General features: G+C 60.3%; 56 protein-coding genes and 1 tRNA gene (2 of these 57 cut by a window edge). 15 read left to right on the top strand and 42 right to left on the bottom strand.

Annotation, left to right across the window (positions count from 1 at the left end; translation table 11 throughout):
- From IGS58_RS03445 to IGS58_RS03430, 4 genes are all read left to right on the top strand, one after another.
- A protein-coding gene (locus IGS58_RS03445) for a sulfurtransferase (protein ID WP_230520669.1) crosses the window boundary here: on the top strand, positions 1-319 show its 3' portion. Its footprint begins 575 nt before the window's first position; only the last 319 of its 894 coding nucleotides appear in the window; the start codon falls outside the window, past its left edge; the stop codon is at positions 317-319.
- A 148-nt stretch (positions 320-467) separates the two neighbouring features.
- The gene (locus tag IGS58_RS03440) at positions 468-1,442 is read left to right on the top strand and encodes a glycosyltransferase family 2 protein (protein WP_070254287.1); all 975 of its coding nucleotides are present in this window, start codon (positions 468-470) and stop codon (positions 1,440-1,442) included.
- A 99-nt stretch (positions 1,443-1,541) separates the two neighbouring features.
- Positions 1,542-1,880 (top strand): 4-amino-4-deoxy-L-arabinose-phospho-UDP flippase, encoded by a 339-nt coding sequence (locus IGS58_RS03435; RefSeq protein ID WP_070254288.1) that lies wholly within the window; start codon positions 1,542-1,544, stop codon positions 1,878-1,880.
- A gap of 61 nt (positions 1,881-1,941) precedes the next feature.
- Positions 1,942-3,240, top strand: a complete 1,299-nt coding sequence (locus IGS58_RS03430; protein WP_230520668.1) for a hypothetical protein — start codon at positions 1,942-1,944, stop codon at positions 3,238-3,240.
- Here the strand turns inward: IGS58_RS03430 and IGS58_RS03425 are convergent.
- From IGS58_RS03425 to IGS58_RS03350, 16 genes are all read right to left on the bottom strand, one after another.
- Entirely contained in the window at positions 3,237-4,757 is a 1,521-nt protein-coding gene (locus IGS58_RS03425; RefSeq protein ID WP_230520667.1) for an alginate O-acetyltransferase AlgX-related protein, read from the bottom strand. The two genes, IGS58_RS03430 and IGS58_RS03425, sit on opposite strands and share 4 nt — an antisense overlap.
- An 11-nt stretch (positions 4,758-4,768) precedes the next feature.
- Positions 4,769-6,160 carry an MBOAT family O-acyltransferase gene (locus tag IGS58_RS03420; protein ID WP_230520666.1) on the bottom strand — a complete coding sequence of 464 codons (1,392 nt, stop codon included), beginning with the start codon at positions 6,158-6,160 and terminating at the stop codon, positions 4,769-4,771.
- A gap of 220 nt (positions 6,161-6,380) precedes the next feature.
- Positions 6,381-7,223: a GNAT family N-acetyltransferase gene (locus IGS58_RS03415; protein WP_230520665.1), complete on the bottom strand. Its 843-nt coding sequence runs from the start codon at positions 7,221-7,223 to the stop codon at positions 6,381-6,383.
- Positions 7,224-7,360: 137 nt separating this feature from the next.
- Positions 7,361-8,605, bottom strand: coding sequence for a lipopolysaccharide biosynthesis protein (locus tag IGS58_RS03410; protein ID WP_070254293.1), 1,245 nt, complete (start codon positions 8,603-8,605; stop codon positions 7,361-7,363).
- Between the two features lie 76 nt (positions 8,606-8,681).
- Positions 8,682-10,595: a polysaccharide biosynthesis protein gene (locus tag IGS58_RS03405; protein ID WP_070254294.1), complete on the bottom strand. Its 1,914-nt coding sequence runs from the start codon at positions 10,593-10,595 to the stop codon at positions 8,682-8,684.
- Between the two features lie 40 nt (positions 10,596-10,635).
- On the bottom strand, positions 10,636-11,196 hold the full coding sequence (locus IGS58_RS03400) for a sugar transferase (RefSeq protein WP_070254295.1): 561 nt from the start codon (positions 11,194-11,196) through the stop codon (positions 10,636-10,638).
- Positions 11,197-12,141, bottom strand: a complete 945-nt coding sequence (locus IGS58_RS03395) for a UDP-glucose 4-epimerase family protein (protein ID WP_070254296.1) — start codon at positions 12,139-12,141, stop codon at positions 11,197-11,199.
- 76 nt (positions 12,142-12,217) lie between these two features.
- Complete coding sequence (locus IGS58_RS03390) at positions 12,218-13,309, bottom strand: DUF1972 domain-containing protein (protein WP_230520664.1); 1,092 nt, start codon at positions 13,307-13,309, stop codon at positions 12,218-12,220.
- Between the two features lie 102 nt (positions 13,310-13,411).
- Positions 13,412-14,218, bottom strand: coding sequence for a glycosyltransferase family 2 protein (locus IGS58_RS03385; RefSeq protein ID WP_092608077.1), 807 nt, complete (start codon positions 14,216-14,218; stop codon positions 13,412-13,414).
- 2 nt (positions 14,219-14,220) lie between these two features.
- Complete coding sequence (locus tag IGS58_RS03380) at positions 14,221-15,261, bottom strand: EpsG family protein (RefSeq protein ID WP_081345482.1); 1,041 nt, start codon at positions 15,259-15,261, stop codon at positions 14,221-14,223.
- 108 nt (positions 15,262-15,369) lie between these two features.
- The gene (locus IGS58_RS03375; RefSeq protein WP_211548033.1) at positions 15,370-16,554 is read right to left on the bottom strand and encodes a glycosyltransferase family 2 protein; all 1,185 of its coding nucleotides are present in this window, start codon (positions 16,552-16,554) and stop codon (positions 15,370-15,372) included.
- Between the two features lie 58 nt (positions 16,555-16,612).
- Positions 16,613-18,121: a lipopolysaccharide biosynthesis protein gene (locus tag IGS58_RS03370; RefSeq protein ID WP_230520663.1), complete on the bottom strand. Its 1,509-nt coding sequence runs from the start codon at positions 18,119-18,121 to the stop codon at positions 16,613-16,615.
- A gap of 108 nt (positions 18,122-18,229) precedes the next feature.
- Complete coding sequence (locus tag IGS58_RS03365) at positions 18,230-19,243, bottom strand: nucleoside-diphosphate sugar epimerase/dehydratase (protein WP_070254302.1); 1,014 nt, start codon at positions 19,241-19,243, stop codon at positions 18,230-18,232.
- A gap of 41 nt (positions 19,244-19,284) precedes the next feature.
- A complete protein-coding gene (locus IGS58_RS03360) occupies positions 19,285-20,415 on the bottom strand; it encodes a DegT/DnrJ/EryC1/StrS family aminotransferase (protein WP_139144089.1) in 1,131 nt (376 codons plus the stop codon).
- Positions 20,416-20,420: 5 nt separating this feature from the next.
- Positions 20,421-21,572 carry a DegT/DnrJ/EryC1/StrS family aminotransferase gene (locus tag IGS58_RS03355; protein ID WP_230520662.1) on the bottom strand — a complete coding sequence of 384 codons (1,152 nt, stop codon included), beginning with the start codon at positions 21,570-21,572 and terminating at the stop codon, positions 20,421-20,423.
- Between the two features lie 501 nt (positions 21,573-22,073).
- Complete coding sequence (locus IGS58_RS03350) at positions 22,074-22,400, bottom strand: hypothetical protein (RefSeq protein WP_230520661.1); 327 nt, start codon at positions 22,398-22,400, stop codon at positions 22,074-22,076.
- Positions 22,401-22,553: 153 nt separating this feature from the next.
- Here IGS58_RS03350 and IGS58_RS03345 point away from each other — a divergent pair, with 153 nt between their 5' ends.
- Complete coding sequence (locus IGS58_RS03345) at positions 22,554-22,811, top strand: hypothetical protein (RefSeq protein ID WP_139144091.1); 258 nt, start codon at positions 22,554-22,556, stop codon at positions 22,809-22,811.
- A gap of 167 nt (positions 22,812-22,978) precedes the next feature.
- Here IGS58_RS03345 and IGS58_RS03340 read toward each other — a convergent pair whose 3' ends face one another.
- On the bottom strand, positions 22,979-24,538 hold the full coding sequence (locus tag IGS58_RS03340; RefSeq protein ID WP_230520660.1) for a DEAD/DEAH box helicase: 1,560 nt from the start codon (positions 24,536-24,538) through the stop codon (positions 22,979-22,981).
- A gap of 375 nt (positions 24,539-24,913) precedes the next feature.
- Here IGS58_RS03340 and IGS58_RS03335 point away from each other — a divergent pair, with 375 nt between their 5' ends.
- A complete protein-coding gene (locus IGS58_RS03335; protein ID WP_080753278.1) occupies positions 24,914-25,132 on the top strand; it encodes an oxidoreductase-like domain-containing protein in 219 nt (72 codons plus the stop codon).
- Here the strand turns inward: IGS58_RS03335 and IGS58_RS03330 are convergent, their stop codons facing one another.
- Entirely contained in the window at positions 25,133-26,818 is a 1,686-nt protein-coding gene (locus tag IGS58_RS03330) for a methyl-accepting chemotaxis protein (RefSeq protein ID WP_230520659.1), read from the bottom strand.
- Between the two features lie 548 nt (positions 26,819-27,366).
- On the opposite strand from IGS58_RS03330, the gene IGS58_RS03325 reads away from it, so the two are divergent.
- The gene (locus IGS58_RS03325) at positions 27,367-28,086 is read left to right on the top strand and encodes a Crp/Fnr family transcriptional regulator (RefSeq protein ID WP_034779829.1); all 720 of its coding nucleotides are present in this window, start codon (positions 27,367-27,369) and stop codon (positions 28,084-28,086) included.
- Positions 28,087-28,154: 68 nt separating this feature from the next.
- Positions 28,155-28,760, top strand: coding sequence for a glutathione S-transferase (locus IGS58_RS03320; RefSeq protein ID WP_230520658.1), 606 nt, complete (start codon positions 28,155-28,157; stop codon positions 28,758-28,760).
- Between the two features lie 11 nt (positions 28,761-28,771).
- Here the strand turns inward: IGS58_RS03320 and IGS58_RS03315 are convergent, their stop codons facing one another.
- On the bottom strand, positions 28,772-29,188 hold the full coding sequence (locus IGS58_RS03315) for a GFA family protein (protein ID WP_230520657.1): 417 nt from the start codon (positions 29,186-29,188) through the stop codon (positions 28,772-28,774).
- A 120-nt stretch (positions 29,189-29,308) separates the two neighbouring features.
- On the opposite strand from IGS58_RS03315, the gene IGS58_RS03310 reads away from it, so the two are divergent.
- From IGS58_RS03310 to IGS58_RS03295, 4 genes are all read left to right on the top strand, one after another.
- Complete coding sequence (locus IGS58_RS03310) at positions 29,309-29,800, top strand: DUF4265 domain-containing protein (RefSeq protein WP_070254310.1); 492 nt, start codon at positions 29,309-29,311, stop codon at positions 29,798-29,800.
- A 143-nt stretch (positions 29,801-29,943) separates the two neighbouring features.
- On the top strand, positions 29,944-30,258 hold the full coding sequence (locus IGS58_RS03305; RefSeq protein WP_230520656.1) for a hypothetical protein: 315 nt from the start codon (positions 29,944-29,946) through the stop codon (positions 30,256-30,258).
- Positions 30,259-30,328: 70 nt separating this feature from the next.
- Positions 30,329-31,042 carry a YjjG family noncanonical pyrimidine nucleotidase gene (locus IGS58_RS03300; RefSeq protein ID WP_070254312.1) on the top strand — a complete coding sequence of 238 codons (714 nt, stop codon included), beginning with the start codon at positions 30,329-30,331 and terminating at the stop codon, positions 31,040-31,042.
- Between the two features lie 97 nt (positions 31,043-31,139).
- Entirely contained in the window at positions 31,140-31,322 is a 183-nt protein-coding gene (locus IGS58_RS03295) for a hypothetical protein (protein WP_070254313.1), read from the top strand.
- Positions 31,323-31,338: 16 nt separating this feature from the next.
- On the opposite strand, the gene IGS58_RS03290 is transcribed toward IGS58_RS03295, so the two are convergent.
- The 9 genes from IGS58_RS03290 to ybiB form a co-directional block, all read right to left on the bottom strand.
- A complete protein-coding gene (locus IGS58_RS03290) occupies positions 31,339-31,674 on the bottom strand; it encodes an FKBP-type peptidyl-prolyl cis-trans isomerase (protein ID WP_230520655.1) in 336 nt (111 codons plus the stop codon).
- Between the two features lie 100 nt (positions 31,675-31,774).
- Positions 31,775-31,853, bottom strand: a tRNA-Ile gene (locus IGS58_RS03285).
- A gap of 108 nt (positions 31,854-31,961) precedes the next feature.
- Positions 31,962-34,202: an RNA polymerase sigma factor RpoD gene (gene rpoD / locus IGS58_RS03280; RefSeq protein ID WP_034779848.1), complete on the bottom strand. Its 2,241-nt coding sequence runs from the start codon at positions 34,200-34,202 to the stop codon at positions 31,962-31,964.
- 465 nt (positions 34,203-34,667) lie between these two features.
- Positions 34,668-36,464, bottom strand: coding sequence for a DNA primase (gene dnaG / locus IGS58_RS03275; protein ID WP_070254315.1), 1,797 nt, complete (start codon positions 36,462-36,464; stop codon positions 34,668-34,670).
- A gap of 130 nt (positions 36,465-36,594) precedes the next feature.
- Positions 36,595-37,047, bottom strand: coding sequence for a GatB/YqeY domain-containing protein (locus IGS58_RS03270; RefSeq protein ID WP_034746974.1), 453 nt, complete (start codon positions 37,045-37,047; stop codon positions 36,595-36,597).
- Positions 37,048-37,240: 193 nt separating this feature from the next.
- Positions 37,241-37,453 carry a 30S ribosomal protein S21 gene (rpsU, locus tag IGS58_RS03265; RefSeq protein ID WP_008451879.1) on the bottom strand — a complete coding sequence of 71 codons (213 nt, stop codon included), beginning with the start codon at positions 37,451-37,453 and terminating at the stop codon, positions 37,241-37,243.
- 155 nt (positions 37,454-37,608) lie between these two features.
- A complete protein-coding gene (locus IGS58_RS03260) occupies positions 37,609-38,214 on the bottom strand; it encodes an FxDxF family PEP-CTERM protein (protein WP_070254316.1) in 606 nt (201 codons plus the stop codon).
- Between the two features lie 161 nt (positions 38,215-38,375).
- A complete protein-coding gene (locus tag IGS58_RS03255; RefSeq protein ID WP_230520654.1) occupies positions 38,376-39,590 on the bottom strand; it encodes an NAD(P)/FAD-dependent oxidoreductase in 1,215 nt (404 codons plus the stop codon).
- 56 nt (positions 39,591-39,646) lie between these two features.
- Entirely contained in the window at positions 39,647-40,639 is a 993-nt protein-coding gene (gene ybiB, locus IGS58_RS03250) for a DNA-binding protein YbiB (RefSeq protein WP_230520653.1), read from the bottom strand.
- A 167-nt stretch (positions 40,640-40,806) separates the two neighbouring features.
- On the opposite strand from ybiB, the gene IGS58_RS03245 reads away from it, so the two are divergent.
- Together IGS58_RS03245 and IGS58_RS03240 are read left to right on the top strand one after the other, a co-directional pair.
- Positions 40,807-41,484 (top strand): hypothetical protein, encoded by a 678-nt coding sequence (locus IGS58_RS03245; protein ID WP_230520652.1) that lies wholly within the window; start codon positions 40,807-40,809, stop codon positions 41,482-41,484.
- A 144-nt stretch (positions 41,485-41,628) separates the two neighbouring features.
- Positions 41,629-42,690 carry a 3-deoxy-7-phosphoheptulonate synthase gene (locus tag IGS58_RS03240; RefSeq protein ID WP_034779875.1) on the top strand — a complete coding sequence of 354 codons (1,062 nt, stop codon included), beginning with the start codon at positions 41,629-41,631 and terminating at the stop codon, positions 42,688-42,690.
- 126 nt (positions 42,691-42,816) lie between these two features.
- Here the strand turns inward: IGS58_RS03240 and IGS58_RS03235 are convergent, their stop codons facing one another.
- The gene (locus tag IGS58_RS03235) at positions 42,817-43,224 is read right to left on the bottom strand and encodes a nitrite reductase (NAD(P)H) small subunit (RefSeq protein ID WP_034779878.1); all 408 of its coding nucleotides are present in this window, start codon (positions 43,222-43,224) and stop codon (positions 42,817-42,819) included.
- Positions 43,225-43,433: 209 nt separating this feature from the next.
- On the opposite strand from IGS58_RS03235, the gene tsaD reads away from it, so the two are divergent.
- Entirely contained in the window at positions 43,434-44,474 is a 1,041-nt protein-coding gene (gene tsaD, locus IGS58_RS03230) for a tRNA (adenosine(37)-N6)-threonylcarbamoyltransferase complex transferase subunit TsaD (protein ID WP_070254321.1), read from the top strand.
- Here tsaD and eutC read toward each other — a convergent pair whose 3' ends face one another.
- The 13 genes from eutC to IGS58_RS03165 all read right to left on the bottom strand — a co-directional run.
- Entirely contained in the window at positions 44,475-45,248 is a 774-nt protein-coding gene (gene eutC / locus IGS58_RS03225; RefSeq protein WP_230520651.1) for an ethanolamine ammonia-lyase subunit EutC, read from the bottom strand.
- A gap of 8 nt (positions 45,249-45,256) precedes the next feature.
- On the bottom strand, positions 45,257-46,645 hold the full coding sequence (locus IGS58_RS03220) for an ethanolamine ammonia-lyase subunit EutB (protein WP_230520650.1): 1,389 nt from the start codon (positions 46,643-46,645) through the stop codon (positions 45,257-45,259).
- Between the two features lie 34 nt (positions 46,646-46,679).
- Positions 46,680-48,143 carry a TIGR01777 family oxidoreductase gene (locus IGS58_RS03215; protein ID WP_230520649.1) on the bottom strand — a complete coding sequence of 488 codons (1,464 nt, stop codon included), beginning with the start codon at positions 48,141-48,143 and terminating at the stop codon, positions 46,680-46,682.
- Positions 48,140-48,781: a DUF4166 domain-containing protein gene (locus IGS58_RS03210; protein ID WP_230520648.1), complete on the bottom strand. Its 642-nt coding sequence runs from the start codon at positions 48,779-48,781 to the stop codon at positions 48,140-48,142. The genes IGS58_RS03215 and IGS58_RS03210 overlap by 4 nt, the downstream gene beginning before the upstream one ends.
- Complete coding sequence (locus IGS58_RS03205) at positions 48,778-49,332, bottom strand: GbsR/MarR family transcriptional regulator (RefSeq protein ID WP_070281486.1); 555 nt, start codon at positions 49,330-49,332, stop codon at positions 48,778-48,780. Before IGS58_RS03205 ends, IGS58_RS03210 begins: the two co-directional genes overlap by 4 nt.
- 67 nt (positions 49,333-49,399) lie before the next feature.
- Positions 49,400-50,518: a fatty acid desaturase family protein gene (locus IGS58_RS03200; RefSeq protein WP_230520647.1), complete on the bottom strand. Its 1,119-nt coding sequence runs from the start codon at positions 50,516-50,518 to the stop codon at positions 49,400-49,402.
- Entirely contained in the window at positions 50,515-51,630 is a 1,116-nt protein-coding gene (locus IGS58_RS03195) for a sterol desaturase family protein (RefSeq protein WP_230520646.1), read from the bottom strand. Before IGS58_RS03195 ends, IGS58_RS03200 begins: the two co-directional genes overlap by 4 nt.
- Positions 51,627-52,265 (bottom strand): phosphatase PAP2 family protein, encoded by a 639-nt coding sequence (locus IGS58_RS03190; protein ID WP_230520645.1) that lies wholly within the window; start codon positions 52,263-52,265, stop codon positions 51,627-51,629. The genes IGS58_RS03195 and IGS58_RS03190 overlap by 4 nt, the downstream gene beginning before the upstream one ends.
- Entirely contained in the window at positions 52,262-53,566 is a 1,305-nt protein-coding gene (locus tag IGS58_RS03185; protein WP_230520644.1) for a F390 synthetase-related protein, read from the bottom strand. The genes IGS58_RS03190 and IGS58_RS03185 overlap by 4 nt, the downstream gene beginning before the upstream one ends.
- Positions 53,563-54,393, bottom strand: coding sequence for an MBL fold metallo-hydrolase (locus IGS58_RS03180; RefSeq protein WP_230520643.1), 831 nt, complete (start codon positions 54,391-54,393; stop codon positions 53,563-53,565). Before IGS58_RS03180 ends, IGS58_RS03185 begins: the two co-directional genes overlap by 4 nt.
- Positions 54,386-55,423 carry an NAD-dependent epimerase/dehydratase family protein gene (locus IGS58_RS03175; protein ID WP_230520642.1) on the bottom strand — a complete coding sequence of 346 codons (1,038 nt, stop codon included), beginning with the start codon at positions 55,421-55,423 and terminating at the stop codon, positions 54,386-54,388. The genes IGS58_RS03180 and IGS58_RS03175 overlap by 8 nt, the downstream gene beginning before the upstream one ends.
- A 10-nt stretch (positions 55,424-55,433) precedes the next feature.
- Positions 55,434-56,414: a 3-oxoacyl-[acyl-carrier-protein] synthase III C-terminal domain-containing protein gene (locus IGS58_RS03170; protein ID WP_070281491.1), complete on the bottom strand. Its 981-nt coding sequence runs from the start codon at positions 56,412-56,414 to the stop codon at positions 55,434-55,436.
- Positions 56,415-56,463: 49 nt separating this feature from the next.
- On the bottom strand, positions 56,464-56,998 hold the 3' portion of the coding sequence (locus tag IGS58_RS03165) for an ion transporter (protein WP_034779933.1). Its footprint extends 374 nt past the window's final position; only the last 535 of its 909 coding nucleotides appear in the window; the start codon falls outside the window, past its right edge; its stop codon occupies positions 56,464-56,466.

Here is a 56,998-nt window from a genome sequence, read left to right as displayed (position 1 = left end):
GGAAGGCAAGACCGTCGTCACCTTCTGCACGGGCGGCATCCGCTGCGAAAAGGCCGCCATCCACATGAAGGAAATCGGCTACGACAGCGTGTACCAGCTCGACGGCGGCATCCTGAAATATTTCGAGGAAGTGGGCGGCGAGCACTACACGGGCGACTGCTTCGTCTTCGACTACCGCACGGCGCTGAACCCGAAACTGGAACCGACGGAAACGGTGCAGTGTTTTGTCTGCCGCGCCGTCGTCACGCCGCGCCAGCAGCTGGCGCCGGAATACGTGTATGAGGTGTCTTGCCCGCATTGCTACGGCAACAAGAACTAGCCCCTGCCTTGCCCATGCGCGCCTGGTGGCGCGCAACAGCGCCACTCCCCGCCAGCGCCAGAGGCGCGCCAACTGCGCATGTCATAATTCACAATATTGCCCGATTCCGGGAACGCCACCATGCATAGTAAAGACAAGCAATAACAAGATGACAAAACAAGGCTTGGCCATTGCGGTCGTCATACCCAGTTACAAGGTCGATAGGCATATCCTCTCTGTCATCAGTCAGATTGGCGCCGAAGTGAGCCGAATTTATGTCATCGACGACTGCTGTCCGGACCACTCCGGCGACCTGGTCGAGGAGCACTGCAGCGACAAGCGCGTGGTCGTGTTGCGTCATGCAGAAAACCAGGGCGTCGGCGGCGCCGTCATGACAGGCTACCGCGCCGCACTGGACGACGGCATGGATATCATCGTCAAGGTCGATGGCGATGGCCAGATGGATCCCGCATGCATTCCCGACTTTATCGCGCCCATTGTTGCTGGCGAAGCCGACTACACCAAGGGCAACCGCTTCTACGATCTGGAAAGCGTGCGCAGCATGCCCAAGGCGCGTCTTTTTGGCAACGCGATCCTGTCTTTCATGAGCAAGATTTCTTCCGGCTACTGGGATATTTTCGATCCGACCAACGGCTACACCGCCATCCACTGCGAGGTGGTACGCCACCTGCCGATGCAAAAAATCAGCCGCCGCTATTTTTTTGAAACTGATATCTTGTTTCGCCTGAATACATTGCGCGCCGTCGTCGCCGATATCCCCATGGATGCAAAATATGGCGATGAGGTCAGCAATCTGAAGATTTCCCAGGTGGTGCTGGAATTTTTTGCCAAGCATCTGCGCAATTTCTTCAAACGCATTTTCTACAACTATTATTTACGGGACCTGTCCATTGCCTCCATTGAACTGCCCATCGGTGTCCTGATGGTTGCCTTCGGGTGCGTGTTTGGTGCGACGCAATGGCTGCATTCCGTCCATGACGATATGCCGGCCTCGGCAGGGACAGTCATGCTGTCAGGCTTGCCGGTGATTGTCGGCCTGCAATTAATCCTGGCCTTTCTCGGACACGATATCAGCTCGATCCCTAAAAAACCGTTCCACCGCATTCGGCGCGGCAGGAAGTGAAGGCGTGATGGCATTGCCTGACGGACACACTACAGGCTGCGCCCGTGCGGAGTATGGCGCACGGGAGATCACCCCCAGCAACTCTATGGAGATAAATGAATGACTTACATCGTGGCCCTGTTATGTGTGCTTGGCATCGCAGCCGGGCAAATCCTGTTTAAAATCAGTGCCAATGGATTGCTGCAGAGCGGCAGCTTTTTTTCCGTCAAAACCCTGGCCGCACTGTCGGCGGCCATCTGCCTCTATGGATTGACGACGCTGGCCTGGGTCTGGGTATTGCAGCGCATCGAACTGGGCCGAATCTACCCGCTGATGGCGCTGGCCTTTGTACTGGTGCCGATCGGCAGCCATTTTCTCTTTGGCGAACGTTTCCAAACCCAATACATGATCGGTGTCGCGCTGATCATCGTCGGCATCCTTGTTGCCACAAAGGCATAAGCTCCCTGTCGCCGCCACCCACGGTGCTGGTCCATTCTCTTGCTCGAATTTGAAGTTACCCATGAAAAATCAGGTTTTCACTCCCCTGGCCATTGCCCTGACAGCCATCGTCCTGGCTGTCATCTGGTTCTGCTTTGCTCCCGGCTTCATGTCATATGATTCCATGGTGCAATACAAGACGGCACTGAATCAGTACTATACGGATAGCAATCCCGCCATCATGTCCTACGTGTGGCATCTGTGCCTGTACCTGGTTTCCGGCCCGCAAAGCCTGCTGTTGCTGCATCTCGCCTTGCTGGCAGCGGGCATCCTGATCTGGTACGGCAATATGGCACAGCGTGGCTGGGCCCTGCTGATTCCCGCCATGTGCCTACTGCCATGGGTCGTCAATTTTGCCGGTGTACTGTGGAAAGACGTGGGCATGGCTTTCGCCCTGCTCGTGGCGACGGGACTGCTGTATACAAGGACCAAGAACTGGCGAGTCGCCGCCCTGGCCATCCCTTTCATCTTCTATGCCTCCGCAGTCAGGCACAATGCCATCCTGGCCATCGTGCCCCTCATCTACTGTGCGCTGCGCCACTTCTGGCCGACACGATCCATCGTACAAATGGCGATCCTGAGCGTGCTGCTGTCGGCCACCCTGCCCCTGGCCACGTCAGTTCTCAGCTACAACGTCCTGCACGCGGAAAGAAAACACTTTGAAACATTAACGATGGGGGATGAGGTGGCCAGGATCGCCTTCATGACGGGCGAAAACTTGATGCCTTGGGTAAAGCCTGAAGACAATGCCGCCTGCTCACCCATGCCTATCCAATATGAGCGGGCGATGTGCTTTGTACGCAAGGGTTACGACCCCAGCGGCAGCCTGTTTGCCGGCATGCCGCATACGGAGGCCCACGCCTTATGGAAAAAGACCATCCTCGGGCATCCGCTGCCGTACTTGCAGATCAAGGGCGGAGCATTCCTGTATTTCCTGCGCTCGCCCACGCTGGAACCCTACTATGCCTGGCACCCAGGCATCATGGACAATGAATTGGGAATCAAACTGGACAATCCGAAACTGGCGCACCTGATGCAAGCCTATGTCGAAGGCAGCCAGGTCACGCCGCTCGGAGAACTCTTCAAGCCGTATTCCTGGCTGCTGCTGGCCATCGCCATGATGGTGCTTGGCTGGCGCATGCGGCCGTCGCTGGAGAAGACCCAGATACTGGCATTGAACGCCTCGGCGCTCGGCTACTTCCTGGGCTACCTGGCGAGCGTCCCGTCAGCCGATTTCCGCTATATCTACTGGTGCATCATTGCCACCAGCCTGTCCATCATCATCTGGCTGGCGGCACGCGCCAGCCAGGCCAAACACTAGCGGCCAAGCGCCACCGCATCGATCGTCAGCATCGAGCAAGCATCGGGAGAATCGAGGTCTATGCGCAAGCCGGCGATCATGGCCGTTGGCTGCCATGCCGGCAGCGTCGCCAGATCGATGGAGTTGCTGCCAGGCGTAGCCATGAAACGTACGCTGAGCGCTTCGCCCGGATGGCCGTCCGCAGCGTGCCAGAACAGTTGTACCGGCACCGCCACGGACTTGTCGTCGCAACCCAGGTTAAACGTCACTCTGGACGCCTCGGCGGCGCGTACTGCCGGTGCCAGCTTGAAAGTAAGGAAAGCATCGCCGCCAGTGACCCGATAAGCCCGGGAAGCAGGCACGGCTGCCAGGTCATTTGCCGAGGACTCCGTGCCGCGCGCCATGGCCACGAAGTTGGCCGGCTTGGCCGTCACATGCAGGGGCGGCGCCTGCTCGAAGCGGGGAGCTCTCGCATCGCGCTCGACAACGGTGAAAAACACATAATCGGGCTGATACTTCTGCACCAGCTTCACCACCATGGCGGCATCGGTCACCCCATAATGAATCTGCAAGGTTTCGCTGAACGTCGCTGCCATATAGGGCGACATGGCCGTACCGAAAGAATCGCGCAGCCACAGCACTTTCTTTCGATTCAGCGCATTGGGTGATTTGACAAGCACCGGTGTGCGCGGCGCGCCCACTTCCGGATTCCCGCCCGATTCCAGCAGACGGCCCGTATCAAAGTCATATTTCACCGTTTCCACCGGACGCCCGATATCAATCTCGACAGGAATCTCGCTGTCATGCAAGGTCTCGCTCAACTTGAGGAAGTTGGCCAGGTCGCCGCCGTTGCGCTGGCTGGCCGTACCGGGCCGCACCTGTTGTCCGGAAAGCGTCTGCAGTCCCGGTGCCGTGCGTGCCAGCTCGTCGCCGAGCGCTCGCATGGCAACCCATCCACCAAGCCGGTTCCAATGGGTGTCCGTCTTGTAGTAAAGAGCTTGCGAAAATTCTGTCCGGGCTTTCAGCATGGCAGGCCGCACATCGACATACTGGCCTGGCTTCATGCCAGCGACGAGGGTATCGGTAGCCGATGGCTTGAGCGCTTGCGCCCAGCCAGGTGCCATGTCGCCATACACGCTATCCTTGTTCGGCCCCAGGACTATGTGGAAAGCCTGCACGCCTTGCGATGCCAGCCATTGCTCCCAGCCCGCGGTGGCCAGCGCAATTTTCCTCGCCGCTTCGACATCGGCAGGTGTGCTGCCGCGCCGGGTCACCGTCAGCGTCTGTTCATATTGGTCCCCCAGATACAACCAGCCATCACGGCCTATCGTCACCTGGCTGGGGCTGGTGGAAATACCAAAGCCATACAGTGCCCGGCTCCAGTAAGGCAAGGCAAAATCAAGGTTGTACAGCACGGCGCGGTGCCACCAGGCTTCGCCCGGCTTTTTTTGCACCTTGCCCAAGCTTAGGTTAATCAGGGGTACCAGCGACAAGGCCAGCAATGCCAGGCCGATAAAGGCAAGAATCCTTTTTTTCATGATGATACCGCTTAGAAATTGAAGTAAAGGAAGACGGACGTCGTTGTCACCAGCACGGAGTACATTGCAAAGCAAAACAGGAACAGGGCACCAGCCATTTTTGCCCGGCTCAAGCCGCTCTGCATCAAGTCAAAGGAATTCTTTTGTCGGACAATCACAAAGGCCACCACGACTGCGCAGAAGCACAGGAAGTTCGCCGCCAATCCGGTAGGCAACCAGCGCAGCAGATAGTCGGTCAGCCAGCCGCCCCAGGCCAGCTGGCTGCTGGGGACCGCGGCCAGAGGCAACTGCTGAATCGATGCAAAATCAACCATGCCGCCCAGAATGCGACGTGCATCGTCCATATCCTTGGCGCGGAAGAAGACCCAGGTGACATTAATAAACAGGAAAGTCACCAGCCAGGCCAGCGGTTTCGGCATGCTCCAGCCCCGCCCGCTCCAGAAGCGGTGCAGCACCAGCGCGCCGCCGTGCAGCGCGCCCCAGATAATGAACATCCAGCTGGCACCATGCCACAGGCCACCCAGGACGAAAGTGGCCATCAAATTGAAATAGACACGTCCAGGCGAACAGCGATTGCCGCCGAGCGGGATGTACAGGTAGTCGCGCAAGTAACGGCTCAGCGTCATGTGCCAACGGCGCCAGAAATCCTGGATATCGAGCGCCTTATATGGTGAGTTGAAATTGATCGGCAACCAGATGTTGAACAGCAGCGATGCACCGATCGCCATGTCGCAATAGCCGCTGAAATCAAAATATAGCTGGAAGGTATACGACAGGCTGGTCAGCCAGGCGCTGAAAAAATCCAGTTGTGTTTTGCCGTCGAAACCCGCGTTGGCCCAGATGGCAAAGGTGTCGGCGATCACGGCTTTCTTGAACAGGCCGATGCTGAAAATGAACAGTCCCAGCAGGATATTACGATGACGGATGGACAGATTACGGTGCGACTTGAACTGCGACATCATCTCGTGGTGATGAAGAATCGGACCGGCGATCAGGTGCGGAAAGAAGGTGACGAACAGCGCATAGTTGAGGAAATCATATTCCTTGGCCTCGCCGCGATAGCTGTCAACCAGGTAGGCAATTTGCGTAAACGTAAAAAAACTGATCCCCAATGGCAGCAAGATCTGCGGCACCACGTAGGCGGCGCCGAACACGCCATTAATATTGTCGACCAAAAAATTGGTGTACTTGAAGTAGCCGAGCAAGGCGAGATTCAAGCCTATGCTCAGCGTCAGGACGCTGCGCCGCGACAAAGGGAAATGCCGCGAACGGAAATCCGAAGCCAGGTGGTTACCGATCGAGAAATTGAACAGAATCGAGCCTAGCAACAAATGGATGTAGGCGGGATTCCAGTAGGCGTAAAAGAACAGACTGACCGCTACCAGCCATGCTTTACCCAGCACGACAAGCCGTATCCGGTTAAGGAAAAAATAGCCAAAGAACGAGACAGGCAGGAATAACAGAATGAACTGAGCGGAACTAAAAATCATCGGTGCAACCTTTTCTTTCGGCGTTTTCCACGCACTTGTCGCTCATTCGCGTCATCGTGATCAGAGTAAAATACATGACAATATATCTACTTGAAGCAAAAGCTTGCAAGTATTGTCGAGCAGCGGGATTGCGTCAAATTCTATCCAGCACCGGGAACGTCACATGCTCGAGCAGCTGCTCCACGGGCAGGACATCGCGCAGTGGGAGCCACATCTGGAGCCGGACGGGGGCCAGCTCGAGCGTCCTGCCATGCAGCTGCAACTCATGCAAAATCGCATCCTGTGCAAGCACGTTCAGGCGCCAGCAAGAGGGTAGATGGCGCACCATCGCCGAGGCGGCCGCAGCAGGCAAGCCGTCGTATGCCGTGACAATGGCGCCATGGGTATCCTCCAGCACCACCATCGAGCACACGGGATCGCGATAGCAATATACGGCGCGCGCAAACGGCGGCAAGGGCAAGCTGGTGTCGGGCACAAGGTTGCCATCGGGCTCGAATGGCTGCTGATCGTTGCCCTCGCCCCCCCTGACCCAGCCATACATCCAGCGGTCCGCCACCTGGAAGCCATGCTTTTCATACACCGAATACTGGCTGGTCCACAGCGTCAGGTAATCTAACTGCTGTTCTCTCGCATGGGCAACAATGGCTTCCAGCATGCTGTTGGCGATACCCTTGCCGCGTTCCCGTTGTGCCACGCAGACCAGGCCGATCATCGCGATACGGAGCGTGCGCTCACCCAGCGGATACTGTTTTTCCCGCAACACCAGTCCGCCGACAGTCACCGTGCCGATGCGCGCTTCGGCAAAAATCACGCCGTTCGGTGCCGCCGACAGCCAGGGAAAATGACGCTGCAGCGTCACACCACGGTTTTTACTTTGGAAAAAAACCTCCCAAAACAACGCTTTCAAGGCCTCGGATGCCACCGTGGAGAGTGTGATTGTCACGCCCTCTGCATGAACCATTTTCGACGATTCCATCAGTTAATCCGCTCCAACATGAACAGTGAGAAGAGGCAGCAGACGGCATTCGCGGCGGCACGCCCAGCAGATGCCATCAACCGATGCATGCATCGGCCAACACAGCTGCCAGGCACCTAGCGACTGCCGCGTTCCACTCAAGGACGAACGCCATCCATATTCAGCGCCCACCATTTACGCAGCAAGACGATCGCCGAGGACAGGAAGAAGCCGAATAGCAGACTGAGCAACAATACCGCGGACATGCGGATATTGCGTTTCTCAGGCAAGGTAGGGCCGGCGATGAAGCGGCTCTTTTCCAGATACAAATTGATGGAGCGCTGGTTATCAATCGTGATCATGTTATACACTTCCTTGACCACTTCATCGTTCAGGTTCTTGGTCTTGAAGACGCCTTCCTTCACCGCTTCAAGGCCGCGCAGCAGCGCTTCGCCCGATTGGTTGGTATCAAGCAGGCTCTTGGCCTGGTCGTAGTACTCGCGCAACAGAATACTCTGCGCCTGCTCGCGCTTGAGGCGGATGATGGTTTCGCTGGTGCTCAAGGCTTCCACTTCACCGGACATCAGATGGGTAATGGGCGACAAATAACGGGCGCTGTCTTCCGTGACTGAAATCACCGAGGTTGCCGACTTGTTCGCCGCTTCAGGGTAACTGCCCACGATTTTCTTGAGCACCACGCCTTTGCGCTGATACATCTCCAGCCGTTCATTCATGCTGATGATGTCGTTATCAAGCTTGGTGATCTTGGCCGATAATTCAATGTGCTTGAAACGCAGCACATCGGAGTAATTGGAGTAGATGATGCTGTCGATGGCATAGCGTCCCAACAAGCCCACCATGCGCTGGGCGCTCTCGGCACTGCCTGCGGCATAGGAAATACGCAAACCAATTACATTATTGCCGCCATCCTTGGGTTGCTCCATCAGCTCCTTGGCGTCCATCTTGGTGAAGGGGAAAATCGGCTCCACCATCTTGCTGAATCCGTCACCGCTGGCCATGGCCTTGCGCAGTCCCCCGATACCGTCGACTCCCTGCAGCTTGTTCGCCTGCACAAAAGCGTCAAAGCGCTCGCTGGTACTGAAGGCGGCGGCATAGCGTTTGTAATCCGCCAATACGATACCCGGATTACCTTCCTTGTCCTTGTCCTTTTTCGGATCCTTGTCCTTGTCCTTGTCCAGCGTCTCCAGCGGCAAGGGAATCGGACCGCCAAACTGCAAGAAGCCTTCGCTACGATACTGCCCCAGATACAAGGCACCGGACACGGCGATGGCCATGACCGCTATCGTGGCGGCGCCAATCCACTTGCGCGCGTCACGCAAGGCTTTAACATAATTGACAACGTTTTCGCCATTGTGCTTGTCAAGCTGATTCAAATTTTCCATGTTTCTTCTTTAGAAAGTAAATATATCCATCCACCGGTACCGCAAGACACGAAGTGCGCGGGCTGGGCCTGATTATTCAAGGCGGCGGCGATACGGCATCGCCACGGGCGCACCAGATCAAATCTTCAATGCCGCACTGAGGTGCATATTCGGTTACCGCCTGCAGCAGCAAGGCGCGTACGGCTTCATGATCAAACCGTGCGCATGCTTGCGTCAAGTCATCGAGCAGCAGCTCCAGCTGCGGCCAGGGCAATTCGGCTTCCTGGGCACGCATGATCAAGGGATGATCGGTACCTTCAACGTTATCGCCGATCAGCAGTTCCTCATACAATTTTTCGCCGGGACGCAAGCCCACATGATGGATCTCAATGGTGCCATTCGGCGTCTGTTCGCTGCGCACTTCCAGACCGCTCAGATGCACCATGCGCTTGGCCAGATCGACGATCTTCACCGGATCGCCCATGTCCAGCACGAAGACGTCGCCTCCTTCGCCCATGGCGCCCGCTTGCAGAACCAGTTGTGCGGCTTCCGGAATGGTCATGAAGTAACGCGTGATTTCAGGATGGGTAATGGTAATGGGGCCGCCTGCCATGATCTGTTTGCGGAACAGGGGGACGACAGAACCGGATGAGCCCAGGACATTACCAAAGCGCACCATGCAGAAACGCGTCTTGTCCTGTTCGCGGGAAAATGCCTGCAAGATCAATTCCGCCAGGCGCTTGGTCGAGCCCATGACATTGGTTGGGCGCACGGCCTTGTCGGTGGAAATCAGCACAAAGCGCTTCACCCCGGCGGCGATGGCCGCCCGTGCCATGCTCAGCGTCCCCAGGGCATTGTTGCGTATCCCCTCGATCGGGTTGTGCTCCACCAACGGCACATGCTTGTATGCGGCGGCGTGATATACCGTTTCCACCTTGAACGTGCGCAGGATCTTTTCACATTTCTCGGTTTCCAGGACGGAGCCCAGGAATGGCAACAGTTCGAGTTCGATATGCTGCGCCTTGCGCAAGCCCTGCAACTCCTGTTCGATGGTATACAGGGCAAATTCCGACATCTCGAGCAAGATCAGGCGCGCAGGCCGCTGACGCAGAATCTGGCGGCACAATTCGGAACCGATGGAGCCGCCGGCGCCCGTGACCATGACGGTCTTTCCCGTGATACACATAGCCATCAAGTCATGGTCAGGCTCGACTGCGTCACGGCCCAGCAAATCCTCAATCTCGATCTCGCGCAGGTCCTGCAAGCGAACCAGACCGCTGATCAGGCTCTTGATCGGCGGGGTCACCAGCGTCTTGATCTTCAGGGGTTCCAGCTTGTCGAGGATACGGCGCTGCTGTGCACGCGACAAGGATGGCAGGGCCACCAGGATCTTGGTGATGCCCTTGTCAGCCACAAGTTCCGGCAAGTCTTCGGGGGCATACACGCGAATGCCGGCGATGATTGCGCCGTGCAACTCTTTTTTCTCATCGATCAGCGCCACCGGGCGGTACTCGGTGCCATAGCTCAGCGTCTGTGCCAACTGGCTGCCGGAAGCGCCGGCGCCATAAATGGCGACAGGAATGCCACCGGTCACGCCCGATACCCGTGCGAAATAGCCGCGCGCCATGAAACGGCTGGCCGTCACGTACATGATCGCACTGACCCAGTAAATGCCAAAGACACCGCGCGACAGGCCGATCATGTGCGTCGAGAAAGCCGCAAAGGCCAGCAAGACCGCCACCGACAGCGTCACGCCCAGCACCACCACGTAGACTATCTTGTAGTCGATAAAGCGGATCACCGCACGATACAGTCCCAGCTTGATAAAGATCGGAATCGAGATCAGTGGCGCCAGGAGAATCAGCCAGAAGTACGGGCGGAATACGGCGAGGCTGACACCGTCAAAGCGCAGCAGTATCGCCACGCAAAATGTCAGTGGCAAAAAGAAAATGTCCGCAGATGCGGCGATCAGCTGCTTTTGCAAGCGCGGGAAATTCGATAAAGGAGTCATCAATTCTTACCAATCTCAATATGCAGGCGCAACCTGGGCATCAATGCGTGATGCCATCGCGACGCACCACTTTCAGGAAGGTCAGGAAGATAATTTTCAAGTCGAGGAAAAACGACTGGCGCTGCAGATATTCGGCGTCCAGGCGAACCTTGTCCGGTATCGGCAATTCATCGCGGCCGTTGATTTGCGCCCAGCCGGTCAAGCCCGGCAATACCTGGTCTACGCCATATTCGGTACGCAAGGCAATCAGGTCATCCTGGTTGAACAGGGCGGGACGCGGGCCGACAAAACTCATGTCACCGGCAAGGATGCTCCACAGCTGCGGCAACTCATCCAGGCTGGATTTACGCAGGAACGGGCCGACTGGCGTCAGGAAACGCTTGGGATCGGACAGCAAATGGGTCGCGACCGCCGGGGTATCCACACGCATGGTGCGAAATTTCGGCATCCGGAAAATACGGTTATGGCGCCCCACGCGGTCCGACCAATACACGATGGGCCCGGGCGAGGTCAGTTTGACCAGCACGGCGACCACCAGCAGCGGTATGGACAGCACGACAACAGCCAGCAAGGCAACACTTACATCAAACAAACGTTTCATTTAATTTCCCCGCGCCGCACGACGCAAACCTTCATCCACACTCAACGGCGGCACCCAGCCAAGCAGCTGTCGCGCCTTTGAAATATCCACCTGCAAGGACCCGCACAAGCGTTGCGCGAAGCCCCGTTTTCCGATCATCGCGCATGCCGCGCCCAGCATCCATGCCGGTACCGGCAGCAGCCGCGCGGGCTTGCCCAGCGCCTGGCCCATACGGCGCAGCAGCTGGCTCGTCGACAAGTCTTCGCCATCGGCCGCCAGCCAGACCTGATTGGCCGCCGCCGGGTGTTCAGCGCATACGGCAACCAGGTCAGCCAAATTGCCCAGCGCGACCAGGCTGCGCCGATTCTGGATCGCTCCCAGCGGCAGCGGCACGCCGCGCCGCAGCCAGCGCATCATGCTGAGAAAATTGGCCCCGACGCCAGGCCCATACACCAGCGGCGGCCGTATCACCACCACCTGCATGCCGGTTTCCTTGGCCAGCGCAAACAATCCCTGCTCGGCTTCCAGCTTGGAAATACCATACGGATCCGACGGTGCCGGAACATCGCTTTCAGAGAAGGCCTGTCCAGGCAGCGTCGCTTCGCCATTCACCTTGATGGAACTGATAAACACAAAACGCCGTACTCCCGCGCGGGCGGCGCAACGCGCCAGGTGCAGGGTGCCATCGACATTTACACGGCGAAATTCCTGCAGCGGATCGGCCGCCGTCTCATTCATCACATGCACGCGCGCCGCGGCATGCACGACGACACTCACCGAGTCGAAAGCATGATCCCAGCATGTCTGGCTGGACAGGTCATCGATGACAAACGTTTCCACCGTATCAGGAAACACGGCACCGGCATCGCGCGTGCAGGCACGAATGCGCCCATCGCCCATGCGGGCCAGCCGTTCAATCAATGCGGCGCCGACAAATCCGGTCGCTCCAGTCAATAACACCACAATACATTCCTAATCAAAAACCTCGGGACAGGATACCGGGCCGGCATCCTGTGCGCCGCGTGGGCGGCTTATCCTGCCGTTAGCGCGCCTGGCGCGGCGTGTCAAACAAGGCGGCATACTTCGCCGAAATTGTGCTCCACGTATAATTTTCTTCCGCGATCCGCTTCATGGTACGCCCAATCGCCTGCAGCTCATCTGGCTGCACGGTATTGAGGATGGCCAGCAAGCCGGCTTCATCGTCGAAGTATCGGGCCTGATTTTGCGTTGTTTCCCGGTTATAGCTCACGCCAAATGCCAGAATGGGCAAGCCCAGGTACATCGCTTCCACCAGCGAAGGATTCGTTCCACCGGCGCTGTGGCCATGCACATACATTTGGCAATTGCTGCGCAACTGGTTCAGGATAGCCTGGTCATAAATCGGATCAAGCAAGTGCACATGCGCCACCTGCGCATATTTTTGCTTCAGTTCCTGCCCGTACGCGCTATTGGCCCAATTACCGACAATCACCAGTGGCATGCGCGTCTGCGAAGCAAAGACATCGATGATCAAGTGCACATTATTTTCCGGCTCGATGCGGCATACCTTGAAGGCATAGTCATGCTGCAAGAAGGGAAAGCGCTGCAGTACCTCGCCGCTGATGGGCTGCTGCGTCACATGGTCGGCACCATACGCAATCAGTTCGCTGGGGCGGCCATATTGCGCGCTGACGTATTGCTGAATCGCCTTGTTGTCCGCAATCGTCACGTCGGCAAAACGTACCGCCGTCGCTTCGGAAAGCTTCAGGAACCATTTGGCGAAACGTCCCCATTTGGCGCGGCGCCACTCCATGCCATCGATATTGACAATGACTTTCTTCTTGCTCAGCAACTTAATAACAGGCAAGAAAATACAGCCTGAGACCCCGAGGATCACAAGCACATCCGCATAGCGTAATGCAGATAGCATGGAAACGATATCGTATGGAATACTCTGCACGCCATTCGCGTCCAGATTGACATATTTCAGCTTGACGCCCTTGTACGTCGGCGGCTGCTCGGCATATTTTTTGCCACTGCAGTATACGGTGATATCAAACTTGCCGCACAGATTATCCGTCAGGTGCTCGGTCAGCGTTTCCCAGCCACCGTATTTTGCCGGCAAGCCCACCGTTCCAATAATTGCAATCTTCATTGACCAACCTTCATTTTTAACTTGTCATTCAACACAAATGCCCTCTCGCGCATACGCTGCACACTGCCTGCAACCAGACGATACGATAGGCAATACAGGTAATTATTTACGGAAATACCTTAGCTTCAGCACATCTGACAATATTCTCAAGCAACCGAATGCGACGGAAATCAACAGGCAGCCGATGCCATAAAAGCGCCAATGACGCAGCATCACTTTCTTTGCGCGGAATTCATTCATACGCATCTTGAACAGTGCCGAAGACAGGCCGCCCGTGCTGCCCGGCGCGCGCGACAGCGTCGTCATCGGCTGAGGAACGAAATGCACGGCCTTGGCCCGCGCATTAATATTGAACAGATAGGCATAGTCTTCGCAATAGCGCATCAACGGCACGCCCAGGCCCAGGTTACGCCGCACTGTCAGGCAAGGGGTATACACGGGATTGAGCGCCGCCAGCAGATACTTGAACGGCAAATGGCGCAGGCGCCCCGCATACCAGCGCGCATTGATGGCATTGATATTGGTCGGCGTATCGACGGGATGATAAACAATGTCGCACGTATCCTGTTTCAGGTAGCCGAGCAGGAAATCAATTTTCTCTGGGGTAAACCGGTCATCCGAGTCCAGAAATGCCACGAAGCTGAAGCGCGCGCGGCGCACGCCCAGGTTGCGTGCCGATTGGGGGCCACTGTTTTTCGCTAGGCGGTAAACCCGTACCGGCACGCCCGACGAATTGCTAACGGGCAATTTTTCGGCCAGCACCAGATTGGGCGAGCAGTCGTCGACGACCACGATCTCAACCTGTTCAATGGAGGTGGTCGTGACGGACTCGATGGCATCAAGCAAAGCTTCATGGCGCGCATACGCGGGAATGACCACGGTAATGCCAAATGTTTTTCCGATAGTCATAATTAGAAGAAGCTCACCGAGTTAATGGAAGACGAACCAAGCAGGAAAGCGATGGTCAGGCCAAATGACGCGAGGACATAGCAGTACACGCGCGGGTACATCTCCAAGGCTCGGCTGCGCTCAAGCTCATAGGCAAAGCACCACACAAAGATCGGATAAATCGAATACACAAACCGGTAGCTGAAGTACGGCAGCGGGAACAGCAGCACGCTGGCGATAAACAGCAGCCACAGGAAGCTCGCATAGGGCTTCAAGTCGATATATTCCCGCTTGTTCAAATGGCGCATGAACCCATACAGACAGAAAAAACTGGCATAGATACTGATCCGCGCCAAAATCTCATCGTTGTCATGCGCCAGATATTTCGTGACCTCGTAGATAAAACCGTTGACCGGCGCATACAGGACGCTGTCCGCCGGCACAATAAACAGGCAGAGCAAGACCACCAGGCCGCCCTGGAGCAGGCGCCGCATGTCACAGCATGACAACAGATAAATTGCCAACAATAGCAATGAACTTTTGTGCAACAGCAGCGACAGAACCAGGAAAACCAGGCCAGACTTGGTTTTCATTCCGCGCGAGACAGCCACGCAAAACAGGATGGCCGATGCGGATTGCCTGAATGCATTTGTAAAAAATTCGGTGCCCACCGGAGAAATAACCAGGAAGAACAACATGAAGAACTTGACCCGGATATTTCCTTTCATAAATAAAATCGGCAACACGATGAAGAGAATCCAGATGCTCGCGAAAGCATACCGGTTGCACAATGCCCCGGGCGCCATCGAGAAAACGAAGTCCATGACATAGAAGGAATAGTCATCGGCTTCGATGCCGCCGCCGCCTCCTCGGCAAGCCGTCAAGAAATAGTTCAGGTATGTCGAGGAATCCGTGCCGAATTCCGGCGAACGGAAGGCAAAGGCGCACAAGGTGATCAGGCAGCACATCGCGATCTGAAATGACAGACGCGACTTATCCTGGGTAAACATCCCGAGTATCAAGACAGGCAGGAAAGCGAGTATATAAACTTGACCGATTGGCATTTTTCTTTTTTCAAACGGGGCGGTGCCGAACTTGCGCTACAGCAACGCAACACCTGCGGCGCTGCGTGCCAGACACCGAAGAGCCCGGCTACGCACTCGGGCGCCATCTCAGCGCTTGAACTCTTTCATGGCGGATTGCAACTGGCTCAGACTCGGTTGCACATGCGTCAACAAATGCGCATATGCCTCGCCAATATTCGTCAGATTTTGATGGGCATATGCCTGGCGGTTAATGGCAGGTTTGAATTTGATCTGCATAAAACGATAGGCCCGGCGTGAAAACTCGCGGCACAGTTCCCATACGAACGATAAACAGGCCGGGCTATAACGTTCGCGCTTGACGTAGGCACACAGGGAAGCCTTCGTTTCACGCCAATATTTAGGGTGATGCAGGCAGCACTTGGCGTACAGGCGGGGCAGATTGGGGCGATACCCGGCTTTGCCGATCTTATCGATCGCCGCCTTGAATGAGTAAGACCAGACCGTTGGCACGCTGTAGAACTCGGGGATCAAGGGGTCCCACACCAGATTGGTGAAGGCGCCGATGTGCGCATTGTCGCGCAAGCCACCCTTGTGCCCGCCTTCCGCACTTTGTCCCGAGGTGCTGCCACCCGAACTACCCGCGATAATAAAGGGAAAATCGATCTGCACGCTGCTGCGCGACTCCTCGGCAATCAACGCCGCGCTATAGATATCAGGGCTGACTCCGCCAAAAAGCGAACCATATTTTTGCTCGATACGTTCGGCGAGCGCACGCGACATCATGCCCAGATAGGCGCGTGGCATGGACATGACGCCCGTCCCCAGATTTTTCAATGCCTGCTGCAGCACCTGCGGCCCGTCGAGCGGGGAAATGGTGGCGGCAAATGGCTGCACCGTCAGCTTGGCCGTAAAGTCAGCCCCGAAATACAGGGACTTGAAGTCCGGCCAGAAATAAGCCGCGCCCAGGGAACAGGCGGCCGCTTCCACCTGCGTATCGCGCGCCCAGCGCGCCAGCTCTTCCGCACCGGGTCCCAGGCAATCATCATCGCCGAGGAAGATCAGATAATCGCCAGTTGCCAGGCGCAGTCCATTCTGAAAATTACTGACCACATCCATCGGACGTTGCGGATGGTGATAAATCAGCCGTCCCGATTCGATCCAATGCCCCAATTCTTCAGCGATTTGCATGGTATCGCTGGTATCCGACACAACGACTTCCGTATCCGGAAAATTTGTCAGGATGGTGGTAATCGCATTGATCGCATAGCGTTGACGATTATGCGTAGGAATGATGGCAGACAGAAGAGGCATTATAAGTATTATGTATAAACAAATGGGTGGTGTATCAACAATGCAATCCGATGCTGCTTTAATACTGCAGCCGTCGGGCAAATCTAGTGTTAGCCAGCCAACGCCGGATATCTGGTGCGCACAACGCACTACATCCAATAGACAGCACTGCCGTCACAGCGATGAGCAACAAGCGCAACCACCGGCCATCGATGGTAGAGAGGCACCAGTAGCCCAACATCAGGCATGGCAAGCTGGCCAGGACCGGCAATGCCAGGCTTTCCCGGAACCACCGTCCAAACTGGCCCGGCAAAAAATTGCGATGCAAGAAATACATATACGGCGGCATCGTGCACAGGTTCATGATCAGCCATGACAAGCCAGCTCCTGCCAAACCGTGGTGCAGCACGAGGTAAATCATCATCGGCGTCACGACAACCACGGACACCATGCCGACCTGCAAATTCAAGCGGATATTGCCGTGTGCCAAGGCCAGGTAATAGGGCACCACTGTCAACGCTTGCAATACTTGCCCGCCGAGTAACAGCGAAGCGGCAAGTGCGGCGGCCTGGGCACTGGCCGCGGAACCGGTCCATAAATAAATCACATCTTGCGAAAACAGCGCCACCACCAGGCAGCCGGGCACCGTCACGATGGCAACAAACTGGCATGTCCGGTGATACAGGGCAATGAGTTGCTCGGTCTCATTGCGTGCGACCAATTCTGTGAAGCGGGGGAAAATTGCCGAAGCAATTGGACTGGCCAATATCAACGGGACCGATGCCAGCGTTCCTGCCAGCGTATAAAAACCCAGCATTTCAAGCGACAACATCTTGCTCACCGTCAACTTATCGATTTGGGTCAGCAAAATCGACAGCAGGGCCATGCCCGCCATCCCTGACGCATAGCGCCAGGTGTTGTGAAACACTTGCTTGCGGAAAAAGCCGATGGCGCGCACGCCATCAGTTCTCAGCGCATGCCATAAGCCATGCCGTACCGTCATGCAATAAATCGCATTCGCCACCAGTTGCCAAATAGCAAAGGTGACGATCGTTGGCGAAAACAGCCACAACACCAAGAGGGTGCCAAAGCCCCGGTAGGCGCTCCAGGCGATCTGCAGGAAGTTCGCGCGCACCTGTTGCTGCAAGCCCATCAAACCACCGATGTACAGGCCGGATGGCAACTGGAACGCAATGGCAACGCCCATCAGCCGGATCGCCAGCGTGATGTCGTCGGAACGCAAAGTGCTGGCCTGCAGCCAATGCTCGGTAATCAATGGCGCGCCCAGCCACAGCGCCACGGCGATCACGCAGCAAATCACCAGATAGCTCAACTCGTAGGTGCGCAACAGATCGCGCCGCTCCTGCGCCGCATTCGCGCTCGCGGAAAGGCGTGCCATCTCGCGATTCAAGGTGGCGGAAAACCCCATGTCGGCAAACGCCATGACACCGAGCAGTGTCGAATAAAACCCTACCAGGCCATACGCTTCCGCTCCCAGCATGTGCAGATACAGCGGCACAAACAGATACACTGAAATGAAGCCCCATGCACGTCCCACGATATTGGCAGTGATATTCCGCTTAATCATGAATATCCGGGGAATGGTGCAGCAAGATAGGAGATGTCATTTTTATTATAATTCTTAAAGCAATATGTTCGGCATCAGTTATCGATGCCGTACCATTTCCGCTGCTTATCAGCTATTTTTCAATTCCTGCTGCACATAATCAAGGGACAGCAGCAATTTCTTGACGCCCTCGACATCGAGGCGCTGCGTATTATGCGAGGTGTAGTCCTGCGCCTGGTTCACTTCGGGCTGTCCATCCAGGATGAATTTATCGTAGTTCAAATCGCGGTTATCGGCCGGCACGCGATAATAATCGCCCATGTCCTCTGCCTTGGCGATCTCTTCGCGCGACACCAGCGACTCGTACAGCTTCTCACCATGCCTGGTACCGATCACCTTGACCGGCACATTGCTGGAAAACAGTTCCTGGATGGCCTGCGCCAGTACTTCGATAGTGCTGGCAGGCGCTTTCTGCACAAAGATATCGCCTTGCTGTCCATGCTCGAAAGCGTGAATGACCAGGTCAACCGAATCTTCCAGCGACATCAGAAAACGGGTCATTTCCGGATCGGTCACCGTCAGCGGTACGCCAGCCTTGAGCTTTTCAATAAAAAGCGGAATCACCGAACCACGCGATGCCATCACATTGCCGTAACGCGTGGCGCACATCACCGGGCCGCCTGGGCGCACCATGCGCGACTTGGCAACCAGCACTTTTTCGGCCATGGCTTTGGAGATACCCATTGCATTAATGGGATATACGGCCTTGTCAGTACTCAGCAAAATGACTTTTTGAACGTTATTGGCGATCGCCGCATTCAGGACATTTTCCGTGCCCAGGACATTGGTCCGCACCGCTTCCATGGGATAAAACTCGCATGACGGTACCTGCTTGAGTGCCGCCGCGTGGAAAACATAATCCACGCCAGCCATCGCCTGCGCAACGCTCTGGTAATCGCGCGTGTCGCCGATATGGAATTTGACCTTATCGTTGTTCAACGCGATCCGCATGTCTTCCTGCTTCTTCTCGTCGCGGCTAAAAACAATGATTTCCTTGACATTCGTGTTTAAGAATCTGTTCAACACGGTGTTACCAAAGGATCCAGTGCCGCCAGTAATCATTAAAACTTTATTATCAAACATGTCAGTCCAGGTAAAGGTAGAGATTAAAAATGGCGCTGCCGTCAGGCTTGACCGGCAGACGCGTGCAGCGCGCTCTTCACGGCAGCGATCAGTTGCTCGACGTCCTGCGCGGAAAGCCACCAGCCACACGGCAGGGCGATTATGCTACGTTGTAATATGTCGGTATTCGGTAATTCACGGCGACAAGCCACAAACCCGGAATAAATATCATTGCGTTGATGCAATATTGACGCTGCTACGCCATGCGCTTTCAGCGCTGCCAGGACAACGTCACGTTGCTCAACCGCAATTAATACGGCCCAATATGACGGCAGCGCTCCGGCGCTCGGCGCCAACAGGGTCAAGCCGGCACAGGAAGCCAGCCCATCTTTGATCTGCTGTGCATGCAGGCGCGTTTGTGCCATGCGCTGCGCGACTCCCTGCAATTGTACAGAGCCCAGGGCCGCGCACAAATTATTCATGGCCATCGACCAGCCGATGACGGGAATATCGGAATGCGGATTGATTTCACCAGCCGCGGTGCGAAAACTGCTGGCATCAATACCAAAACGGCGCAGCTTGCGCGCGCGCGCAGCATCTTCCGGATCACGGCACGCCAGCGCGCCTCCCTCGGTGGTATTGATTTGCCGGTTCGGATAAAAAGAAAACACCGCGAAATCACCAAACGTACCTACCTGTTGTCCATCGACTGTCGCCAGCAAGGCGTTATCGCAGTCTTCGATCAAAACGATGCCGCGCTGGCGGCAAATTTCAGCGATCGCCTGCGCCGGGCCTGGATAACCGGCCAGGTGATACAGAATCACTGCGCGCGTGGCCGGCGTGATGGCACGCTCGAAATCGGCCACGTCCATACAGGCCGATGCGGGGGCCACATCCACCCAGACGGGCCGTCCGCCGCATCCGGCAATGGCCGAATTGGTCGACATGCAGGCAAAAGCTGTGGTCAGCACATCATCGCCCGGGCGTACGCCCGCCAGATACAAGGCCAGGTGCAGCGCGCTGGTCATATCCACGGTGGTCACGACATGCGACTGGTCCAGCAATTTCCCCAGACCAGCCTCGAATGCGGCAACGTGCGGGCCGGATGCAATGCGCCCCGAACGCAATACGGCCAGGGCCGCCGCTTCCATCTCGGGTGTATTCACCACGCCAAACAAAGGCAGTACGGACATGGACGTCACCCTTTTTTCAAGGCGTCGACAATGCGCTCGCGGTCTTCCGCTCCCAGCCACCAGCCGCACGGAATATGCACCATGCGGCGATAGTAGGTATCCAGTTGCGGCAGGGGCGCGGCCAGTTCCTTGAAAATGCTATGCAAATGGTTAGGACGATGCAGCTTCGATGCCGACACGCCGATGGCGGCAAGCCGGCGCTCGACATCGGCGGAGTCATCCGACAAGACGGTATACAGCCAGTAACTGGGCTCAGCCCGCTCGTCGAACGCGGCCACGGCCAGACCCGGGATGGCGCCGATGGCACGGTCAAAATAACGGCCGTTTTCCTTGTGCGGGTTCAGTACACGGGCATCAATGTCTTGCAGTTGCGCCAGCCCAAACGTGGCCGTCACATTATTCATATTGTATTTATAACCGATGGACGTAATGTCGACTTCGGTACGCGGCACACCCTTTTCCAATCCGAACCAGCGGAATTTCTTTGCTTCCCGGATCAGCGATGCATCGCGCATGGTCAGCATGCCACCGTCAACGGTCGTCATGTGCTTGATGGCTTGCAGCGAGAAAATGGCAAAGTCGCCAATGGTGCCAATTGCCGCGCCATCGTAGCGCGCCCCCATGGCATGCGCACAATCTTCGATCAACGCAATGCCGTGACGACGCGCGATGGCAGCGATCTCGGCCAGTCGCACCGGCATCCCGGCATAGTGCACAATCAGGATAGCCTTGGTCTTGCTGGTGATGCCAGCCTCGATGGCGGCGGGATCAAGGTTGCCGGAAAGCGCATCGACATCGGCAAACACGGGCACCGCGCCCATTTGCAGGATAACGACATTCGTTGGCTCCGCCGTCATGCTGGTCGAAATGACCTCATCGCCAGCCCTTACGCCAGCCAGATGCAATGCCGCATGCAATGCGGCGGTACCGCTGCTCATCCCCAATGCAAAAGGCAAACCAAAATGCTCGGCGAAACGTCGCTCAAACTCGTAGACCAGCTCGCCCTCCCCCACTTGGCCGCTATACAGCACTTGCTCAAGCGCAGGCATCAGGACCTGCTTGTCAGGGAAGCCAACTTTTACTAAAGGAATCATCTTCAACTTTCGGTTTACCAAAGGCATTAAACAATGGGCTGCAACGCAAAGGCGCAGCAGCACCCCGACTTCCTGGCAGACCGTACATCAATGCTGGCATAACATAGTCACGCCACACATGGCCCGTATCGGCAAGCAATGAACGAAGACAGGCTGACACCGTCACGGACCGGCTCCCCATCGCCGTGCATAGTCAATTGCCTACGCCTTGACAATCATTTGCGAAATCAATTTTCTTTGATCGCACCACGATCATGGTGCTGCGCACTGTCAAAGCCGCACACGCTGGCGACATCACACCAGATACGCATGCGCCCCAGGCTGGATGTATATCGGCTGTACGGCGCATGCACTGCCATGCAACTCGCGCCGTCAATCGCACTCCAGACACTACAGTGCGTGAGACTCGCATGCGCTGCCTTATCAAGAAAGATCACCAAATCCTTGTGTTGAGTCAAGTATTCCATTGCGAAAGGAAAACAAACCTCACATTGGAAATTGCAATTAAGTCAACATAATGCAACGCAAAATGCGGGCATTCATTTTAAATGAAACACACATTTATTACCAGAGCCGGGTATCGGAAATCAAATCACGCCCCAACAGAAAATACAACACGCCAGCAATGCACATATTAATTTTTTCAAGAATGCGTACGGCGCCAACACACTCAAAACAGCAGAAACAGAATAATCGCTCCGCAATCAAGCGACATATCAATATTATCAAAAAATAATCATGATGCAGCAGGATAAGGCCAGCAACACACACTCGCGGCAAGCGAAAACATCTGCCGCGGCGTCTTCGCGCACAACGATGCTGCCACATGACGCGCAATGCGCGCAGGATAGCCAGGGCAACGCGCCCGGCAAGCTGCGCCAGGCCAAGCATGAATGACACCTTCAAAAACAGCTCACAGCTGTGCCCAACCGTAGCCTATGCCAAATTTATCCAATAAAAAAAGTGTCTTACACCTTGTCACAAAAAATGCTGACCGCTCCAGCCATCTGATGCACCGCAAGACACTGGGAAAAGCATCCCGGCTTGGCCAGCAGCATCGGCATCACACGCCAGAAGCGCCAGCACAGGCCAGACCATGGCCATCTCGCGCCCCGCAGGCAAAAACAGGCGGGAAAACAGGTGAAAGAGAAGTGGGATATAGCCGCTAAAGAATGCAGGGATTTGAATGCGGTATTCGATCAAAATACAGGCAAAGAAAAATCAATTAACTGCAGCCAACACCAGGCGATAGGAAGAATGAAGACGCACACCACAATTAATCATTCAACATCATCAACATAAGGAATTGCAGGCCATTGCTTGAATATCGAAAAAATATATTTGTATCGCGGCAAAAAAAAGCCCGCCTTGGCGGGCGGGCATCTCTTCCATACTGGCAGGCGGCAAGTGCTATCCGATATCAACACCATGGAGAAGGACTTGCGCCGTCCATCATTTCTCACACAATATTATTGCTTCAGCAAACCACCCAGCAACGCGGCCACCTTCTGCTTCGGCTTGGCCGCGACAGGCGCCATGCTGGCGGCAGCCGGGGCTGCGGCCTTGGCGGGCTCATATGGCTTCAGGAACCAGGGATCGGCCTTTTCGCGGCGGGCGCCAGGACCAAAGGCGGGACGCGCACCGCGCTCGGCGGAACGACTGTCGCGGCTGCTGTCGCCAGCATGGCGGCTCTCCGGGGCGCGCGCGGGACGCGCCTCGCCACCTTCGCTGCGGCGCGGCGGACGGCGCTCGCTGTCGCTGCTGCGGGCGGGCGCGGGGTTGAAGCCCGTCAATTCACCACGCTTGATGCTTTGCTTGATGAGTTTCTCGATGTCGGCCAGCAAGCGCTCGTCTTTATCCGAGTAGATCGAAATGGCGTCGCCCGAGGCGCCGGCGCGGCCCGTGCGGCCGATGCGGTGCACATAATCTTCCGCGTTGTACGGCAAGTCGAAGTTGATGACGCAAGGCAAATCGGAAATATCCAGGCCGCGCGCCGCCACGTCGGTGGCGACCAGCACGTCGATCTCGCCCTTCTTGAACGCTTCCAGCGCCGCCATGCGTTCCTGCTGGCTCTTGTCGCCATGAATCGCCGTGGCGCTCATGCCTTCCTGTTCCAGCACGCGGGCCAGGCGCGAGGCGCCGATTTTGGTGTTCGAGAATACGATGACCTGCTTCAGGTCGCGCTGGCGCAGCAAATGGGCGACCAGGGCATGCTTCTGGTCTTCCGTCACCTTGTAGACCACCTGCGTGACCTTGTCGGCCGTCTGGTTGCTGCGCGCCACTTCGATCGTCAGCGGATCGTTGAGGAACGTGGCAGCCAGCTTCTTGATTTCTGGCGAGAACGTGGCCGAGAACATCAGGTTCTGGCGCTGCTTCGGCAGCAAGTTGATGATGCGTTGCAAGTCCGGCAGGAAGCCCATGTCCAGCATGCGGTCGGCTTCATCCATGACCAGCATCTGCACCTGGCTCAGGCTGATGTTCTTTTGCTCGATATGGTCGAGCAAGCGGCCCGGCGTGGCGATGACGATTTCCACGCCGCCACGCAGGATGACGGTTTGCGGCTTCATGTCCATGCCGCCGAAGACGACGGTCGAGCGCAGCGGCGTGTGCTTGGCGTAAGCCTTGACGTTTTCGGCCACCTGCACCGCCAGCTCACGGGTCGGCGTCAGGATCAGCGCGCGCACCGGGTGGCGTGCCGGCGACATGCTGCTGCTGGCATGCGCCATCAGCAACTGGATGATCGGCAAGGAAAAACCGGCCGTCTTGCCGGTGCCCGTTTGCGCGGCACCCATCACATCGCGGCCTTGCAGCACCACGGGGATCGCTTGTTCCTGGATCGGTGTCGGATGGGTGTAGCCCTGGTCGGTCAGTGCGCGCTGGATTTCAGGCGCGAGGCCAAAGTCGGCAAAAGTCAGGCTGGGAGCAGCGGATGCGGCAGGTGCTGGTACAGGTGCAGGCGCAGCGGCGACGGGCGCCGCTTCAGGGGCAATCGCCGGGCTGGGCGTAGGAGTCGATTCGGTTTCAGACATAAATTTTCTGGTGTGCCTCCGCACTGCGGAAGCCATGCTTTCTCAATAAACAACATTTCGGGGCACAGGCAGCTCCGTCTTGCAAGCCATGGATCATTGTTCTTGCGGCACCTCCGTGCTCCGGGACATGCTGTATGGCGTATGCGGGAGCGTCGAAGAGATGTGCTGCGATGGCGGCGGAGATCGCGCCGGCGGAACATCGCGCGCAGAAGATACAATATCAGTGCTGTAAACGATACCCTAATTCACCGCAACTGTACACGGAAACCGTGATTTTTGAGCAAAAAGCGTTCCAGCAACGGCACGCCGGGATGCCGTATGATGGCAACTGCGATGCCAGCTCCGATGCCTCTTCCGCCGCCCCCTGCCCTCACCATGCCCACCCCGACTTTACCCCACGATCCGCAACCGCAAGCGCCCAGCAAACCGGGCAATGACGAGTGTTGCCACAGCGGTTGCACCTTTTGCGTACTGGAAATGTACCAGGAAGACCTGGCCGCCTACGAAGAGGCCCTGAGGGCGTGGCAACAGCGCCAGCAAGCCGCTACCGCGCCCGCCACTCAAGGCGTCAAAAAACCGCGCAAGCGCGCTTAATCAAAAGCTTTCCCACTCATCCACTGGCGCCGTGCGACGCGCCGTGTCGGCCAATTGACGCGGCGCCGCTGCCGGCGCCACGGCGGCCGGCGCCTTGACGAGGACTGGCGCGCGCGGTCGGGTTGCGGCGGCACTGGCCACGCCGAGCTTGAAGATGCTGACCACTTCACTCAGACTGGCGGCCTGCTCCTGCATCGATTCAGCCGCTGCTGCCGCCTCTTCCACCAGGGCCGCATTTTGCTGCGTCACCTGGTCCATCTGGGCGATGGCCTGGTTAACCTGCTCGATACCGGCGCTCTGCTCGCTGCTGGCGGCCGTGATCTCGCTCATGATATCCGTCACGCGGGTGATGCTGGCCACGATGTCATCCATCGTGCGGCCCGCCTGGTCCACCAGTTTTGACCCCGCCTCGACTTTCTCGACCGAATCGCCGATCAAGACCTTGATATCCTTGGCCGCGGCGGCCGAGCGTTGCGCCAGATTGCGCACTTCCGTGGCCACAACGGCAAAGCCGCGCCCCTGCTCGCCTGCGCGCGCCGCCTCGACGGCTGCATTCAGGGCCAGGATATTGGTCTGGAAAGCAATGCCATCGATGACGGCGATGATGTCGACGATCTTGCGCGACGAGGCATTGATCGACGCCATCGTGCCCACCACTTCGCCGACGACCTTGCCGCCCTCGATGGCGATGCTCGACGAGGTCAGCGCCATGGTGTTGGCCTGGCGCGCATTGTCCGCATTCTGCTTCACGGTCGAGGTCAGCTCCTCCATCGACGAAGCCGTTTCTTCCAGCGAACTGGCCTGCTCTTCCGTGCGCGACGACAAATCCTGGTTGACGGCGGCAATCTGGCTCGACGCCGTGGCAATCGTGTCGGTGCCGCTGCGCACCTGGCCCACCAGCTTTTGCAAGCTGGCATTCATGTCTTTCAGGGCTTGCATCAATTGCCCCGTTTCGTCTTGCGATTGCACAACGATATGCGCCGTCAAATCGCCAGCCGCCACCTGGCGCGCCACGCCGACGGCCTCGATCAGCGGTCGCGCCACGCTGCGCGCCACCCACAGCGCCAGCAGCATGCCGATGACGACGCTGCCCACCAGCAAGCCGATCAGGCTGGCACGCGAGGCCGCATACGTTGCATCGGCGCTGGCGCTCGAGCGCACGCCGCCATCCGTGTTAATCGACACCAGCTTATCGAGAGTCACCATCATGTCCGCCATGACCTTGGCGGACGGCCCCACGGCCAGCGCGCGCGCCTCTTCCTTCTTCATCTCGCGCGACAGGCTCAGCATGGTTGCATGCAGGCGCATGAATTCATCGTTGAGCGCCAGGAAGCGCTCGAATACTTGCTGCTCGCCCGGTTCGGAAATCAGGCTGCGGTACTTGTCGCCGTCCACCTTCAGCTTGGCCTGGGTTTCCGTCATGCGCGTTTCGTTCTGCGCCATGTCGGCATCCTGCGCGGCCAGCATGTGCGCCAGTTCCCAGCGGCGGAAATCGCTGACATCGCTGCGCATGGACATGGCCGCCAGCACACTGGGCATCCAGTTGGCGGACAGGTCCGTCGACGCAGTATTGATACGCGCCATGGAAAAGATCGCCGACACGCCCAGCGCGGCCGTCAACAGCAGCACGGCGCCAAACGACAAGATCAGCTTGGTGGCAATTTTCAGATCAAAAAACCATTTCATGCGTTGCGTTCCTTCATTAGACGGGTAAACGGGACAAGATGGCCGCGCTCCGGCAAATGCACGGCGCGGGCAGTGAGGGCAGGCTGCAGCGGAAGTAAACAGTGATGGAGGGCAAGGACAGCAGCGCATCCCGAAACACCAGTCGAATTTCCGCAGCGCAACATCTTATCACCGTCGTACTGCAGCGCAGAGGGGTTTGATCAAGGTATGCGGCCAAAGTTCACGGGTAGCGGGCAAGGCGGCGTATTTTTTTCAGGCAACGTTGTTTCTACAGGGAAAAATGCAGCAGCAGGCGTAGGAGTCGGATGACACGAGGCAATGTTCCTAGCCTACATAAGCGCGTCGGCTCATCCGATGCCCGTCCGCGGCCCCTGGTCCTATAGTGGATACAAGATTCAGCACAACGCTAGCAAGCCAGAAAAGCAGCGCCATCCAACAAAATCAGAAGACGAGGCCCTACCATGTACAAAGCTTATAGCAACCTGACCCCAGCAACGAATAACCACGCCGCCGCCCAGCACAACTGGCAAGCCGCTCCCGCCACCCCGATGATCAGCATCACAGGCGCACAACAGAACGAATTGCTGCGCGCCTTGTCGCGCACCGATCTGGAGCGCCTGTTCTGCCAACTGGAATTGGTCGCTTTGCCTGCCGGCAAGCACCTGTTCGATTGCGGCGGCAAGATTGAATACACGTACTTCCCCACCAACGCCATCGTTTCCCTGCTGTATGTGATGGAAGACGGCGCCACCACCGAGATCGCCGTCATCGGCCGCGAAGGCGTGGCTGGCGTGGTACTGTACGAAGCCGAGCGCGCCACCTGCACGGCCATCGTGCAGACGGCTGGCTACGGCTACCGCCTGAAAACAGCCTTCCTGCGCGAAGTGTTCAATGAAGGCGGCGCGCTGGCACAATTGCTGATGCGCTACACCAGCGCCATGTTCGCGCAAATGGCGCAGAACGTGGTGGGCGGCCGTCATTGCAGCATCGAACAAAAACTGTGCCGCTGGCTCTTGGACCGCCTCGACCGTTCACTGTCGAACGAACTGAAGGTGACGCAAGACACCATGGCCAACATGCTGGGCGTGCGCCGCGAAAGCGTCACCGTCACGGCGCGCAAGCTGCAGGATGAAGGCTTGATCCAATACCGCCGCGGCACCGTCGAAGTGCTCGACCGCGAAGGCCTGGAAGCGGCCGCCGGCAATTGCTACAAGGCAGCGCGCGCCGGTTTCGAACAGTTCCGCAGCGGCATCAGCGCACACAATTAAGCACGACGCTGGCAAACGGGCAGGCAAGCGGGTATCGTAGATATTCCTGACTACCCCGGAGACTGGCCATGAAACTGATCGGCATGCTCGACTCGCCCTATGTGCGCAGGGTCGCCATCTGTTTACAACTGCAGGGAATTTCCTACGAGCACTTGCCGCTCTCCGTGTTCCGCAACATGGATGCCGTGCGCGAGATCAACCCCGTCATCAAGGTGCCGACCCTGGTACTGGACGACGGGCAAGTGCTGATGGATTCCACCTTGATACTCCACTATCTATCGCTGCTGCGTCCGGGCACCGCCGTCCCCGCCCTCGCCGACAGCGTGCGCGCGCTGCGCCTGACGGGCCTGGCGCTGGCCGCCTATGAAAAAGCCGTGCAAATCGTCTACGAACGCAAACTGCGTCCGCTCGACAAGCAACATGCGCCGTGGCTGGAACGGGTCAGCATGCAGCTGCATGCCGCCTGGAACGCGCTGGAACAGGAATGCGCGCACCTGCCCCTGCCTGGCGAGACTGGCAGTATCGACCAGGCGGGCGTGACCATCGCCGTCGGCTGGAGCTTCGCCCAGCTGGAAACGCCCGATATCGTCAAACCCAGCGATTACCCGGCCATCCACACCTACACTCGCTCGGCGGAAACCCTGCCCGCCTTCCTGGACACGCCGCCAGTCTGACGCGCCGCAGGCTATTTGCCTGCGCCGCCCCGCCCGGGTACAGCGGCGGCCGGATCGAAGTGCCACCAGCCCGGCCTGACATCGTCAAACGAGTGATATTCAGGTGCAAAGGCCGCCTGGGCAGGATCGTCAAAACTGCCCACCAGCAAGGCCACCGTCGGCGCATCGTCGATGGCACCGATGGAACTGCCGCAAGCGGCACAGAAGGCCCGGCTGGAATATTCGGAAGAACGGTAGGTGGCAGGCACACCGGCCGACCCCGTCCAGCGCACTTGATCGCGCGCAAACTCCACCCAGGCCACCGTTGGCGCGCCCGTGTGCTGCTGGCAATTGCGGCAGGAACAGCTGTGCGGATTGCCGCCCTCGCCCGTCACTTCGAAGCGCACGGCGCCACATAAACAGCCGCCTGTTTGCACCACATTCTCCATCGCGTCTCCTCGTTTGCATCGTTGCGTGCCCTGCCTGCAGATACGTACCCGGTACAATATTGCCATAAACCCACCCTGGCGCAGCCCGAAGTGCGTGACGCCGGCACTATGAAAGAATGAATGGAAGACATCAATTGCGAAGGCTTGCCGCACATCCGCGTACTGGCAGGCGAAAACACCAAGGGTCCCGTGTATGAAACCCTGCCTGCGCGCCAGATCGACGAGCACGTCTACGAACTGCTGGCCTCGCCCGGCCTGACCCTGAACCTGGCGCGCGGCGACATCGTCAACATTGCCAACCCGCTGGCCCCTGCCGAAGTACTGAAGCGCGGCGGTAACTTCTGCATCCAGATCTATGCCGACGACGTGTCGCAAGAGGCAGTGGACCAGCTCGAACGCGACGTGCAAAGCCAGTTGGGCGGCACGATGGATGGCCAGTACAAGGGCAACCTCACCTTCAGCGTACCGGGACATCATGGCATCTACAACGTCAACGGCCCCTTCGACGCCTTCCGCACAGCGACGGGCGTGGAATGGTACTTCGCCAATATCTACGTCAACCTCGACGACGACGATGATGAAACCTTGCTCAACTGGTGGGTGGATATGTAAACCTATCAGAACCTGCGGCAGGGCAACCATACGGCGCTCTTCATGCGCCAGGTACCTGGCGGCATTGAAATTTTCGGCCAAGGGCGCAATCACAAACCCGGCGCCCGCGTGATCTACTTCGGCCGTTCGGCGGCGGGCATCGGATGAAGCCGCTGGCATTAGCCATGGCGGCCACGACGATGCGGCCCGCTGCCGCCGTTTCTTGCCCACAAGCGATTCCCTCGAGCTGGAACCTGCCCGCCGCCAGGTTCGACGGTGTGCGCATGCTGTCCCATCCGGCGAATCAGCCGCCGGCGACCGCCGAGGCCTTGCCTATCCTGGCTCCACCCAGCGAAGGGGCACGTGCCGTCACCGAGCGCTACCTGCGCATGGATTTGCCAAAAGTCAAACAGTGCATTGCTGCCTTTGAACAGCGAACGAAAATGGTCAGGTTTCAGTGCAAACAGACGACTCGCTAGCACTCCTCAGCGCAACCGAACTCATCGCTACGTGCTACGATGCAAGACAAGTTCCTTTCCATGACATGCCATGAAATACAAGCTATTCCTGTTTGACCTCGACGATACCCTGCTCGACTTCCGGGCGTCCGAAAAACGCTCGTTCCTGCACACTATGGACGAACTGGGCTTGCACGATGGCATCGACGCGCTGTTTTCCCAATACCAGGCGATCAACGTCGACCTGTGGAAACGTTTCGAAACGGGTGACGTGAGCAAGGACTTCCTGAAGGTGGAGCGCTTCCGCAAGACGTTTGCAATGAACGGCATCGCCATCGACCCGGAACTGGCCAGCCGGCTGTATCTTGACTCCCTGCCGGACACGGTCGTGCTCATCGATGGCGCCAAACAAGTGTGCGAAACCATGTCGCGCATCGGCGAAGTGGGCATCATCACCAATGGCGTCGAATCCATCCAGAACCGCCGCATCGCCGCCTCCGGCCTGAGCGACTGCATCTCCTTCGTCGCCACCTCCGAAGCATGCGGCCACGCCAAGCCGGATGTGCGTTTCTTCGAATACGCCGCCAACATGGCGCGCGCATTCAGCAAGGACACGACCGTCATCATCGGCGACCGCCTGGACGCCGACATCCTGGGCGCGAACCGCTACGGCATCGACAGTTGCTGGTTCAATCCGGACAGCATGGCCAATACCTCGACTGCCATCCCCACCTGTGAAGTGACCAGCCTGCATGACATCGTGCCAATGCTGGACATGATGCAAGTCAAACTGAAACAGGCTTGATCTACCACAAGCGCACCACCTGAAATACGCTGATAGCGGCACGAAAATACATCGCTGTTCGCGTACCATCAGGACTCGTCCATCCTGGTGCCAGCCCATGCCTTCCTACACCGTCTTGCTCGCCATCGAGGCATTGATCCTGTTCTTTGCCATGCTGGCCAGGCGCCAGGCGGGCAAGCTCAGGCTGGCCTTTCGCGATGCCATCGCCCCCACGCAGCAGGCGCTGCACGCCGATGTCGAACAACTGCTCGCGCAAAAAACCGACGTCGTATCTGTCTGATTATGCCATCCAGACATCAATCGCGCGTCAGCACTTCCAGCAACTCAATCTCGAAGAGCAAATTGGAGCCAGGCGGAATCAAGCCCACCTGCCGCTCGCCATACGCCAGCGCCGCCGGCACCCACAGCTTGCGCGTGCCACCGACCTGCATGCCCTGCAAACCCAGAATCCAGCCCTGGATGACCTTGTTATTGCTCAACACACAGCGGAACGGTTCGCCCCGCTTGTGCGACGAGTCAAACTCCGTGCCATCTTCCAGCCAGCCCCGGTAATGGGCAGTCACCAGCGCACCGCGCGCCGCCGCCTTGCCGTCACCAACGACGATGTCTTCAATCTTCACTTCAGCCGTCATCTTGTTTCATCCTTCATCAATCGCAATGCCGCGATTGTACGACAACATAAAAAAAGCCCCGGCAGTGGCCCGCCGGGGCTTCGATCACTACTGCAAATTCTGGTGGGCCTCCCGTGAGTCGAACACGGCACCAACGGATTATGAGTCCGCTGCTCTAACCAAGCATGAGCTAGAGGCCCGGGGACTGCGGCGTGGCGGCGCTGTTGATGCCCGCCTCGCGCGGCCGTTTTGGAAACGGACACGCGAGGATAGGGGTATCAGGGGCGCGCGTCAAGCCCTATTGGCTTCTAGTTGCCTTCCAAGAAGCTTTTCAGCTTGTCGGAGCGCGATGGGTGGCGCAGCTTGCGCAGCGCCTTGGCTTCGATCTGGCGGATGCGCTCGCGCGTCACGTCAAATTGCTTGCCCACTTCTTCCAAGGTGTGGTCGGTGGACATCTCGATGCCGAAACGCATGCGCAGCACTTTCGCTTCGCGTGGCGTCAGGGAATCGAGCACGTCCTTGACCACGCCGCGCATGGAGGCGTGCAGGGCCGCGTCGGCCGGCGCCAGGGTGTTGTTGTCCTCGATGAAGTCGCCCAGGTGGGAATCGTCGTCGTCGCCGATCGGCGTTTCCATCGAGATCGGTTCCTTGGCGATTTTCATGATCTTGCGGATCTTGTCCTCGGGCATCTCCATCTTGATCGCCAGGGTGGCCGGATCGGGTTCCGCGCCCGTTTCCTGCAGGATCTGGCGGGAAATCCGGTTCATCTTGTTGATCGTCTCGATCATGTGCACGGGAATACGGATCGTGCGCGCCTGGTCGGCGATCGAGCGCGTGATGGCCTGGCGGATCCACCAGGTCGCATACGTCGAGAACTTGTAGCCGCGGCGGTACTCGAACTTGTCGACGGCCTTCATCAGGCCGATATTGCCTTCCTGGATCAGGTCGAGGAATTGCAGGCCGCGGTTCGTGTATTTCTTGGCGATCGAAATGACCAGACGCAAGTTGGCCTCCGTCATTTCGCGCTTGGCCTTGCGCGCCTTCATTTCACCAGCCGCCATCTGGCGGTTGATGTTGCGCAAGTCCGGCAGCGGCAAGACGACCCTCGCCTGCAGGTCGATCAGGCGCTGCTGCAGTTCCTTGACGGTCGGAATGTTGCGGCCCAGGATGGCGCTGTACGCGTGTCCTGCGTTGACTTCGCCATCGACCCAGTCGAGGTTGGTTTCATTGCCCGGGAAGACCTTGATGAAGTGGGCGCGCGGCATGCCGCAGCGGTTCACGGCCACATCGAGAATCTGCTTTTCGATATGGCGCACTTCGTCGACCTGGCCGCGCAGGGTGTCGCACAGCTTTTCCACGACCTTGGCCGTGAAACGGATGCCCAGCAACTCTTGCGAAATGGCTTCCTGCGCCTTGGCGTAGGGTTTCGAGTTGTAGCCTTCTTTCTCGAAGGCGCGGCGCATCTTGTCGAATTGCTGCGAAATGATGGCGAATTTTTCCAGCGCCGTGCGTTTCAGGGTTTCCAGCTGCTCGGCGGAGAAACCGGCTGCGCCGGAAGCGCTCGCCTCTTCCTCTTCTTCGACTTCCTCTTCTTCCGCTTCGCCTTCTTCCTCGTCTTCTTCGACGGGAGCGGCCACGACAGGCGCGGCGGCGACCGGTTCGTTTTCATCGACGAGGCCGTCGACGATTTCGTCGATCTTGATCTCTTCGTTGGCGATGCGGTCGGCGGCGGCGATGATCTCGGCGATCGTCACGGGACAGGCGGAAATGGCCTGGATCATGTCTTTCAAGCCATCTTCGATCCGCTTGGCAATCTCGATCTCGCCTTCGCGCGTCAGCAGCTCGACCGAGCCCATCTCGCGCATGTACATGCGCACGGGATCAGTGGTGCGGCCAAAGTCGGAGTCGACGGTCGACAATGCGGCCTCGGCTGCCGCTTCCGCCTCGTCATCGCTGGTGACGACGGCAACGTTATCGGACAACAACAACGTTTCCGCATCGGGCGCGTGCTCGTAGACGGCGATGCCCATGTCATTGAAGGTACCGATGATGCCTTCGATGGCTTCCGGATCGACGATGTTTTCGGGCAAGTGATCGTTGATTTCCGCATAGGTCAGGAAACCGCGCTCCTTGCCGAACTTGATCAGGGTCTTGAGTTTCTGGCGCCGGCGCTCGAGTTCTTCCTCGCTCGCTTCCGTGTCGGACGAGAAAGCGTCCTTCAGCAGCGCGCGCTCTTTCGCCTTGCGATCCTTCGCCTTGGCCTTGTCGACGGCCTTCAGTTCGGCCCGCTCGACGGCGTTCAGGGCGGCGACTTCATCATTTTCTGGCTGGAATTCTTTTGGCTTGCGGCCGCGGCGGCCTGGCACTTTTACCGACGGCAAGACATAACCGGACGTATCGATCGCCGCCAGGGTGGCGGCATCGGTGGTCTGGCTGACCACGGGCGCGCTGGTGACGCGCGCTTCTGGCCGGTCGAGCGCCTTTTCGGCTTTCGTGGTAACTTTAGTGGGCTTTACAGCCGCTTTGGATTCGGGTTTCTTGATTGGCACAGGCGCTTTCGATTACACAACGACTTGCTTTACGGTGGATTAGGATAAAGTTTGCTGCCAGTTCCCTGTCTACCTGCGGGAACCACCATCTTCGAACCTGCCGACAACGCAAATTCGACACTGTTACGTTACTTACACCTCATCGGCCACGATCCGCGGGAAGCGCAGCAATTCCTGTCCACCGGCTGTTGCCAGCCGTCTCGGCAAAAATTCCTGCATCGACCGCGTTGGGAGCGAGAGCCTGGCGCGGCTTGCCAGCGTCTGCGAGCCCTTGCCCGCAACGCCGAAAACGCCAGTTGGCCCTGGCTGCCGACACGATCCACCGCGCCGATCAAGAGCCTAACTTACTGAAAACAAATACTATTTACGAAACAGAACTAGCTTGCCAAAGCACACAATACTTAGCATTTAATTATAGCACGCGAAAAATGTTTTTCCAGTGCGCGCCATACCCTCAGAGCAAGGTTAGCGATTCACCAACTCGGCATCGCGCTCGCGCTCCAGGTCGCCTTGCTCCTGCATGATTTCGCGGTAGCGTACACCAATTTTCTCCGATGGCAAACCCGACGCGAACAATTGCTGCAATTCCGCCTTCAAGGCATTCAATTTGATCTCGCGGATGGTGCTCACCAGCCACGACAATTCGCTGTCGTAATCGGATTCCGTGCCGGCCGCGATCTCGCCGATGATCTCGTCGTATTCGCTACCCAGCTCCTTCAACTGTTGCGCCAGCGCGGCGAAACTGCCGTGCTCGCCCAGCGCCTGGCCCACGGCCACCAGTTGCCCCAGGCTGTGCGCCGCATCGGGCCCCAGGTGCTGGAAGGCGGTGAGAGCGGCCTCGTCGATACGCATGGTCAGGGGCGGATGCGCCACCAGCATGCGCATGATCTTCAATTCCAGGCCCACGGGAACAGGGCGGCCCGATTTCGGCGGCGCGCGGCGCGCCACGGCAACGGGCTTCGCCAGCTCGAACAGGGCTTCGATCTCGGCCGGCGTGGACTGCGTCAGCTGCGCCAGGCCGCGCACGATCTGCAGGCGCAGCGACGATGGCGCCATCAGCTGCAGCAGGGGCTTGGCATCGAACTGCACGCGGGCGCGCCCTTCCGGTTCCGACAGGTCATGCTCGCCCGACACTTCTTTCAGCAAGAATTGCGACAGCGGCATGGCTTCATGTACTTGCTGTTCAAAACCTTCGGCGCCGAATTCGCGGATGTAGCTATCCGGATCGTGTTCCGACGGCAAGAACAGGAATTTGATGGTTTTATTGTCCGACACATGGGCCAGGCTCGCCTCCAGCGCGCGGCGGGCGGCGCGGCGGCCAGCCTTGTCGCCATCGAAGCTGAAAATCACGTTATCGGTCTGGCGCAGCAGTTTTTGCACGTGGGTGGGCGTGCACGCCGTACCCAGGGTCGCCACCGCTTGCGGGAAACCCATCTGCGCCAGCGCCACCACGTCCATGTAGCCTTCCGTCACCAGCACATAGCCAGCGTCGCGGATGGCCTGGCGCGCCTCGAACAGCCCATATAGTTCGAAACCCTTGGAAAACAAGGGGGTTTCCGGCGAGTTCAGGTATTTCGGTTCGCCATGGTCGAGCACGCGGCCGCCAAAGGCGATCACTTGCCCCTTGGTATTGCGGATCGGGAACATGATGCGCTCGCGGAAACGGTCGTAGCGCTTGCGGTTATTGCCCTCTTCATCGACCTTGTCGATCACGAGACCAGCCTCGGCCAAGGCCACCACGTCGTAGTCGGGGAAGACGGAGCGCAGGTTATCCCAGCCGCCGGGCGCAAAACCCATCCCGAAGCGAGCGGCCACTTCGCCCGTCAAGCCCCGGTTCTTCAGGTAGGCGATAGCTTCCGGCGCGTGGCGCAATTGCCCGCGGTAATAATCGCACGCCTGCGTCATGGCGTCGGACAGGGCCATGCTTTGCGCCTGGATCTGCGCACGCTGGGCCGGCGGGATCTTGTCGTCCGCTTCCGGCACGACCATGCCCACGTTCTGCGCCAAGTCCTTGACGGCGTCGACAAAGCCCATGCCCGAGTATTCGATCAAAAAGCCGATCGAGGTGCCATGCGCGCCACAGCCGAAACAGTGATAGAACTGCTTGGTGGGGCTGACGGTAAAGCTGGGCGATTTTTCACTGTGGAACGGGCACAAGCCCATGAAATTGGCGCCACCTTTTTTCAGTTGCACATAGCGCCCCACGACATCGACGATATCGACGCGGTTGAGCAAATCGGAAATGAAGGATTGAGGTATCACTGGCTAGGGCGGGTCTTGTTATAGGTCAGACTATACTACCGCACGCGGCCTGAGGTTGAGCCAGGTCAACGTGTGGGCTGTTAACAGGCTGCCAGCGCGATGGCTGGCAGCCCTTGCTACTATTGTATGCTTACGCTGCCGGCGTCAAGGCTTTCTTGACCAGGGCGGACACCACGGTCATGTCGGCGCGGCCCGCCAGCTTCGGCTTGACGATGGCCATGACCTTGCCCATGTCTTGCGGACCGGCGGCGCCCGAGGCGGCCACGGCGGCAGCCACTTCGGCCGCCACTTCTTCGTCGGACAGGCCCGCAGGCATGTAGCCCGTCAGGTGCACCAGCTCGGCTTTTTCGATGTCGGCCAGATCGGCACGGCCACCGGCCTCAAACTGGGTGATCGAATCCTTGCGCTGCTTGATCATCTTTTCCACGATGGCCGTCACGTGGGCGTCCGTCAATTCGATGCGCTCGTCGACTTCCTTGCGCTTGATTTCCGCCAGCAACAGGCGAATCGTGCCCAGCTTGCCCGCTTCCTTGGCGCGCATGGCGTTTTTCATGTCTTCGGTAATTTGTTCTTTCAAGCTCATGGCAATCCTCGTGTTGGTAAGTGGGGCTCGATGCTCATGTGTGAACCAAGCAGGCGGCCACAAAAGCGAAAACCCGCTGCGGCGAACCGGAGCGGGTATGCGACTCATCTGAAGTATCACTCCAGGCGAATCAAAACAAAACCCGTGGCGAACAATGCGCCGAACTACCCGGGTTGGTTCTGACTGAACAGTCTTAGAATAATTTTTTCGGCAGTTGTTGGCTGCGGATGCGTTTGTAATGACGCTTTACAGCAGCTGCCAGCTTGCGCTTGCGCTCAGCTGTTGGCTTTTCGTAGAATTCGCGAGCGCGCAATTCGGTCAGCAGACCCGTTTTTTCGATGGTGCGTTTGAAGCGACGCATTGCGACTTCGAACGGCTCGTTTTCTTTAAGGCGAATAGTGGTCATGTAAAATTCAAACCGTTGAGGTGGTGTATAGGAAGAGATAGATAGTAGCAGCTTTTAATCGGAAAGGGAAGCCCCTCCCCCACTTGCGTGCGGCATGCAGCCTGAGATTGCTGCCCGGCTGTGGTGTAAACCACGCATCCTGGCAGCAGTTTACCTCAAATGGCGCTCTTGCGGCGGCGCGCCATGAAGCCCAGCAGGCCCAGGCCCGCCAGCAGCATGGCGTACGTGCCCGGTTCCGGCACGGCGCTGACGTTCATGCTGACGCCATCGAGGAAGGCCGAGGTATCGTAGGCATTGTTCGGGTTGATGCCGGCAAAGCTCAGGGTATGGCTGCCGGCGCCGATGTTGAGCGCGTTCACGTTGAAGCCGGTCCAGCCCGTGCTGGTCACCGCGTACTGGCCCAGCAGGTTGCCATCGAGGCTGACCGTCACGGCCTGGCCCTGATCGTAGCCGGGACGCAGCGCCAGGTTGAAGGCGAACGAGTAGTCGGCGGCGCCCGAGCTGACGAAGCTTTGCGAGATCGATGCCGTATTTTGCAGGAAAGCAAAGGCGTTGCCCTCCTGCGCCACGCCATTCCACGCCGTGTAGCTGGCCGACACGCCGGCGCCGCCCGTGAAGCTCCAGCCCGGCGCCACATTGCCATAGACGTAGCCGCCACCGACGGAATTGTTTTCAAAGCCACCGTTGCTCAGCACGGGGGTGCTGGCAAAGGCGGCGCTGGTGAGTACGGTTGCTGCGACGGTGGCGATCAGGCGTTTCATGGCGACTCCAGGGTATGGTCAGGGGAATGCCTGACTAATTACCACCAGGCATGAAAAATGTCTAAAAATTAATTTACATGCCAAGTATTCAACACCACTTGATCGAAGTCAAGAGCATTGTCACCAATAATCACTTACCGTGCCAAAATGACAACTGATTGTTACTGCAAGGCAATACCTGCCGCCACGCCGGAAGCCCAGGCCCACTGGAAGTTGTAGCCGCCCAGCCAGCCCGTCACGTCAACCGCTTCGCCGATGAAATACAGGCCCGGCACTTTATTGGCCATCATGGTCTGCTGCGACAGTTCGCGCGTGTCGATGCCGCCGCGCGTCACTTCCGCCTTGCGGTAGCCTTCGGAACCGTTCGGCACGATGGACCAGGCATTGATGGCCATCCCCAGCTTGCGCAACTGCGCGTCGGGCATGTCGGCGATGCGCGCGTCCGGCGCTAGGCCGTTGACGGCCAGCAAACAGTCGGCCAGGCGCTGCGGCAGCCATTGCGCGACGATATTGCCCAATTGCTTCTTCAAGGTGCCCTTGCCTTCGATCAAGGTCTGCGCCACGTCCACTTCCGGCAACAGGTTGATGACGATGGGTTCGCCCGGCAGCCAGTAGCTGGAAATCTGCAGGATCGCCGGGCCCGACAGGCCGCGGTGGGTGAACAGCAAATCTTCGCGGAAACGCGCGCCCGTAGCCTTGCGGCCTTTCAGGCTGCCCGTCTCCACATCCACCTCCAGGGCGATGCCGGACAATTCCGCGAATGGCGCCCAGCTGGCCGCATCGAACGTCAGCGGCACCAGGGCCGGACGGGGCTCGACCATTGTCAAATCGAATTGCCTGGCGATGCGGTAGGCAAAATCCGTCGCGCCGATCTTCGGGATCGACAGGCCGCCCGTGGCGATGACGATGCTGGCCGTCTCGATGTCGCCGCTATCGGTATGCAGCACGAAGCCACCGTCATCTTGCTGGACAACATTGTCGATCTTGCACGGCATGCGCCAGTGCACGCCGCCTGCGGCGCATTCGTCCTTGAGCATGTCGATGATCTGCTCGGCCGATTCATTGCAGAATTGCTGGCCCTTGTGCTTCTCGTGGTAGCCGATGCGGTATTTTTTCACCAGCGCGAGGAAATCCTGCGGCGTGTAGCGCGACAAGGCGCTCTTGCAGAAATGCGGGTTTTCCGAGAGGAAATTTTGCGGCGTGGCGTTAATATTGGTGAAATTGCACCGTCCACCACCCGAGATGCGGATCTTTTCGGCCAGCTTGGCCGCGTGATCGATCAGCACCACGCGCTTGCCTTGCTGGGCGGCAACAGCCGCACACATCATGCCGGCCGCGCCCGCGCCGATCACTGCCACATCAAATTGTTTTGCCATAAGAATTCCGGTCACCGCTGATTACAAAGACGCCATTGTAAACTGCGGCGACGCGGCTAGCGCGGCCGTGCTGCAATCTGCCGCGATGCCATCAGGCATTGCTCCACCTGCTCGGCGATCGATGGCGGCACGGGCACCTCACCGCGCAGCACGGCAGCGATCCAGGCGGCCGTGGTGGCCGCATCGCGCTCGGCCGGCAAATGCGGCAACTCTTCCACCTGCAACTGCTTTTCCACCAGCACCGTGCGCTCCACGCCATGGAACCAGTCGATCTGCTGCGCCTTGTTGGCGTTGGCTACCGTCTCGCCTTCCGTACCGCGCATCAGGAAAGCATCGCCGCGTGCAGGATCAGAGGCAGTCAGGAAATACTCACCCAGCATTTCCAGGTATTCCGGATGCGTGTACGACACCAGGCGCAGGGCCGGCCCGGCGAACGGCTGCATGATTTTCACCAGGGTATGCGTGGAATTGCGCACGCCCAGCACGCGCCGCAGGGACAGCATGTGCGCCAGGCGCGGCGCCAGCGCGGCGATGGGCAGGAAGGCGGCTTCCCCGCGCGCCATGGCGGCCTCGGCTTGCGCATGGTCCGGCGAGGCGGGCACGCCCAGCGCGGCCAGCACTTCAGCCGTGGTGATGCGGCCCGGATCGCCGGTCACGCCATGCACGAGCACGGGTGCGCCGCCGCGCGCCAGCAGCAGCGCCAGCAACGCCGTCAGGTTGGCCATCTTGCGGGCGCCGTTGTAGCTGGGAATGACGATCGGGGCAAATTCGCCGGCCGGCGCGGCCAGCGGCGCGAACGATGCTTCGGCAGCGTCGAGGAAGCCGGCGATCTCATCCACGGACTCGCCCTTGATGCGCATGGATAACAAAATGCCGCCCAGTTCCAGGTCCGACACGCGGCCCTCAAGCATGGCGCGGTACAGGGCACGGGCGTCGTCGCGCGTCATGCTGCGCGCACCGTTCTTGCCGCGTCCTATTTCTTTGATGAAACGTGCAGCGGGAAATGGCTCACCGGCCACATCGGTATGGGGAATGGAAACAGTCGTCATGGCGCCAGCTTACACGGATTTTTCCCCTTGCAGAGGGGCTGGAAGACGCCATAGGCGCCAATGCAACAGTCTTTCACGCTATTTTTGGGATGAATTTGGATGAATTGCATCGCGACTGCATCCAAACGCACCACCGCTGCGTATATGACTGCACAGGGGGACTCATCATGGAACACGCAAGCAAAAGGGAAAGCGCCTTCGTCGGCATCGAGACGAGCAAGCTGCAGCTGAAAGCCGTGCTGCTCTCGGGCGGCGAAATGCTGTGCAAGGTGCTGGAAAACGACGTGGCCGGCTACCGCTGGCTGCGCAGCTGGCTGCAAAGGAACGACGTGCCCGTCATCGGCTTGCGCGTCTGCATGCGCCTCGATATGCCGTACAGCGAGGCGCCGGCCCGCATGCTGGCAGACATGGGCATGCTGGTCTGCGATGCCCAGCCCGCGCAGCTGGAAGAATATATCCACAGCCATGGCTTGCCCGGGGACGCGGGTCACAGCGCCGCGGTGCTGGCCCACTACTGCCAGCACAGGCGCCCCGCGCGCTGGACGCCGCCCTCGCCCGCCTATGTGGAGCTACGGCTGTGGCTGCGCCGCCTGCACGCCATGGAAGGCGTGCGCCGGCAGGAATCGGCGCGCCTCGATGCGCACCTGCAGGCCGGCCAGCATGCGCTGCACGCCCTCGTGCGCCAGCAGGTCGCCTGCCTGGACGCACAGATACGCCAGCACGAAAGCGCCATCCTCGACCATGTGCGGCGCCATCCCGGCCTGCCCCGGCCGCCCGAGCTGGCCGGCAACTACCAGCGCATCGCCCGCTACACCTTTGGCGCCAGCCTGGCCGGCGGCCATTGAGCACACAGGGGGCCGGCGGCGTGCCGGCCCTGCCATAAAAACAACTGAGGTATTCCCGTTTTGGCGCCATCCCCGCCGCCAGGCCGCATTTCCGCTACACTATTGCCTCTTAAAGAACGCAATAGCGAAAGCCGAGCCAGAATCATGAATACGCCAGACATCGAAAATATCAACGTCACCTCCTTCGCGCCCATGCCGACACCGGCCGAACTGCACGCCAAGCTGCCCCTGTCGGAAAGCGCCTTCGAGACCGTCAGCCGCGGCCGCGAAGCGCTGCGCAACATCATCGACCGCAAGGACCAGCGCCTGTTCGTCGTCGTCGGCCCGTGCTCCATCCACGACCCCGTCGCCGGCCTCGATTACGCGCGCCGCCTGAAAGCGCTGCAAGAGGAAGTCAAGGACACGATGCTGCTGGTGATGCGCGTGTATTTCGAAAAACCGCGTACCACCACGGGCTGGAAAGGCTATATCAACGATCCGTACATGGACGACTCGTTCAAGGTCAACGAAGGCATGGAAAAGGCGCGCCAGTTCCTGCTCGACGTGTGCGAACTGGGCCTGCCCACCGCCACCGAAGCGCTGGACCCGATCTCGCCGCAATACCTGGGCGACCTGATCGCCTGGACCGCCATCGGCGCGCGCACCACGGAATCGCAGACGCACCGCGAAATGTCGTCGGGCCTGTCGACCCCGGTCGGCTTCAAGAACGGCACCGATGGCGACATCAGCATCGCCGTCAACGCGATTCTGTCGTCGGCGCACCCGCACTCCTTCCTCGGCATTAACGGCGAAGGCAATGTGGCCATCGTGCGCACGCGCGGCAACGCGTATGGCCACGTCGTGCTGCGCGGCGGCGACGGCCGTCCGAACTACGATTCGGTGTCGATCGCCATCGCCGAACAGGCACTGGCCAAGGCCAAGCTGCCGGCCAACCTGGTGGTCGACTGCTCGCACGCGAACAGCTACAAGAAGCCGGAACTGCAACCGCTGGTGATGGCCGACGTGGTCAACCAGATCCGCCAGGGCAACCGCTCGCTGGTGGGCGTGATGATCGAATCGAACATCGTTGGCGGCAACCAGAAGATCCCGCAAGACCTGTCGCAACTGACCTACGGCTGCTCCGTCACCGACGGCTGCATCGACTGGGACACGACGGCGACCATGCTGCGCGATGCGCATGCGCACCTCGTCAATCGCCCGGCGTAAAATATTACGGCCAACAATGTTGTCGGATTACGGCCCTGTGGGCCTGATCCGACCTACCCGACGGGCGCGTCAATGCGTAGGTCGGCTTAGCGCGCAGCGCGTAAGCCGACACCACCACAAGGCATATCAAGCCATCTGCACATGCGGCAGCACGGCGAACGATCCCGCCAGCGCCTGTTCCGCCTTGCTGGCCGGGATATTGAGTTCATTGACATCCAGGTAGATGCGCCCGTCCATGATGCGCACGGCGTACAGGCGCGCCATGCCCTGCACGGGCGCCACCAGGCGGCCCGAATCGAGTTCGATGATCCAGCTGTTCTTCGGCCCCATCAGGTTTTTCTCCATCAGCACCCCATGCGCCAGCGGGCCGCCCAGACAAGGCACCGTGTCGAGCAAGGCATACACCGTATCGTCAGCCGCGCGGAACAGCGCCACGCCCGGCAAATCCTGCCAGGCCAGGCCCCGTTGCACCATGCGCGCGCCCGCCAGCGGCATGTCCTTCAGGCGGCAAATCATTTTCCATTGTTCCGACATCGCTAGCTCCCTTGAGAAAGGCACATGCACCTCTAAGCAAGAGCGGTGCCAGTGCCGCACAGGCGAAGAATGGCCAAAAACCGGGGGAAAACCGGCCCGCGGCGCACTGCGCAAGTGCACACTGCCGCCGAAATGGTGCGCCGGCCGCACGGTGGACTGCCCGGCTTTCCTTTACAATGGCGGATTACTCCTCCCTATTCAGTACCTTCATGATTGTTCTTGGCGTCGAATCCTCCTGTGACGAAACCGGCCTGGCCTTGTACGACACGCAACGCGGCCTGCTGTCGCACGCCCTCTATTCGCAAGTCGCCATGCACGAGCAATATGGCGGCGTGGTGCCGGAACTGGCGTCGCGCGACCATATCCGCCGCGCCATCCCGCTGCTGGAAGAAACCCTGGCCAAGGCCGGCATCACCCTGCCCGAGATCGACGCCATCGCCTACACGCAGGGGCCCGGCCTCGCCGGCGCGCTGCTGGTCGGATCGTCCGTCGCCTGCAGCCTGGGCCTGGCCATCAACAAGCCGGTGCTGGGCATCCACCACCTGGAAGGCCATCTGCTCTCCCCCTTGCTGGCGTCCGAGCCACCGGAATTCCCTTTCATCGCCCTGCTGGTGTCGGGCGGCCACACGCAGCTGATGCGCGTCGATGGCGTGGGCCAGTACACCATGCTGGGCGAAACGCTCGATGATGCGGCCGGCGAAGCGTTCGACAAGTCGGCCAAGCTGCTGGGCCTCGGTTATCCGGGCGGCCCGGCCATTTCGCGCCTGGCCGAATTCGGCGATCCGCTGGCCTACAAGCTGCCGCGCCCCATGCTGCACTCGAAGGATTTCAACTTCAGCTTTTCCGGCCTGAAGACGGCCGTGCTGACGGTGGTGAAAAACCATGAAGAAAAAGTCATCGCGAATATCTGCGAACAGGACAAGGCGAATATCGCGCGCGGCTTCGTCGACGCCATCGTCGACGTGCTGACGGCCAAATGCGTGGCTGCCCTCAAGCACACGGGCTTGAAACGCCTGGTGATCGCCGGCGGCGTGGGCGCCAACGCACAACTGCGCGCCTCGCTCAACGCGGCCGCCGCCAAGAAGCGTTTTAAAGTGTATTACCCGGAGCTGGAATTCTGCACCGACAACGGCGCCATGATCGCCTTTGCCGGCGCCATGCGCCTGCAAATCAATCCCGACGCCGCCAAGCACGATTACTCGTTCAACGTGCGCCCGCGCTGGCCGCTGGACGAAATCCGCGAAGTCTGATCACGCCAGCAGGAAGTTGCGCGCGCCCGCCAGGGCCGCGCCTTCCGCCACCGTTTCATCCTTCAAGCCCACGCCCGACAGTTGCCGGCTGAACGCCTGCGACAGCAGGTAGTGCAGCCGGTACGCCGCCTGCGCATACGCCAGCCCCTCGGGGCGCACATTCGAGATGCAGTTGCGGCGCTCGTCCAGCAAACCTGCTTCGGGCGCCCACGTCAGGTACAGGCCCAGGCTGTCCGGGGAACTCAAGCCAGGCCGCTCGCCGATCAGCACCAGCACGGCGCGCGCCTTCAATAATTCCCCCACCTCGTCGCCGATGGCCACCCGTCCCTGCGCCACGATGTGTACCGGCGACAGCGTCCACGCTTCCATTGCCAGCCGTTCGCGCAAGGCGGCCAGGAAGGGTGCCGCATGGCGCTGCACGGCCAGCGCCGACAGGCCATCGGCCGCCACCAGCGCCAGGTCGGCTCCCGTGGCACCGGCGGCCAGGCGCGCGCGTGAAGCGTCGTCGAGCCGGCGCCCCAGGTCGGGGCGTTGCAGATAGTCGGCGCGCGTGGCGGCCGCGCTGTGCAGCTGCACACAGTCTTGCCCCTGTGCGGTCAATACGCCTGCCAGGGCCTCGCCATCGAGCGCCAGGTGCACGGCGTCGCGCGCCTGCGCGTGGGCCAGCTGGAACGCCAGCTGCGCCTTGGTTGGCACGCTCACGCCGCGGCGCCCGAGCGCGATGCGCGCCGCCGTATACGCGCGCAGGGCTTGCCAAGGATGGTTCCCGTCCATGCGTCCCCCTAGGTGTCCAGGCGCAGCAGGGCCGCCTGGAAGGCGGGCGCCAGCGCCGTATTCAGGCGACCCTGCGCATCCGTGATCCGCATGCGTGCCAGCCAGGCTTCGAATTCCGGCGCGGGACGCAAGCCCAGCACCCGGCGCGCATACAGGGCGTCGTGGAACGAGGTGCTCTGGTAGCCGAGCATGATGTCGTCCGCGCCCGGCACGCCCATGATGAAATTGCAGCCAGCCACGCCCAGCATGGTCAGCAAGGCATCCATGTCGTCCTGGTCCGCTTCCGCATGGTTGGTGTAGCACACGTCGCAGCCCATGGGCAGTCCCAGCAGCTTGGCGCAGAAATGGTCTTCCAGCCCCGCGCGCATGATCTGCTTGCCGTCGTACAGATATTCGGGGCCGATGAAGCCCACCACCGAATTGACCAGCAGCGGCTGATAGGCGCGCGCCACCGCATACGCGCGCGCTTCGCACGTTTGCTGGTCCATGCCGTGGTGCGCGCCGGCCGACAGAGCGCTGCCCTGCCCCGTCTCGAAATACATGACGTTGTTGCCCGTCGTACCGCGCCCCAGCGACAGGGCCGCCGCCTGCCCCTCGGCCAGCAGGGACAAGTCGATGCCGAAGCTGCGGTTGGCCGCCTGCGTGCCCGCCACCGACTGGAATACCAAGTCGACGGGAGCGCCGCGGCGGATCGCTTCGAGCGTATTGGTGATGTGCGTGAGCACGCACGACTGGGTAGGAATCTGATACTGGCCGATGACGGCGTCGAGCAGCTGCAGCAATGACACCACTTGCGCCACATTGTCGGTGGCGGGGTTGATGCCGATCACGGCGTCGCCGCTGCCCAGCAGCAGGCCATCAAGGATGGCGGCGGCAATGCCCGTGGCATCGTCCGTCGGATGATTCGGCTGCAAGCGCGTGGATAGCCGACCCGCCAGGCCCAGGGTATTGCGAAAGGCCGTGACGACTTTGCACTTGCGGGCCACGAGCACCAGGTCCTGCAGGCGCATGATTTTTGAGACGGCTGCCGCCATTTCCGGCGTGATGCCGGCGGCGACGTGGGACAGCGTTTGCGTATCCGTCGCGTCGTCGAGCAGCCAGTCGCGAAAATCGCCCACGCACAGGTGGGAAATCGGCGCAAACGCGGCGCGCTCGTGGGTGTCGATAATCAGGCGCGTGACTTCATCGTCTTCATACGACACCAGCGCCTCGTTGAGAAACAGCGACAGCGGCACGTCCGCCAGCGCCAGCTGCGCCGCCACCCGCTCGCGCGCGCTGGCTGCCGCCACGCCGGCCAGCACATCGCCCGAACGGGGCGGCGTGGCCTTCGCCAGCAGCGCCTTCAGGCTGGCGAACTGGTAAACCTGGCTGTCTATCGTATGGCTGAAGCGGGGCATGGTTCGGTTCCTCCAATCCCCATCTTACGCCATCTTATAAACTGCGCAGCGCCCCTTCCAGCTGCGGATAGCGGAAGGCAAATCCCTCGGCCAGCAGGCGGCGCGGCGCCACCCGCTGGCCTTCCACCAGCAAGTCGGCCTGCTCGCCCAGCAAGGCGCGCATGACGAAGGCCGGCGTGGGCATGACGCTGGGCCGGTGCAGCACGGCGCCCGCCACCTGGGCGAAGCGGCGCTGCTCGATGGCTTCCGGCGCGCAGAAGTTATACGCGCCGCTCACCATGCCCTGCTCACTGCGGCGCGCCAGATGAGCGATGCCGCGGATCACGTCGCGCACATGTACCCACGTGACCCACTGCTTGCCGCTGCCGAGGGGGCCGCCCACGCCGAAGCGGATCGGCAGCAGCATCTGCGGCAGCGAACCCTGGTGGCCGAAGACGAGGCCGAAGCGCATGCAGCCCACCTGTACGCCATAGCGCTCTGCCTGGCGCGCGGCCGCTTCCCATTCCTGGCACAGCTGCGACATGAAGATGGCTTGCGGCGCGCTGTCTTCATCGAGCTGCGTCGCATCGCCCTGCGGCTGCACGCCGTAATAGCCGATGGCCGACGCCGACAGCAGCACCCGTGGCTTATGCTGCGCGCGGGCGATCCACGCCACCAGGGCCTGCGTCAGCGCCACGCGGCTGCGGCGCAAAGTGGCTTTGCGCGCGTCCGTCCAGCGCTTCCCGACGATGCGCGCGCCGGCAAGGTTGACGACCATGTCGATGCGCTGCGCATCCGGCAATTCGTCCAGCGCCTGGATGCAGCGCACCTGGCCATTAAATGTCCATGCAGCCTGCTTGGGCTGGCGCGTCAGCACCGTCACCGCATGGCCGTCGGCCAGCAGGGCGCTGACCAACTGCTGGCCGATGAAACCCGTGGCGCCCGTCACCAGCACGGACTGCGGCGCGGCGGCAAAGCTCAGGCGCTCCTCCTGCTCTGCCGTCTCCTGCACCTTGCGCCGTCCCAGCCGCCACACGGCATACGCATCGCGCAGGCCGGACAGGCCCACGCCCACGCCGCACAGGGCCAGGAAGACGCTGAGCCAGCCATACGGCTGCCACACGAGTGCCGTCGGCAAGCTGGCCCACTCGCTGCTGTTCAGGGCCAGCAGGGCGATGAAGGCGCCCGCATTGATCGCCAGCACCGTATGCGTGACCCGCTCCGTGGCCGGCAAGAGGCGGGTCTGGTCTTCCACCACGAAATCCCACAGGGTCAGCACGATTTCCACGCCAAAGACGATCACCAGCACCCAGGCCCAGGCGCCATGCCACTCCCAGGCGGCCAGGCCCACGAACAGCAGGCTGTAGATCAGGGCGCGCGTCGCATGGATGCTCAATTCGAGGCGCGCCGATGCCTTTTGCGGCAGCGCCTCCGTGATTTCATGGTGATAGATGGTGTCGAAGGCGCCCAGGCAGCCTTGCGCCGCCATCAGTTGCAGGGCCAGCAGATGCGTATTCATGGTGTTTCCTTCATTTCCGGCGCGGCGGACTCGCGGAACACGCCCACTTGCGTAAACGTGGTGCCGAACAGGGCGTGGCGGATCTCGATGCGGATATTGAACTGCTGCGGCGTGTCATTGCGGTGGCACAGATAGGTCTTGCCGGGCGTGAGCACGCCGGGCAGCGGCATGCGCCAGCCGAAAATATCCCAAAAATAGCCATCGCTGGTGAAGTGCAGGTTGCCATCCTCGACGTGGAGCAGCAGCTTCATGCCCAGGCCCATGCCCACGTATTCGAGCACTTCGCCTTTCTCGCTTTCGGCCATATAGGACGTGAAGCGGATGGGCACGCGGCCATGCAGGCGGTAGGTGCGCTGCTTGAAGATGTAGGGGCAGCCGGGGCGCGAATAGACTTCGATATCCACGGGGAAGCCGTGGTCGTCGTACGGGATCAAAGCGCCATCGATGAACGGGCGCGTGAGCCAGCCCAGCACCTTGCCCAGGCGCGAGCTGGTGAGTTCACTGAGTTCGCCCCGGTAATACAGGGGCTGGCCCGGCGCGGGATTTTTCTCAAAGCGGCGGCGGATATCCGGGTGCAGGGTCAGCCACTGTGCGCCCATCACCTTCTTGAACAGCTCTCCTTCCGAGGGGCCGTTCATGATTTGCCACGCTTGCCCGGTTTGTCTTCCGGGCTAAGGAACTTGGCCACCTTACCGCCCATCGACAGCATGCGCTGCAGGGTGGCGGGCGGCAGGTTTTTATAATCGCTGTAGGTGCTGCTGAGCATCTCCAAAAACGCCAGCACTTCGCCCATGCGTTCCAAAGTAGCCGGTGGAATAGCCGCATCGTGCTCGCCCTCGATCGCGCACTCGCGCAGCACCGTCAGGGTGGGATCGATCTCGCGCCGCTTGCGCTCTTCCATGATGACGCGGAAGATTTCCCACACATCCTGCAAGGCGACGAAATGGTCGCGCCGGTCCCCCATCACATGCGTGATGCGCGCCAGGCCCCAGCTTTGCAATTCCTTCAGGCTGTTGCTGACGTTGGACCTGGCCACGTTCAGGCTGGCCGCGATGTCTTCCGCCGTCAGCGGTTCATTCGCCAGGAACAGCAGCGCGTGGATTTGCGCCACCGTGCGGTTGACGCCCCAGCGGGTACCCATCTCGCCCCAATGGAGAATGTACTTTTGCGTAGTTGGACTCAGTTCCATTGCTTTCTCTAATTTCTGTCGTTACAGAAATTTAAGACGAAACGGAAACCGAGTCAAGCGCGATTCGTCAGGGCTTTGCCGGTGGCTGGCCCATGGCGCGCAGGAATTGCTGCTGCGAGGCGTGCAGCTGGCCGTAACCGAGTTCGCGGTACACGAGGCCGTGGCGCGGCGCCAGTTCGGCCAGGATGCGCGCCAGCGCCGGGTAATGGCGGTGGTTCCAGGTGGGGAACAAATGGTGCGTCAGGTGCAGGTTCAAGCCGCCCAGCCAGTAGCCGAGCCAGCGCAGGGCGCGCGGCCTCGGCGTCCAGTCGCAAGCCGTATAAAACGTGTGCTGGTACCAGTCGTGCGGCAGGGTGCCGTCCTGCCCCGGCTGGAAAAACTCGACTTCGGCCCAGTGCGTGCCGAGGATCAGCGCCACCAGCGCGCACGAGGCGATCATCTGGCCCACGAAATACGCACCCAGCACCACGCCCCAGCCGATGCCGTGCTGCTGCAGCACCCACATGGGCAGCGCCAGCACCAGCGCCACATGGCCCAGCTTCCAGCCCAGGAACGACAGCCAACCGCGCCAGCCCTGCAGCCGGCTGTGCGCGGCCACGGGCGTCTTGCCGAAGCGGTCCAGCCAGTCGCCATACCAGTTCAAATAAGGCAGCGACAGGGCCGCCACCACGGGCCAGTACAGGTATTGATAGCGGTACTGCGGCGACCAGCGTTGGAACGGCGTCTGGCGCAAAAACGGATTCGGTTCCGTGTCGAGGTCATAGCCCTCCACGTTGGCATACGTGTGATGGAAATGCACGTGGCGGATGGTCCAGAAATCCGTATCCACGCCCACGGGCAAGCCCACCAGGCGGATCAGCACGCGGTTCCAGGCTCCCTGGCGGAAGATGGCGCTGTGGGCCGCGTCGTGCAGGGTATTCATGGCCAGCGCCATGGCCGCGACCAGGCAAGCCACATAGCTGGCGACAAACGGCCAGGTGCTGCCGGCGTTCAAGGCCAGCGCATACAGCCCCACCGTCAGCGCGGCCAGGAACACGGTTTTTACATGCAGGCGCCAATCGCCGAAGCGGTGTTTTCCTTTGTCCGCCAGGTAGGCGTCGGCGCGCGCGCGCAATTCGCGGCGGAAGGCGGAATCGCGGGCGGGCTGGAAGCGCAGCGGCGGCAGCGAAGGTACAGGCTGCGTCACGCGCGCGTCCCGGCCGCTGCCGGCCACCACAGGCGGCGCGCGCCATCGAGTCCATGCGCCAGCAGCGCGGCCAGGAAGACCATGCCCCACGCATCGCGCGCGCCATACCAGCCCAGATACAGGGCCGGCATGGCCACGGCGATGGCCACCCAGGCGATGGCGCCCCAGCGGCGCGCATCCGACAGGCCGCCCAACGCCAGGGTGCCGCCAAAGATCAGCGCAAACAGGATGACCTGCTGCGCGCCGGCCAGCACCGCTTCGTGATTGACGTAATAGATCACCAGGCCAAACAGGATCACGCCGCCGATGCCGATGAACAGCTCGGGCACGTGGAAAGTGCCGCGCGACTGCCAGTGGGGAAAGCGCGCGCGCAGCCATGTGAACAGTTTGCCATTGCTGGCCAGCAGCGGGTTATGCGTGGGCGTCATGCCCTTCACGCCATAGCGCATTTCCACGCCCTCGAGTTCGGCCTGGAAACTGCCGAACAGCCTGTCCCACAGCAGCAGGGTGCCGCCGAAATTGCGGTTGATATAGCGTTTATCCGTGCCGTGGTGCACGCGGTGGTGCGACGGCGTGACCATGAATTTGTCGAGAATGCCAGACTTGTTCACCAGCGCATTGTGGTTATAGAACTGCACCGTGTAATGCAGGGACGAAACGACAAGGAAGATTTCCAGCGGCACGCCCAGCACGGCCAGGATGGCGATGAAGGGGAAATTCGTCAGCGACGAATACCAGGAATTGCGCACCCCCAGCGACAGGTTGAAATGCTCGCCCTGGTGGTGCACCACGTGCACGGCCCACAGCAAAGGGATTTTATGATGCAGCCGGTGCATCCAGTAAAAGCACAAATCCCAGGCAAAAAAAGCGAAGATCCACTGCGCCGCCACGGGCCACTGGTCGACGATGTGCAGGTTCACATGGCGCAGCAGCAGGGCGAAGGCCGCCACTTCCACGCCGCGGAACACCCACATCAGGATATGGCCGGAATTGAGGTTGAAGATCACGTCCTTCCATGGCACGGGCGTCTTGCGTACCCATTTCAGGATCAGCAGTTCGGCCAGCACGAAGGCCAGCATGATCAAAAACGACAGGGCAAATGGATTCATCATGGTGCGGTTTTCATGGAAACGGCGCGGCGGGCAGCCAAGGATACCTGCATTTTGGCCAGCATGCCGCCGGCGATGCCAACGGCCAGGCCGGCGGCCAGGTCGATGCTCACGTGCCGGCGCAGCGCGATGATGGCGTAGCAGATGGCCAGGCCCAGCGCCACGGCCAGCGCGGAGCGCAGCAGGTGGCGCTTGTCGCACAAGGCCCACACGCACAGCAGGGTCAGGGCGCCGTGCAGCGACGGCAGGCAGTTTTGCGTGGAATCCGCCGCCTGCAGCATGCGCAGCGCCTGCGTGCTCCAGGCATTGCCTGCACCGACGGGCGGATACGCGAGCGTGGTCGGATACAGCAGGAACACCACGCCGCACATGACGGCGGAAAGCGCCATGGCGCGCGCCAGCCAGCGCACCCGCGCCGCATCGGCCGCCAGGTAGGCGTAGGGGATCAGGATGAAGAAGGACAGGTACAGCCAGATGGCAGCGTCCGTATAGGGAATGGCGCGATCGATGGCCGTTTCCGGCAGCAGCACGCCCTGCCCTTGCAGCAGGTCGCTGGAAAAATACACGAGGCCGACGCTGCCCCAGCCGGCCAGCAAATGCAGCAGGCGGCCGCGTACGGTCATGGAAGAAAGGTTCATGCGGTCGCAAGGCGCCGGATGCGGCGCCGTTTCATGGTGGGATCAAAAGGAGGCAGTTCAGCGCTCGTCGTCCAGGACAGGCCGTCGACGGCCACGCCCAGGCCGCGCAGCACCGTTGCCAGGTGATCGCGCAGGGCGGCCAGGCCTGCCTCGTCGAGCGCTGCATGCAATTGCAGGGATGCGTCGCCCGACTGCACCAGGCGGTAATCGGCGTCGGGCGGCAAGGCTTGCGCAAAGGCCCGCGTCAGCACGTCGGCAAACACCGCGACGGGTGCACCGCCGTTCGCCGATGGCAAAGATGGCAAGAACAGCATGTCGTCGCAGCGCCCTTCGATGCCATCGATGGCGCGCGTGGCGCGGCCGCACGGGCATGGCGTGGCGCGCGCGATCAGGATGTCGTCCAGGCGGTAGCGCACGATGGGCTGCGTGATACGCGTGAAGTCCGTAATCACGGGCACAAAGCGCCTCTGTTCAGCGTCCAGCCACTGCGGCTCGATATGCACGTACTCTTCGTTCAGGTGCAGCACGCCGTGCTCGCAGCTGCTGGCGAGGAAACCCTCGGTGGCCTGGTAGATTTCATGCACGGCGCCAAACGCCTGCACGATCAGCGCGCGGTCCTGCGCTTCCAGCACTTCGGCCACCGAGATGACTTTTTTCGGCGCCAGCGCCAGGCTGCCATCGATGACGCGCAAGGCCAGCTGGCGCAGCACCTGGGCCGGCGCGACGATGACCGTTGGTTGATACTGTGCCAGCTGCCCGCACAGGCTGTCGAACGGTTCGAACAAATCGTAGAAGGCAAAGGTCAGCCACGGCGAGCGCACGGCCGTGTACAGATTGCTGTTCGCGCGCAGGAACAAGGCGACCCGTTCGCCGGAAAACAGGCCATCGGGCAGCGCCTTGGCCAGCATCACGCCCGCCCATTGGGCCTTTTCGCGGGGGCTGACGGTAAACACGGCGCGCCGCGACGAGGTACCGGACGACAGGCCTACCGTGATGTCGCCGACGGCCGGCGTAAAGTCGCGGCTCTGCTCGGCCGCCATGGCTGCCGCCATCGCTTGCGCCAAAGTCACCCCTTGCGTATTCATGGCGTCGAAATGCTCGAGCATCAGCGCCTTGTTCATCGTCGGCCACTGCGCCAGCGGCAGATCTCGGTACGGGGCGAAATAAGGGCTGCGCGCGCACAGCACCGCAATGAAACGGGCCAGTTGCCGTTGCTGGTATGCGTGCAGCTGCGCGCGGTCCGCAAAGCGCAGGCGGCGCGTACGCCAGTACGACAGCAACAGCCAGAAGAGACGCTTCACGGGCGGCCCGCCACAGGAACATAGTCCGCCGTGTCTTCATGCGTGATGCGGATCTGGGCATTGCCCGACTGGTGCAACTGGTGCAGCCGGTTCAGGGTGGCGTAATACGGCGCGCGCTTGTGCTGGATGATAAACGACAGTTCGGACGGTCCGCGCAGCTGCTGAAAACTTTCCGGCACCCAGGCCGCGTCGGACGCCAGCAGGGTCCAGCCGCTCTCCTGCAGCACGAAGGCGCCCAGATGGCCGATGGCGTGGCCGGGCAGGTCGACGATGTAGATTTCGCCCGTGCCGCTGACGTCGCGCCCGTGCGTGAATGGCAGCAGGGCGGCCGGCAAGGCCGTCTCGGGCACGCTTTCCACGAAATCCAGGCGGTCGGCTATATCGTTTGGCAGCAGCTCGGGCACGAAGGCCTGGCGCACGGCGGCCACGCCGGACAGGCCGCGCACGGCGTCCCAGCCCGTTTTGGAGGCCATCAGCCGCGCGCGGGGAAAGTCGCGCAGGCCCGCGATATGGTCGGCGTGGAAGTGCGACAGCAGCAAGGTATGGATATCGCCGGGCGCCACGCCATGCGCGCGCAACTGGCCCTGCAACGATTCACTCTCATCGAAAGAAATCGGCGTCACCCACGCATACATGCGGTACACGCCCTTCGACGTGGCGGCGCGGAAGTGCTCGGCGTAACCCGTGTCCCACAGGTACAGGCCCGCGCGCGTCGCTATCAGGTAGGCGCGCGAGGGGAAGCAGCGGCTGGCCAGCCCGCTGCCTTTCAAGACCATGCAGGACGGATGGGTGCAGTGGCCGACGCGAAACGCGGTGATGCTAGCCATTGCGCTCCTTGCCCACCTTGTGCGCCGCCGCTTCCTGGCGCATCCACTGCGCCGTCAGGGCGATGCCTTCCTGCAGGCTGACGATGGGACGGTAGCCGAGCACCTTGCGCGCCTTGGCGCTGTCGAGCGTCATGTCGAAGCTGAGCGCGCCGATGCTGTAGGGCGTGAGCGCCGGTTCGCGGCGCGTGAAGCGCGAGGCGAACTGCATCAGGCGCGCCACCAGCGCCAGCACGCGGTACGGCACGCTGACGATCTCGAACGGCTGCTGCAGATGGTCGCAGAACAGGGTGCGCAAAATGTCGCACAGGCGCGCCGGCTCGCCATTCGTGATGTTGAAGGCGGCGCCGGAAGCGATGGTCTTGTGCACGGTGGCCAGCCACATCGCATGCACGACATTGTCGACATAGGTGATGTCGATGGTGGCCGCGCCGCCATTGGGCAGCGGCAGCTTGCCGCCGCGCTGTTCCAGCACCCTCGCCAGGCGCGGAATCAGCACCTGGTCGTGCGGGCCGAAGATGGCGCGCGGGCGCAGGATCACGCACGTCATGCCGCGGTGGCGGTCGACGCAATCCTGCACCAGTTTTTCCGCCATCGCCTTGCTGCGCGCGTAGGCGTTGACGAAGGCGTCGGGGCGGAAGGTTTCCGGCACGTCGTAGCGGTTGCGATAATCGAAATAGATGGCCGGCGTGGAGATGTGCACGAAGCGCGCCACGTGCAGGCTGGCGGCCGCGCGCAGCAGCTGGGCCGTGGCCGTGACGTTGGCGGCGATGAAATCGCGCTCGGGGCCCCATGGCGACGACAGCGCGGCGCAGTGCCAGACGGTGTCCATGCCGCGCACCAGCTCATCGACCTGGCGCGGCGATGCCTGCGCCAGATCAAGCGCCACGAATTGCGCGCCCATGCGTTCGAGTTCGCGGCCCACGGCGGCGTTGCGGCCCGTGGCGCGCACTTCCACGCCCTGCGCCAGCAGGGTGCGCACGGCATTGCGCCCCAGCCCGCCCGTCGCTCCCGTGACCAGTATCCGCCTCATCACACCACCTTCACAGGTCAAGAATCATGCCGCCGATGGTCAGGCCCGCGGCCGTGCCCATCATCAGCAAACGCTGGCCTGCCACGGCCCGCCCCGTCATTACCGCCTCGTGCAGGGCGGTAGGCAAGGACGCGGCCACCTGGTTGCCGTGCGTTTCAAAGATCTTGATGATTTTAGCATCGGGAACGTCAAGGATGCGCGCCGCATGCGCGAGCCCCAATGGGCTGGCCTGGTGCGGCACGACCACGTCGACTCTTTCCAGTCCCGCGCCCGATTCCAGCATTAGTTCCGCCAGGAAATCCGGCATCACCTTGACTGCCAGGCGGAACACGGCCTTGCCATCCATGCGGAACAGATAATCGCCCGGTTCGCAGCCATTGCGCGGGTTGCGCTCGGTGCCGCCGCCGCGGATTTCACAGTAGCGCCGCCCTTCCGGATACGTGCCCATCTTGTAGGCGCGGATGCCGGCGCTGCCATCGCCCCGCTCGACGATGACGGCGGCGGCGCCGTCGCCAAAGATCATCGACGCTTCCGGCTCGCTCCAGTCGACGCCGCGCGAGGCGAGGTCGGAAGAGACGATGGCGATGCGCCGGTAGGCGCTCCCCGCCAGCATGGAGGCGGCCACGCGGAAGGCGGCCATGAAACTGAGGCAGCTGGCGTTGACGTCGAAGCTTTGCGTGCCTGGCGGCAATCCCGCATGTTCGGCCACGAAGCAGGCCGTATTCGGCAACGCTTGCTCGGGCACGCCGTTGGCGCAGATCAGCAGATCGATGTCGGCCGGACGCAGGCTGGCGTTCTTCAGCGCGTCGAGCAGGGCGGCGGCGCCCAGCTGGCTTTGCGACTCATCGGGCGCGGCGACAAAGCGCGACAGCACGCCGCTCTTGCGCAGGGTGTAGCCGGCTGGATGGCCCAATGTCAGGTCCAGGCTTGCGGAAGTCACGCTATGCGACGGCACGGCCTTGCCCGTCGCGATCAGGCGAACTGGAATCATGTTGGCCTTAACAAAGTAAAGTAAATACGGTTGATGTATGGTCTATGCGCTAATCGCGTGCCAGCGGCGGCAAATCGACGCCACAGTTCTTGCAGAAATTGGCATCGTCATCGAGCCCTTCTTTCAGGCACGTGGGGCAGGTACGCGTGGTCACCAGCTTGGAACTGCGCTGTACCGTCATTTCCGCGCTGATAATGCCGGTAGGCACTGCCAGGATGCCCCAGCCGAGCAACATCATCAGCGAAGCGATGGTGCGCCCGATGTCGGTGCGCGGCGTGATATCGCCGAAACCGACCGTGGTCATGGTGCTGATGGCCCAGTATATCGACGTGGGGATACTGCTGAAACCGTTTTCCGGTCCTTCCACGACGTACATCACAGTACCCAGCAGAAAGACCACCATCATGACAAAAGACAAGAAAATGAGAATCTTGCGCCGGCTGGCCAGCAAGGCCCGCCCCAGCACCGTGTATTCATGCACATACGACGTGAGCTTGAGGATACGGAACATGCGCAGCAGGCGCAAAATGCGCACGTCGATCAGCACGTGCGCGCCCGGCAGCAGCAAGCCGATGTAGGTCGGC

Source organism: Janthinobacterium sp. EB271-G4-7A (assembly GCF_020858075.1).
Lineage (GTDB): Bacteria > Pseudomonadota > Gammaproteobacteria > Burkholderiales > Burkholderiaceae_D > Janthinobacterium > Janthinobacterium lividum.
Note: the sequence above shows the minus strand (reverse complement) of the source record. Positions and strands in the feature narration are given on the sequence as shown.

What these genes read in the sequence shown, in the direction of transcription:
- IGS58_RS03440 (WP_070254287.1), top strand. Translation starts at nt 468, where the DNA reads ATGACAAAACAAGGCTTGGCCATTGCGGTCGTCATACCCAGTTACAAG.
- IGS58_RS03435 (WP_070254288.1), top strand. Translation starts at nt 1,542, where the DNA reads ATGACTTACATCGTGGCCCTGTTATGTGTGCTTGGCATCGCAGCCGGG.
- IGS58_RS03430 (WP_230520668.1), top strand. Translation starts at nt 1,942, where the DNA reads ATGAAAAATCAGGTTTTCACTCCCCTGGCCATTGCCCTGACAGCCATC.
- IGS58_RS03425 (WP_230520667.1), bottom strand. Translation starts at nt 4,757, where the DNA reads ATGAAAAAAAGGATTCTTGCCTTTATCGGCCTGGCATTGCTGGCCTTG.
- IGS58_RS03415 (WP_230520665.1), bottom strand. Translation starts at nt 7,223, where the DNA reads ATGGAATCGTCGAAAATGGTTCATGCAGAGGGCGTGACAATCACACTC.
- IGS58_RS03410 (WP_070254293.1), bottom strand. Translation starts at nt 8,605, where the DNA reads ATGGAAAATTTGAATCAGCTTGACAAGCACAATGGCGAAAACGTTGTC.
- IGS58_RS03405 (WP_070254294.1), bottom strand. Translation starts at nt 10,595, where the DNA reads ATGACTCCTTTATCGAATTTCCCGCGCTTGCAAAAGCAGCTGATCGCC.
- IGS58_RS03400 (WP_070254295.1), bottom strand. Translation starts at nt 11,196, where the DNA reads ATGAAACGTTTGTTTGATGTAAGTGTTGCCTTGCTGGCTGTTGTCGTG.
- IGS58_RS03390 (WP_230520664.1), bottom strand. Translation starts at nt 13,309, where the DNA reads ATGAAGATTGCAATTATTGGAACGGTGGGCTTGCCGGCAAAATACGGT.
- IGS58_RS03385 (WP_092608077.1), bottom strand. Translation starts at nt 14,218, where the DNA reads ATGACTATCGGAAAAACATTTGGCATTACCGTGGTCATTCCCGCGTAT.
- IGS58_RS03380 (WP_081345482.1), bottom strand. Translation starts at nt 15,261, where the DNA reads ATGCCAATCGGTCAAGTTTATATACTCGCTTTCCTGCCTGTCTTGATA.
- IGS58_RS03375 (WP_211548033.1), bottom strand. Translation starts at nt 16,554, where the DNA reads ATGCCTCTTCTGTCTGCCATCATTCCTACGCATAATCGTCAACGCTAT.
- IGS58_RS03370 (WP_230520663.1), bottom strand. Translation starts at nt 18,121, where the DNA reads ATGATTAAGCGGAATATCACTGCCAATATCGTGGGACGTGCATGGGGC.
- IGS58_RS03365 (WP_070254302.1), bottom strand. Translation starts at nt 19,243, where the DNA reads ATGTTTGATAATAAAGTTTTAATGATTACTGGCGGCACTGGATCCTTT.
- IGS58_RS03360 (WP_139144089.1), bottom strand. Translation starts at nt 20,415, where the DNA reads ATGTCCGTACTGCCTTTGTTTGGCGTGGTGAATACACCCGAGATGGAA.
- IGS58_RS03350 (WP_230520661.1), bottom strand. Translation starts at nt 22,400, where the DNA reads ATGCTTGGCCTGGCGCAGCTTGCCGGGCGCGTTGCCCTGGCTATCCTG.
- IGS58_RS03340 (WP_230520660.1), bottom strand. Translation starts at nt 24,538, where the DNA reads ATGTCTGAAACCGAATCGACTCCTACGCCCAGCCCGGCGATTGCCCCT.
- IGS58_RS03335 (WP_080753278.1), top strand. Translation starts at nt 24,914, where the DNA reads ATGCCCACCCCGACTTTACCCCACGATCCGCAACCGCAAGCGCCCAGC.
- IGS58_RS03330 (WP_230520659.1), bottom strand. Translation starts at nt 26,818, where the DNA reads ATGAAATGGTTTTTTGATCTGAAAATTGCCACCAAGCTGATCTTGTCG.
- IGS58_RS03325 (WP_034779829.1), top strand. Translation starts at nt 27,367, where the DNA reads ATGATCAGCATCACAGGCGCACAACAGAACGAATTGCTGCGCGCCTTG.
- IGS58_RS03320 (WP_230520658.1), top strand. Translation starts at nt 28,155, where the DNA reads ATGAAACTGATCGGCATGCTCGACTCGCCCTATGTGCGCAGGGTCGCC.
- IGS58_RS03315 (WP_230520657.1), bottom strand. Translation starts at nt 29,188, where the DNA reads ATGGAGAATGTGGTGCAAACAGGCGGCTGTTTATGTGGCGCCGTGCGC.
- IGS58_RS03310 (WP_070254310.1), top strand. Translation starts at nt 29,309, where the DNA reads ATGGAAGACATCAATTGCGAAGGCTTGCCGCACATCCGCGTACTGGCA.
- IGS58_RS03305 (WP_230520656.1), top strand. Translation starts at nt 29,944, where the DNA reads ATGAAGCCGCTGGCATTAGCCATGGCGGCCACGACGATGCGGCCCGCT.
- IGS58_RS03300 (WP_070254312.1), top strand. Translation starts at nt 30,329, where the DNA reads ATGAAATACAAGCTATTCCTGTTTGACCTCGACGATACCCTGCTCGAC.
- IGS58_RS03295 (WP_070254313.1), top strand. Translation starts at nt 31,140, where the DNA reads ATGCCTTCCTACACCGTCTTGCTCGCCATCGAGGCATTGATCCTGTTC.
- IGS58_RS03290 (WP_230520655.1), bottom strand. Translation starts at nt 31,674, where the DNA reads ATGACGGCTGAAGTGAAGATTGAAGACATCGTCGTTGGTGACGGCAAG.
- IGS58_RS03270 (WP_034746974.1), bottom strand. Translation starts at nt 37,047, where the DNA reads ATGAGCTTGAAAGAACAAATTACCGAAGACATGAAAAACGCCATGCGC.
- rpsU (WP_008451879.1), bottom strand. Translation starts at nt 37,453, where the DNA reads ATGACCACTATTCGCCTTAAAGAAAACGAGCCGTTCGAAGTCGCAATG.
- IGS58_RS03260 (WP_070254316.1), bottom strand. Translation starts at nt 38,214, where the DNA reads ATGAAACGCCTGATCGCCACCGTCGCAGCAACCGTACTCACCAGCGCC.
- IGS58_RS03255 (WP_230520654.1), bottom strand. Translation starts at nt 39,590, where the DNA reads ATGGCAAAACAATTTGATGTGGCAGTGATCGGCGCGGGCGCGGCCGGC.
- ybiB (WP_230520653.1), bottom strand. Translation starts at nt 40,639, where the DNA reads ATGACGACTGTTTCCATTCCCCATACCGATGTGGCCGGTGAGCCATTT.
- IGS58_RS03245 (WP_230520652.1), top strand. Translation starts at nt 40,807, where the DNA reads ATGGAACACGCAAGCAAAAGGGAAAGCGCCTTCGTCGGCATCGAGACG.
- IGS58_RS03240 (WP_034779875.1), top strand. Translation starts at nt 41,629, where the DNA reads ATGAATACGCCAGACATCGAAAATATCAACGTCACCTCCTTCGCGCCC.
- IGS58_RS03235 (WP_034779878.1), bottom strand. Translation starts at nt 43,224, where the DNA reads ATGTCGGAACAATGGAAAATGATTTGCCGCCTGAAGGACATGCCGCTG.
- tsaD (WP_070254321.1), top strand. Translation starts at nt 43,434, where the DNA reads ATGATTGTTCTTGGCGTCGAATCCTCCTGTGACGAAACCGGCCTGGCC.
- eutC (WP_230520651.1), bottom strand. Translation starts at nt 45,248, where the DNA reads ATGGACGGGAACCATCCTTGGCAAGCCCTGCGCGCGTATACGGCGGCG.
- IGS58_RS03220 (WP_230520650.1), bottom strand. Translation starts at nt 46,645, where the DNA reads ATGCCCCGCTTCAGCCATACGATAGACAGCCAGGTTTACCAGTTCGCC.
- IGS58_RS03215 (WP_230520649.1), bottom strand. Translation starts at nt 48,143, where the DNA reads ATGAATACGCATCTGCTGGCCCTGCAACTGATGGCGGCGCAAGGCTGC.
- IGS58_RS03210 (WP_230520648.1), bottom strand. Translation starts at nt 48,781, where the DNA reads ATGAACGGCCCCTCGGAAGGAGAGCTGTTCAAGAAGGTGATGGGCGCA.
- IGS58_RS03205 (WP_070281486.1), bottom strand. Translation starts at nt 49,332, where the DNA reads ATGGAACTGAGTCCAACTACGCAAAAGTACATTCTCCATTGGGGCGAG.
- IGS58_RS03195 (WP_230520646.1), bottom strand. Translation starts at nt 51,630, where the DNA reads ATGATGAATCCATTTGCCCTGTCGTTTTTGATCATGCTGGCCTTCGTG.
- IGS58_RS03190 (WP_230520645.1), bottom strand. Translation starts at nt 52,265, where the DNA reads ATGAACCTTTCTTCCATGACCGTACGCGGCCGCCTGCTGCATTTGCTG.
- IGS58_RS03180 (WP_230520643.1), bottom strand. Translation starts at nt 54,393, where the DNA reads ATGGCTAGCATCACCGCGTTTCGCGTCGGCCACTGCACCCATCCGTCC.
- IGS58_RS03175 (WP_230520642.1), bottom strand. Translation starts at nt 55,423, where the DNA reads ATGAGGCGGATACTGGTCACGGGAGCGACGGGCGGGCTGGGGCGCAAT.
- IGS58_RS03170 (WP_070281491.1), bottom strand. Translation starts at nt 56,414, where the DNA reads ATGATTCCAGTTCGCCTGATCGCGACGGGCAAGGCCGTGCCGTCGCAT.